Origin of the sequence: Epilithonimonas lactis (genome assembly GCF_900110605.1) — a bacterium.
GTDB lineage: Bacteria > Bacteroidota > Bacteroidia > Flavobacteriales > Weeksellaceae > Epilithonimonas > Epilithonimonas lactis.
The window spans coordinates 519,043-576,713 of record NZ_FOFI01000001.1 but is presented as its reverse complement, the minus strand read 5'-3'; the positions used below and the strand labels follow the sequence as shown (position 1 = coordinate 576,713).

Annotated in this window: 56 protein-coding genes (1 of these 56 running past the window's edge); 28 read left to right on the top strand and 28 right to left on the bottom strand. The window is 38.7% G+C overall.

Features of this window, described 5'->3' with window-relative positions; translation table 11 throughout:
- Window positions 1–88 precede the first annotated feature (88 nt).
- Window positions 89–2,998 (bottom strand): protein translocase subunit SecDF, encoded by a 2,910-nt coding sequence (locus BMW39_RS02700; RefSeq protein ID WP_034976973.1) that lies wholly within the window; start codon window positions 2,996–2,998, stop codon window positions 89–91.
- A gap of 224 nt (window positions 2,999–3,222) precedes the next feature.
- On the opposite strand from BMW39_RS02700, the gene BMW39_RS02695 reads away from it, so the two are divergent.
- Entirely contained in the window at window positions 3,223–4,581 is a 1,359-nt protein-coding gene (locus BMW39_RS02695) for a PQQ-dependent sugar dehydrogenase (protein ID WP_034976972.1), read from the top strand.
- A gap of 102 nt (window positions 4,582–4,683) precedes the next feature.
- Here the strand turns inward: BMW39_RS02695 and bglX are convergent, their stop codons facing one another.
- The 6 genes from bglX to BMW39_RS02665 form a co-directional block, all read right to left on the bottom strand.
- Entirely contained in the window at window positions 4,684–7,011 is a 2,328-nt protein-coding gene (gene bglX / locus BMW39_RS02690; RefSeq protein WP_034976970.1) for a beta-glucosidase BglX, read from the bottom strand.
- Window positions 7,012–7,033: 22 nt separating this feature from the next.
- Window positions 7,034–7,738 carry a carboxylesterase family protein gene (locus BMW39_RS02685; RefSeq protein WP_034976968.1) on the bottom strand — a complete coding sequence of 235 codons (705 nt, stop codon included), beginning with the start codon at window positions 7,736–7,738 and terminating at the stop codon, window positions 7,034–7,036.
- 254 nt (window positions 7,739–7,992) lie between these two features.
- Window positions 7,993–9,381 carry a glucoamylase family protein gene (locus BMW39_RS02680; RefSeq protein ID WP_034976966.1) on the bottom strand — a complete coding sequence of 463 codons (1,389 nt, stop codon included), beginning with the start codon at window positions 9,379–9,381 and terminating at the stop codon, window positions 7,993–7,995.
- A gap of 80 nt (window positions 9,382–9,461) precedes the next feature.
- Window positions 9,462–10,889 carry a RagB/SusD family nutrient uptake outer membrane protein gene (locus BMW39_RS02675; RefSeq protein WP_034976964.1) on the bottom strand — a complete coding sequence of 476 codons (1,428 nt, stop codon included), beginning with the start codon at window positions 10,887–10,889 and terminating at the stop codon, window positions 9,462–9,464.
- A 10-nt stretch (window positions 10,890–10,899) separates the two neighbouring features.
- On the bottom strand, window positions 10,900–12,426 hold the full coding sequence (locus BMW39_RS02670) for a SusC/RagA family TonB-linked outer membrane protein (RefSeq protein WP_034976963.1): 1,527 nt from the start codon (window positions 12,424–12,426) through the stop codon (window positions 10,900–10,902).
- 5 nt (window positions 12,427–12,431) lie between these two features.
- On the bottom strand, window positions 12,432–13,715 hold the full coding sequence (locus BMW39_RS02665) for a TonB-dependent receptor plug domain-containing protein (protein ID WP_034976962.1): 1,284 nt from the start codon (window positions 13,713–13,715) through the stop codon (window positions 12,432–12,434).
- A 240-nt stretch (window positions 13,716–13,955) separates the two neighbouring features.
- Between BMW39_RS02665 and BMW39_RS02660 the strand changes: the two genes are divergently transcribed.
- The 3 genes from BMW39_RS02660 to BMW39_RS19270 all read left to right on the top strand — a co-directional run bounded on the left by BMW39_RS02660 (window position 13,956) and on the right by BMW39_RS19270 (window position 15,125).
- Window positions 13,956–14,510, top strand: a complete 555-nt coding sequence (locus tag BMW39_RS02660) for a ferritin (protein ID WP_034976960.1) — start codon at window positions 13,956–13,958, stop codon at window positions 14,508–14,510.
- 75 nt (window positions 14,511–14,585) lie between these two features.
- Window positions 14,586–14,891 carry a DUF493 domain-containing protein gene (locus BMW39_RS02655; RefSeq protein ID WP_034966599.1) on the top strand — a complete coding sequence of 102 codons (306 nt, stop codon included), beginning with the start codon at window positions 14,586–14,588 and terminating at the stop codon, window positions 14,889–14,891.
- A gap of 87 nt (window positions 14,892–14,978) precedes the next feature.
- Window positions 14,979–15,125, top strand: a complete 147-nt coding sequence (locus BMW39_RS19270) for a hypothetical protein (RefSeq protein ID WP_165569352.1) — start codon at window positions 14,979–14,981, stop codon at window positions 15,123–15,125.
- A 93-nt stretch (window positions 15,126–15,218) separates the two neighbouring features.
- Here BMW39_RS19270 and BMW39_RS02650 read toward each other — a convergent pair whose 3' ends face one another.
- Entirely contained in the window at window positions 15,219–16,193 is a 975-nt protein-coding gene (locus BMW39_RS02650; protein ID WP_034977906.1) for a deoxyhypusine synthase family protein, read from the bottom strand.
- Window positions 16,194–16,555: 362 nt separating this feature from the next.
- Between BMW39_RS02650 and BMW39_RS02645 the strand changes: the two genes are divergently transcribed.
- The 8 genes from BMW39_RS02645 (at window position 16,556) to BMW39_RS02610 (ending at window position 22,859) form a co-directional block, all read left to right on the top strand.
- Window positions 16,556–18,481, top strand: a complete 1,926-nt coding sequence (locus BMW39_RS02645; RefSeq protein WP_034976958.1) for an ABC-F family ATP-binding cassette domain-containing protein — start codon at window positions 16,556–16,558, stop codon at window positions 18,479–18,481.
- A gap of 104 nt (window positions 18,482–18,585) precedes the next feature.
- Window positions 18,586–19,344, top strand: coding sequence for a hypothetical protein (locus tag BMW39_RS02640; protein ID WP_051879985.1), 759 nt, complete (start codon window positions 18,586–18,588; stop codon window positions 19,342–19,344).
- A gap of 59 nt (window positions 19,345–19,403) precedes the next feature.
- Window positions 19,404–20,012, top strand: coding sequence for a PH domain-containing protein (locus tag BMW39_RS02635; protein ID WP_051879984.1), 609 nt, complete (start codon window positions 19,404–19,406; stop codon window positions 20,010–20,012).
- A gap of 33 nt (window positions 20,013–20,045) precedes the next feature.
- Entirely contained in the window at window positions 20,046–20,393 is a 348-nt protein-coding gene (locus BMW39_RS02630) for a hypothetical protein (protein ID WP_034976957.1), read from the top strand.
- 16 nt (window positions 20,394–20,409) lie between these two features.
- Window positions 20,410–21,303 carry a DUF5829 family protein gene (locus BMW39_RS02625; RefSeq protein WP_034976955.1) on the top strand — a complete coding sequence of 298 codons (894 nt, stop codon included), beginning with the start codon at window positions 20,410–20,412 and terminating at the stop codon, window positions 21,301–21,303.
- A 30-nt stretch (window positions 21,304–21,333) separates the two neighbouring features.
- On the top strand, window positions 21,334–21,909 hold the full coding sequence (locus BMW39_RS02620; protein WP_034976952.1) for a Crp/Fnr family transcriptional regulator: 576 nt from the start codon (window positions 21,334–21,336) through the stop codon (window positions 21,907–21,909).
- 59 nt (window positions 21,910–21,968) lie between these two features.
- Window positions 21,969–22,409, top strand: a complete 441-nt coding sequence (locus tag BMW39_RS02615) for a DoxX family membrane protein (RefSeq protein ID WP_034976951.1) — start codon at window positions 21,969–21,971, stop codon at window positions 22,407–22,409.
- A gap of 6 nt (window positions 22,410–22,415) precedes the next feature.
- Window positions 22,416–22,859: a carboxymuconolactone decarboxylase family protein gene (locus BMW39_RS02610; protein WP_034976949.1), complete on the top strand. Its 444-nt coding sequence runs from the start codon at window positions 22,416–22,418 to the stop codon at window positions 22,857–22,859.
- Between the two features lie 108 nt (window positions 22,860–22,967).
- Here BMW39_RS02610 and BMW39_RS02605 read toward each other — a convergent pair whose 3' ends face one another.
- The 8 genes from BMW39_RS02605 to BMW39_RS02570 form a co-directional block, all read right to left on the bottom strand.
- Window positions 22,968–23,633 carry a pirin family protein gene (locus tag BMW39_RS02605; RefSeq protein WP_034976947.1) on the bottom strand — a complete coding sequence of 222 codons (666 nt, stop codon included), beginning with the start codon at window positions 23,631–23,633 and terminating at the stop codon, window positions 22,968–22,970.
- Between the two features lie 209 nt (window positions 23,634–23,842).
- Window positions 23,843–24,565 carry a dioxygenase family protein gene (locus BMW39_RS02600; RefSeq protein ID WP_245750438.1) on the bottom strand — a complete coding sequence of 241 codons (723 nt, stop codon included), beginning with the start codon at window positions 24,563–24,565 and terminating at the stop codon, window positions 23,843–23,845.
- A 120-nt stretch (window positions 24,566–24,685) separates the two neighbouring features.
- Window positions 24,686–25,366, bottom strand: a complete 681-nt coding sequence (locus BMW39_RS02595; RefSeq protein WP_034976945.1) for a LytR/AlgR family response regulator transcription factor — start codon at window positions 25,364–25,366, stop codon at window positions 24,686–24,688.
- A gap of 3 nt (window positions 25,367–25,369) precedes the next feature.
- Window positions 25,370–26,551 (bottom strand): sensor histidine kinase, encoded by a 1,182-nt coding sequence (locus BMW39_RS02590; protein ID WP_051879983.1) that lies wholly within the window; start codon window positions 26,549–26,551, stop codon window positions 25,370–25,372.
- A 50-nt stretch (window positions 26,552–26,601) separates the two neighbouring features.
- Window positions 26,602–27,135, bottom strand: a complete 534-nt coding sequence (locus BMW39_RS02585) for a hypothetical protein (protein ID WP_034976943.1) — start codon at window positions 27,133–27,135, stop codon at window positions 26,602–26,604.
- 103 nt (window positions 27,136–27,238) lie between these two features.
- Window positions 27,239–29,320: a M3 family metallopeptidase gene (locus BMW39_RS02580; RefSeq protein ID WP_375600492.1), complete on the bottom strand. Its 2,082-nt coding sequence runs from the start codon at window positions 29,318–29,320 to the stop codon at window positions 27,239–27,241.
- Between the two features lie 380 nt (window positions 29,321–29,700).
- On the bottom strand, window positions 29,701–31,554 hold the full coding sequence (locus BMW39_RS02575) for a monovalent cation:proton antiporter-2 (CPA2) family protein (protein ID WP_034976939.1): 1,854 nt from the start codon (window positions 31,552–31,554) through the stop codon (window positions 29,701–29,703).
- Window positions 31,551–32,075 carry an NAD(P)H-dependent oxidoreductase gene (locus BMW39_RS02570; protein ID WP_034976937.1) on the bottom strand — a complete coding sequence of 175 codons (525 nt, stop codon included), beginning with the start codon at window positions 32,073–32,075 and terminating at the stop codon, window positions 31,551–31,553. Before BMW39_RS02570 ends, BMW39_RS02575 begins: the two co-directional genes overlap by 4 nt.
- Before the next feature lie 208 nt (window positions 32,076–32,283).
- Here BMW39_RS02570 and BMW39_RS02565 point away from each other — a divergent pair, with 208 nt between their 5' ends.
- Together BMW39_RS02565 and BMW39_RS02560 are read left to right on the top strand one after the other, a co-directional pair.
- Complete coding sequence (locus tag BMW39_RS02565; RefSeq protein WP_034976936.1) at window positions 32,284–33,735, top strand: Ig-like domain-containing protein; 1,452 nt, start codon at window positions 32,284–32,286, stop codon at window positions 33,733–33,735.
- 2 nt (window positions 33,736–33,737) lie between these two features.
- The gene (locus BMW39_RS02560) at window positions 33,738–34,235 is read left to right on the top strand and encodes a hypothetical protein (protein WP_034976934.1); all 498 of its coding nucleotides are present in this window, start codon (window positions 33,738–33,740) and stop codon (window positions 34,233–34,235) included.
- 56 nt (window positions 34,236–34,291) lie between these two features.
- On the opposite strand, the gene BMW39_RS02555 is transcribed toward BMW39_RS02560, so the two are convergent.
- The 4 genes from BMW39_RS02555 to BMW39_RS02540 form a co-directional block, all read right to left on the bottom strand.
- Complete coding sequence (locus BMW39_RS02555) at window positions 34,292–35,086, bottom strand: TPM domain-containing protein (protein WP_034976932.1); 795 nt, start codon at window positions 35,084–35,086, stop codon at window positions 34,292–34,294.
- Entirely contained in the window at window positions 35,067–35,498 is a 432-nt protein-coding gene (locus BMW39_RS02550) for a TPM domain-containing protein (RefSeq protein ID WP_034976930.1), read from the bottom strand. The genes BMW39_RS02555 and BMW39_RS02550 overlap by 20 nt, the downstream gene beginning before the upstream one ends.
- Complete coding sequence (locus BMW39_RS02545) at window positions 35,495–36,097, bottom strand: LemA family protein (RefSeq protein WP_034976928.1); 603 nt, start codon at window positions 36,095–36,097, stop codon at window positions 35,495–35,497. Before BMW39_RS02545 ends, BMW39_RS02550 begins: the two co-directional genes overlap by 4 nt.
- Window positions 36,098–36,178: 81 nt before the next feature.
- The gene (locus BMW39_RS02540) at window positions 36,179–36,550 is read right to left on the bottom strand and encodes a winged helix-turn-helix transcriptional regulator (RefSeq protein WP_034976926.1); all 372 of its coding nucleotides are present in this window, start codon (window positions 36,548–36,550) and stop codon (window positions 36,179–36,181) included.
- Between the two features lie 91 nt (window positions 36,551–36,641).
- Between BMW39_RS02540 and BMW39_RS02535 the strand changes: the two genes are divergently transcribed.
- Entirely contained in the window at window positions 36,642–37,637 is a 996-nt protein-coding gene (locus BMW39_RS02535; protein ID WP_034976925.1) for an NADP-dependent oxidoreductase, read from the top strand.
- Window positions 37,638–38,114 (top strand): cupin domain-containing protein, encoded by a 477-nt coding sequence (locus BMW39_RS02530; protein ID WP_034976924.1) that lies wholly within the window; start codon window positions 37,638–37,640, stop codon window positions 38,112–38,114.
- On the opposite strand, the gene mazG is transcribed toward BMW39_RS02530, so the two are convergent.
- From mazG to BMW39_RS02515, 3 genes are all read right to left on the bottom strand, one after another.
- Window positions 38,115–38,885: a nucleoside triphosphate pyrophosphohydrolase gene (gene mazG, locus BMW39_RS02525; RefSeq protein ID WP_034976922.1), complete on the bottom strand. Its 771-nt coding sequence runs from the start codon at window positions 38,883–38,885 to the stop codon at window positions 38,115–38,117.
- A gap of 225 nt (window positions 38,886–39,110) precedes the next feature.
- The gene (locus BMW39_RS02520) at window positions 39,111–39,551 is read right to left on the bottom strand and encodes a PH domain-containing protein (RefSeq protein WP_051879982.1); all 441 of its coding nucleotides are present in this window, start codon (window positions 39,549–39,551) and stop codon (window positions 39,111–39,113) included.
- The gene (locus BMW39_RS02515) at window positions 39,551–40,201 is read right to left on the bottom strand and encodes a protein-L-isoaspartate(D-aspartate) O-methyltransferase (RefSeq protein WP_034966562.1); all 651 of its coding nucleotides are present in this window, start codon (window positions 40,199–40,201) and stop codon (window positions 39,551–39,553) included. Before BMW39_RS02515 ends, BMW39_RS02520 begins: the two co-directional genes overlap by 1 nt.
- A gap of 294 nt (window positions 40,202–40,495) precedes the next feature.
- On the opposite strand from BMW39_RS02515, the gene BMW39_RS02510 reads away from it, so the two are divergent.
- From BMW39_RS02510 to BMW39_RS02490, 5 genes are all read left to right on the top strand, one after another.
- Window positions 40,496–41,473, top strand: a complete 978-nt coding sequence (locus BMW39_RS02510; protein ID WP_034968984.1) for a 3-oxoacyl-ACP synthase III family protein — start codon at window positions 40,496–40,498, stop codon at window positions 41,471–41,473.
- Between the two features lie 113 nt (window positions 41,474–41,586).
- Window positions 41,587–42,411: an SDR family oxidoreductase gene (locus BMW39_RS02505; protein ID WP_034976921.1), complete on the top strand. Its 825-nt coding sequence runs from the start codon at window positions 41,587–41,589 to the stop codon at window positions 42,409–42,411.
- Window positions 42,412–42,728: 317 nt separating this feature from the next.
- A complete protein-coding gene (locus BMW39_RS02500; protein WP_034976920.1) occupies window positions 42,729–43,757 on the top strand; it encodes a Gfo/Idh/MocA family oxidoreductase in 1,029 nt (342 codons plus the stop codon).
- A 370-nt stretch (window positions 43,758–44,127) separates the two neighbouring features.
- Window positions 44,128–45,093: a Gfo/Idh/MocA family oxidoreductase gene (locus BMW39_RS02495; RefSeq protein WP_034976919.1), complete on the top strand. Its 966-nt coding sequence runs from the start codon at window positions 44,128–44,130 to the stop codon at window positions 45,091–45,093.
- Between the two features lie 30 nt (window positions 45,094–45,123).
- Complete coding sequence (locus tag BMW39_RS02490; protein WP_131474338.1) at window positions 45,124–45,537, top strand: hypothetical protein; 414 nt, start codon at window positions 45,124–45,126, stop codon at window positions 45,535–45,537.
- A gap of 228 nt (window positions 45,538–45,765) precedes the next feature.
- Here the strand turns inward: BMW39_RS02490 and BMW39_RS02485 are convergent, their stop codons facing one another.
- Window positions 45,766–46,215 carry a very short patch repair endonuclease gene (locus BMW39_RS02485; RefSeq protein WP_034976916.1) on the bottom strand — a complete coding sequence of 150 codons (450 nt, stop codon included), beginning with the start codon at window positions 46,213–46,215 and terminating at the stop codon, window positions 45,766–45,768.
- 193 nt (window positions 46,216–46,408) lie between these two features.
- Here BMW39_RS02485 and BMW39_RS02480 point away from each other — a divergent pair, with 193 nt between their 5' ends.
- From BMW39_RS02480 to BMW39_RS02465, 4 genes are all read left to right on the top strand, one after another.
- Complete coding sequence (locus BMW39_RS02480) at window positions 46,409–47,299, top strand: 3-hydroxyacyl-CoA dehydrogenase family protein (RefSeq protein ID WP_034976914.1); 891 nt, start codon at window positions 46,409–46,411, stop codon at window positions 47,297–47,299.
- 5 nt (window positions 47,300–47,304) lie between these two features.
- Entirely contained in the window at window positions 47,305–47,877 is a 573-nt protein-coding gene (locus BMW39_RS02475) for a hypothetical protein (RefSeq protein ID WP_034976913.1), read from the top strand.
- An 82-nt stretch (window positions 47,878–47,959) separates the two neighbouring features.
- Window positions 47,960–49,291, top strand: a complete 1,332-nt coding sequence (locus BMW39_RS02470) for a hypothetical protein (RefSeq protein WP_034976912.1) — start codon at window positions 47,960–47,962, stop codon at window positions 49,289–49,291.
- A gap of 79 nt (window positions 49,292–49,370) precedes the next feature.
- Window positions 49,371–49,616, top strand: a complete 246-nt coding sequence (locus BMW39_RS02465; RefSeq protein ID WP_028121310.1) for a hypothetical protein — start codon at window positions 49,371–49,373, stop codon at window positions 49,614–49,616.
- Window positions 49,617–49,828: 212 nt separating this feature from the next.
- On the opposite strand, the gene BMW39_RS02460 is transcribed toward BMW39_RS02465, so the two are convergent.
- Window positions 49,829–50,233, bottom strand: coding sequence for an META domain-containing protein (locus BMW39_RS02460; RefSeq protein WP_034976910.1), 405 nt, complete (start codon window positions 50,231–50,233; stop codon window positions 49,829–49,831).
- Between the two features lie 211 nt (window positions 50,234–50,444).
- Between BMW39_RS02460 and BMW39_RS02455 the strand changes: the two genes are divergently transcribed.
- The 3 genes from BMW39_RS02455 (at window position 50,445) to BMW39_RS02445 (ending at window position 52,292) form a co-directional block, all read left to right on the top strand.
- The gene (locus tag BMW39_RS02455) at window positions 50,445–50,942 is read left to right on the top strand and encodes a hypothetical protein (RefSeq protein WP_034976909.1); all 498 of its coding nucleotides are present in this window, start codon (window positions 50,445–50,447) and stop codon (window positions 50,940–50,942) included.
- A gap of 2 nt (window positions 50,943–50,944) precedes the next feature.
- Window positions 50,945–51,637 (top strand): hypothetical protein, encoded by a 693-nt coding sequence (locus BMW39_RS02450; RefSeq protein WP_034976907.1) that lies wholly within the window; start codon window positions 50,945–50,947, stop codon window positions 51,635–51,637.
- A 208-nt stretch (window positions 51,638–51,845) separates the two neighbouring features.
- On the top strand, window positions 51,846–52,292 hold the full coding sequence (locus BMW39_RS02445) for a KTSC domain-containing protein (RefSeq protein WP_034976906.1): 447 nt from the start codon (window positions 51,846–51,848) through the stop codon (window positions 52,290–52,292).
- A gap of 135 nt (window positions 52,293–52,427) precedes the next feature.
- Here the strand turns inward: BMW39_RS02445 and BMW39_RS02440 are convergent, their stop codons facing one another.
- The 3 genes in view from BMW39_RS02440 to BMW39_RS02430 are tightly spaced (at most 8 nt apart) and all read right to left on the bottom strand, a layout consistent with a single transcriptional unit that may run on beyond the window.
- The gene (locus tag BMW39_RS02440; protein WP_034976905.1) at window positions 52,428–55,616 is read right to left on the bottom strand and encodes an efflux RND transporter permease subunit; all 3,189 of its coding nucleotides are present in this window, start codon (window positions 55,614–55,616) and stop codon (window positions 52,428–52,430) included.
- A gap of 7 nt (window positions 55,617–55,623) precedes the next feature.
- Window positions 55,624–56,685: an efflux RND transporter periplasmic adaptor subunit gene (locus BMW39_RS02435; RefSeq protein ID WP_034976904.1), complete on the bottom strand. Its 1,062-nt coding sequence runs from the start codon at window positions 56,683–56,685 to the stop codon at window positions 55,624–55,626.
- Window positions 56,686–56,693: 8 nt separating this feature from the next.
- Window positions 56,694–57,671: the 3' portion of a TolC family protein gene (locus BMW39_RS02430; protein WP_034976903.1), read on the bottom strand. Its footprint extends 375 nt past the window's final position; only the last 978 of its 1,353 coding nucleotides appear in the window; its start codon lies off the right edge, out of view; the stop codon is at window positions 56,694–56,696.

Genomic DNA, 57,671 nt, shown 5'->3' with positions numbered 1-57,671 from the left:
CCCTCCGGTGGCTTCGGCTACGCTCAGGCGCCTGAATAAAAAAAGCCCTCAATCTCTTGAGGGCTTTTATAATATATTTTAAGGAAAATTACTCCACTATTTCAGCATTGCTGATAGAAGATTTTCCAGTGACCTTATCTTCTTTCTTCTTACCTCTAAGGAAGTCATAAGCCGTAGCTGATGCAATAAAGATAGATGAATAAGTACCGAATCCGATACCGATCAATAGACAGAACATGAAACCTCTCAAGTTGTCTCCACCGAAGATGAAGATCGCAAGGATCACCAAGATCGTTGTGAAAGAAGTGTTGAAGGTTCTACCAATCGTACTAGAGATAGAGTCATCGAATAATCCCGCAAGTGTAATTGCTTTTTTCTCACGTAGGTACTCTCTAATTCTATCGAAGATGATCACCGTATCATTGATGGAATATCCGATCACGGTAAGGATCGCCGCAATGAAATCCTGATTGATCTCCATGTTGAACGGCATTACTTTGTAGAACAATGAGTAAACCCCAAGGATCACTACCGCATCGTGGAATAGACCAGCCACCGCTCCAAGAGAGAACTGCCATTTGTCGAATCTTACCAAAATATAGATGAAAATCCCCAATAGTGATGCAGCTACTGCCAAGATCCCGTGGGTCTTGATGTCATCTGCCACTGTAGGTCCTACTTTGGTTGAGGAAACAATTCCTGCATGACCTTTGTCCGCTGATTTGAAATCTGCAATGGTCATCCCAGCAGGCAATTCAGATTTAAGACCTTCGTATATTTTTTGCTCTACGGTTTGATCCGCTGCCAAAGATTCGTCATCGATCAGATAATCGGTAGTGATCTTCAACTGAGAAGAATTACCGAAAGTTTTAGCTTCTACGATATTGTTTTGACCATCTGCGGTTTTCATCAGTTTACCAATGTTGGCTTCAACATTTTCCGCATCTACCGGCTTTTCGAATCTTACCACATAATTACGTCCACCTGTGAAGTCGATACCATATTTGAATCCGTTATAAGCGATGGAAGCAATAGAAATCACCATCAAGATGGCAGAGAAATAATAAGCATACTTTCTTTTCCCGATGAAATCGATCCAAGTGTTTCTGAAAAGATTCTTAGTTGGAGCAGTCCATACAGAAAGAGATTTCCCTTTCTCCAGTCTGCTGAAGATCATAACTCTAGACAACAATACAGAGGTGAACAATGTCATCACCAATCCGATCATCAACGTTACTGCAAACCCTTTGATAGGTCCCGTTCCGAAAACGTAAAGAATCAAAGCTGTAATGAAAGTCGTCGCGTGACCATCGATGATCGCAGAGATCGCATGTTTGAAACCATCTTTGTAAGCCTCAAGAATACTTTTCCCACGGAATAGTTCTTCTTTCGTTCTTTCGTAGATGATCACGTTCGCATCCACCGCCATTGCCATAGATAGTACAACCCCAGCGATACCAGGAAGAGTCAACGTTGCATCCAAAGAATCCATGATCCCAAAGATGTAGAACAAGTTGATCACCATCGCGATCACGGCATAAACACCAGCCCCACCGTAGTAGAAAATGATGTAAACAATGATCACTGCAAATGCAATAAGGAAAGACATCACCCCATCGTTGATAGACTCAGCTCCAAGAGATGGACCTACAACATCTGCCTGTACGATTTTCGCACCTGCAGGTAATTTACCAGCACCTAGAACATCTACTAGATCTTTAGCCTCCTCTTGTGTAAAGTTTCCAGAGATTTGCGTTCTACCGTCAGGGATCACGCTGTTTACAGAAGGCGCCGTGTAAACTCTGTTGTCCAAAGCTACCGCTACCACTTTTCCGTTGTTCTTCTCCGTCATGGTTTTCCAATCACGAGCACCTTGAGAATCCATCTGCATGTCTACAACGATACGACCCAACTGGTCATAGTTGATGTTTGCAGATTCTACCGCACCGTCAACTGGCGCATTCTGAGAGATGTTCCCACGGATCGCGTAAAGAACAAGACTGTTGGAAGTAGTAGATTCTGGTTTGTAACCCCACATGAACTGGGTGTATTTCAAGTTAACAGGTCTCGCTTTTGTAGCGATGGCACTGTTAAGTAATTTATTGACAACTGCTGTATCAGACAATTTTACATTTGCCACAGCATTTCCAGGCGTAGAATTCAACTGGATCAGGTTCATCAAGTTGGTTGTTTTTGCAACACCTATTGAATCCCCTTTTGTTTTAACCAATTGGTCTAGCTGAGAGAAATATGGAAGCACTTCCTGTCCCAACTGCACTTCCCAGAATTGAAGTTTTGCAGAGGTCTGAAGCATTTTTTTAACTTTATCGATATCTTTTGTACCAGGCATCTCTACCAAGATCCTTCCAGTTCCAGGAACTCTCTGAACGTTTGGTTGCGTTACACCCATTTTGTCGATACGTGTTCTAAGAACTTCAAAAGCAGTTCCGACAGATGCGTCGATCTTCTTTCTTACGATATTCTTCACCTGATCATCCGGCGTGTTGAATTTGATCTCAGAAAGATTGGTGTTTCCGAAGATCTCAGGATCTGCAAGTTTCAGGTTGGTCCCTTTTTCTTGATTGACAGCATCAAACTGTATGAAGAAATCCTCGATGTATTGTTTGCTCGAGTTTTTCTGCGCTTTGTCTGTTCTGTCAAGTGCTTCTATCAAAGTAGCATTTGTAGAGTAATTACTTAGATCATTCACCAAGTCTCTTTGGTTGATCTCTAGCAATACGTTGATACCACCTTTAAGGTCCAATCCGAGTTTCATTTCTTTCTGTTTTGCAGACGCATAATCCAGTTTTGTAAAACCTAGATTCAGGGTGTCTTTAGAAAGTCTTGCGAGCTCAGCATTGTATTTCACTGGATTTTCGCCGGCAATTGCTCTTGCTTCTTTTTCTACTTTGTTGGCATAGAAAGAAGGCAGAAGCTCATTAAGGCAAATTAATCCAAGAACGATGGCAACTAATGTAACGAGTCCTTTTCCTTGCATTTTCTTACGATATATATAAATTAAGTCGGCAAATATAATGATTTATAGCGGAAATAAGAATTTGAAAATGAGAAAAGTGCATTATAGTTTTTATATTGAAATTAATTCCCAATTTTCTTTGAAAAAACAAGGAAATAATCGGCATTTGTTGTTAATTAAATAATTATAAAATGGTAAGGCATATAATTTGGTAACATTATTAATAATCTCAAAAATAATCAGTTATGCGAAAATTACTACTTGTTCTTTCTTTTGCTTTTGCATCGGAAGTCTATTCACAGCAGATCATTCTGGAGGAGTTTGCGACAGCTTCCAATCCAGTGGAAATTACAGCTTCACCAACCAATGACAATCGATTATTCGTGGTGCAGCAATCCGGAACCGTCCGAATATTGAATACCAATGGAACATTTGAAGCGACAAATTTCCTAACCATTACAGACCGAGTGAACTTCAGTGGGGAAATGGGCTTATTAGGCTTAGCTTTTCATCCGGATTTTGCAACCAATCGCTACTTTTACGTTTATTACAACAGAGCTGGCAGAACCATCACGGTTTCTAGATTTACAGCCAACTCAGCCAATCCAAATACAGCCGATCCAGCATCAGAAAAAATCATGTTATCAATTCCAAAGAATAATACCAATCACAATGGTGGAAGTATTCATTTTGGAGCGGATGGTTTCCTATACATTTCGACCGGCGATGGTGGTGGTAGCGGCGATCCCGATAACAATGCACAAAATAAAAACTCTCTTTTGGGAAAACTACTTAGAATTGACGTTAATTCCACTGCCGCATACAGTATTCCATCTACCAATCCTTTCGTAGGCGTGGATGGTGCAGATGAAGTTTGGTCTTACGGCCTAAGAAACGGGTGGAAATATTCCTTTGACAGAACCACAAACAACATTTGGATTGCAGACGTTGGACAAAATCTAATCGAAGAGATCAACAGAGTTTCCGCAACCACGCCAGCCGTGAATTATGGTTGGAGATGTTACGAAGGAAATGCTGCCTATAATGCTGCTGGCTGCGCAAGTCAATCGACGATGACCTTCCCTGCTGTAACCTATGACCACTCTGGCGGAAAATGTTCTATCACAGGAGGCTACGTTTACAGAGGAGGTTTATATTCTGATCTGGCTGGGAAATATATTTTTGCAGATTACTGTTCTCAACAAATCGGAATCTTGGACAATACGACCATTACCTGGAGTTCTGCATTCTCTGGTAATAGTTTCACCACTTTTGGGGAAGACAACAGCAAACAACTCTATGTAGCGGCACAAAATGGAAAGATCTTTAAAATAAAAACGAACAGCTTGGCCGTAAATGATATTGATAAAAGTCCCATTCAAATCACACCGATTCCTGCAAAAGATTTTATTTACCTGAAAAACGTGATCGATAAAAATCTTTCCGTAGAAATTCTGGACCTTTCTGGAAGAGTCATTCTAAACACCAAAGTTGCTGAAAATGATAAAAGCATTGACGTGACTACTTTGAGATCCGGGGATTATATTTTGGTTTTGAAGAAAGATGATATCAAATTGATGAGTCAGAAAATCATTAAGGAATAGTGATCTAGTTTTTAGTTACTGAGTAATTAGTTATATAGTTTTCTATTAAAAAAGCCTTTCAGAGAAAATCTGAAAGGCTTTTTTATTATTTAAAATCGAATCTTATTTGGTCCAATTAACTCTCGTTGTTTTCACGTCGTGAGAATTGGTTCCGATCATGATATCGAAATCGCCGGATTCCCAGTCAAACTTCAAATCATTATTATAGAATTTGAGATCTTCTGGTGAGATCTTGAAAGTAACTTTTTTACTTTCTCCAGCTTTCAAATAAACTTTTTCGAAACCTTTCAATTCTTTAACTGGTCTTGTGATGCTTCCAACCACATCTCGGATGTAAAGCTGCACCACTTCCGCTCCATCATATTTCCCACTGTTGGTCAATGTTACAGAAGCTTCGACTGGTGTGTTTCCTGTTGGTTTTGCATTGCTCACAGAAACCTCAGAATATCCGAAAGTTGTGTAACTCAACCCAAATCCGAAAGGATAAAGTGGCGTTGTACATTCATCCAGATAATTGGATCGGAATTTCTCAAACGTACATTTTTCTGTATTTTCTACACTTAATGGTCGTCCTGTATTTTTCGCGTTGTAATAAAGTGGCACTTGCCCTACACTTCTTGGGAAGGTCATTGGCAATTTTGCGGAAGGATTCACTTTTCCGTAAAGAACGTCGGAAACAGCATATCCAGCCATACTTCCTGGGAACCAAACATTCAGGATAGCATCTGCCAATTCGGATTCTTCCGTCAAAACCAATGGTCGACCTGTGAATAGGACCACCACGATCGGTTTTCCAGTTTTCTTAAGCTCTCTCAAAAGTTCTTTCTGAGTTTCTGGAATTCCGATATCTGTTCTAGAGCTGGATTCACCACTCATCTCAGCACTTTCTCCGATTGTCAATACAATCACATCGGCTTGTTTTGCAATGGCCAATGCTTCTGTTCTGATTTGCTCAGCAGAACGACTGTCACGACCTGCAGTTTTGTCGAACATCGTCGCTTTTTTCTCCATCTCTTCGGACTCGTAGATGTTGCTTCCTTTTGCATAGATGAAATTCACGTCTTTCCCCACAGTTTCCTTCAAACCTCTTAAAACTGAAATTGAATTGGCGTGTTTTGCAGCCACACTCCAAGTTCCGGTCATGTTCACTGCATTGTCTGCCAATGGACCGATCACTGCAACAGTTCCTGATTTTTTAAGTGGAAGAATCTGTTTGTCGTTCTTCATCAAAACCATAGATTGAGACGAGATCGTTTTTGCAGCTTCCAAATGTTTTGGGCTGAAAACCTCTTTCTGTGCTCTTTTGGAATCTGTATATTTGTAAGGATCATCAAAAAGTCCCAGGTCATATTTTGATTCAAGGATTCTTCTTGTCGCTTCTGTTATGGTTTGCTCGGAAACCTTCCCTTCTGTAACAGATTGTTTCAAAGTTTTCAGAAACCCTTCACCTACCATATCCATGTCCACACCAGCATTCATTGCCAAAGCAGAAACTTGCTGAAGGTCACCCATTCCGTGTTCGATCATTTCATTGATGCCTGTGTAATCCGTCACCACAAAACCTTTGAAGTTCCATTGTTTTCTAAGGACATCGGTCATCAACCATTTGTTCCCCGTTGCAGGAATCCCGTCTACTTCATTGAAAGAAGCCATTACAGAAGCCGCTCCAGCGTCCACAGCTGCTTTGTAAGGTGGAAAATAAGTGTTGTACATCTGAACGTGGCTCATGTCCACCGTGTTGTAATCTCTACCAGCTTCTGCCGCGCCATAAAGTGCAAAGTGTTTCACACAAGCCAACATGGTATTTTTCTTGGAAAGGTCATCACCTTGGTAACCGTAAACCATTGCTTTGGCAATTTGGCTGCCTAAGTACGGATCTTCACCAGAACCTTCGGAAACCCTTCCCCATCTTGGATCTCTGGAAACATCCACCATTGGTGAGAATGTCCAGTTGATCCCATCCGCAGTCGATTCCTGAGCAGCGATCTGAGCTGACCTTTGGATCAGATCCATATCCCAAGAAGATGCAATCCCCAATGGAATCGGAAAAGTGGTCTCGTAACCGTGGATCACATCCATCCCGAAGATCATTGGAATCTTCAGTCGGCTTTTTTCAACAGCCACCTTTTGAACCGCACGAATCTTATCAACACCTTTGATATTGAAAAGTCCACCAACTAATCCTTGTTCTATTTTCTTTCCGATATCGGAATTCTGAGTTTGTCCGGTTGTAAAATCTCCTGAAGAAGGCAAGTTCAATTGACCGATCTTCTCATCCAAAGTCATTTTGGAAATCAAATTATCAACGAAAGCTTTTTTCTTGGATTGATAATTTGCGGATTGGTAAGACTGAACAGGTTTTGATATAATATCCTGCGCCAAAAAATACGGCGACAAGGCCAACGCAGCTAGAATTACAAACTTTTTCATTATTTCTATATTTAATTTTTTTTTAATTTTTAATTTTTCTCAAAGATAGCATCCAGTCCCATAATTTCTGGTCAGAATAGGTAGAATCCCACGAATTGTGATTGTCGTTTGGGAAAATCGTCAGTTCTGCTTTTGGATTAACTGGATGTAATTTCTGATAGAAGTTGAATGCATTTTCTGGCAGAACGATATCATCCATTCCGCCGTGAAACAATTTGATGTCGAGATCTTTGTAATTGTGAATATTTGCGAACATCACACGGTCCGTAGGCGCACAAATGGCTGACACTGCTGCAAACATTTCAGGATGCTCACCAGCCAACTTCAAAGTTCCCCAACCGCCCATTGAAAGTCCGGTAAGATAGATTCTTTCCTTATCGATCTTGTATTTCTCTGAAACTTCTTTGATGAGGAAATAGATCGCATCTGTATCCCACCAAGTATTTTCCGGGCATTGCGGTGCCAAAATCGCCACTGGTTCTTTGATCAAACTCTTGTAGGTGAAAGGACTGTGATTTTTGACAATCTCCAAGTTATTTCCTCTTTCTCCGGAACCGTGGAGAAAAACGATCAGCGGAATTTTGGACTTTACGTTCTTGGGAATATCCAGAATATAGGATAATTTTTTGGGGATCTTGACCTCTTTATTGAATTCGGATCTGATCTCCTGCGCAGTTGCAAAAGATGAAAATCCTATCAGCAATAAAATGATGTTTCTTAATTTCATATTTTTAATTTTCAAAAACACGGTTGGAAATTTAAAACTTCTATTTGTGTTGAATGTTGTTTTGAACTGAAAACCCCTAGCCCCGATTGCAACGGAAATCCTTTTTTGAAAAAAAAAGATTGTAGTGGAAAGCGGGAAACAGCTCCAAAAATTTCTAATAAGTACTGTTCGACAAAGTTACATAGCTCCTAAAAACTATTTAATGTCTCAAAATGATACAATAAAATTTAGTTTTTAAAGATAGTACTTTTTGTCTATTGGATCTTGTGTTCTGTGGACTTAAATCCGATTTTTTTGAGTCCGTTTTTGATCTCTGGTGCATTCATGAAGAGATTCCATAACAATCCTGAACGGTAATTCTCGATCATTGGCGCTATAGTTCCCTGATCGATAGCGAGATAACGCGGCGTGGTCCAGTCATCAAAATTGATGGAAGTCGCGTCGTAAGGTCCTGCTTGTCCTATGAAATTAGGTTTCTCTTCGTAAAGGAATCTTAGAAATGCCGTTGATTCTTTTGGCGTGTACGGCATAGAACTAAGTGCTGCAGTTGGTGTGATCACGCCCAGATCTTCCTTCATCGGCTGATGTGCGGCGTAACCTACGGAACCATCTTTGTTCCTGGTGTAACCCGCGGTGAGTCCCCAATATTTCTCGGAATAACCTTTGAAACCAAGTGGATTTTCCACGCAATATTTGTAGTCGATCAAAACGTGATTTCTGTTCAGGTCCCAATAACTTTTCACGTACTTATCGGACAATCCTCTTGGATCCAGTCCTAAATAGGAATATTGTGACCAGAATAGTGGTCCGCCAAATTCCTCTGCATAATTGTGTTTGACGTAAAGCGGTAATCCGTATTTTGTGCGGTCTGTGGTGTAGGTTCCGTTTCTTGTCCAGCCTTTGTTGTAGGTTTCGGAATCTATGGAATGGTCTGGTGATGCAGCTGCCAAGACATAGGTGATCAGACATTCGTTATAGCCTTCTAAAGGAAAATTCATTTCCCAGCCGTAGCTTGGCGACCAGTGCCAGTAGAGAACTTTTTCGCCACCTTTTGTGTACCAATTCCACTCTACGCCTTTCCAGAGTTTGTCCATTTTTGCGGCTAATGCTTTTTCTTCAGCATTTCCGTTTTTGAAATATTCGCGGACGCAGATGATCCCTTGCGTCAGAAATGCGGTTTCCACGAGATCGCCACCGTTGTCTTTCTTACCGAAAGGAACGACTTTGCCAGTTTCTCCGTTGATCCAGTGTGGCCAAGCACCGTGGAAACGGTCTGCCTTTTCTAAGAAATCGGCAATTGTTGTCAGCCTTTTTACGGCTTCCTGGCGTGGAATAAATTTTCTATCAACACCTACTAAAATGGTCATCAAACCGAAACCTGATCCACCTGTCGTGATCACATGTTTGTCATTGTCCGGATAGATGTTGTCTTCGTGATAGCGCTCTCTTCCCAACTTGGAATTTGGTTCTGCGAAGTCCCAAAAATATTTGAGCGCGTCGCCTTGGACCTTGTCCATGAGCTGGTTGTCTGTCATTTTTTTTTGCTGAGATCCTTCTGGACCTTTGTTTTCTGATGACTGAGCGGTTTTGCAGGAAACCAATCCTAAAGATGCCAGAAATATCCCTGTTATAATATTTTTCATAAAAGGTCTTTTTTCAATTTTGATTATAAAAAAAGAGGAGGACTAAATCCTCCTCTTACAAATTATCGTGTACAATACTATTAATTGTAACCTGGGTTTTGTGTCAAAATACCTTTACTGTCTGTGATAGCCTGCAAAGGAATTGGGAACAATTCGTTCTTACCTGTTTGGAATCCTAATGGTCCTAGAACAGTACCAGCCTGACCAGTTCTTACTAGATCTGGGAATCTGTCCATTTCCATTGCCAACTCCACTCTTCTTTCTTGCCAGATGGCAGCTCTAAGTGCAGATTGTGTACTTGCCGTAGTCTCACCAAGATTGGCTCTTAGTCTTACCTTATTAATATTAGCAATTGCTGCGGCAGTATTTCCTAGCTCGTTCGCAGCCTCTGCATTAATTAAAAGAATATCGGCAAATCTTAAAATTCTAAGATTTTGAATCGATCCGTAACCACATGCGTTGTTATTAACTGAAGTTGGAACATATACTTTTTGATTCCAAGTATTACCAGCCTGAGGATCTCCTTTTTTGATCAGGTCTCCTTCCAAAGTCGTTTCGCCTTCTCTAAGGATTGTAAATTCTTTTCTTACATCACCTGGCTCAAATGCATCTTCCAAAGCTTGAGTCGGTGTGAAGAAGCCCCATCCAAATTGATTTCTAACGCCTTGAACTTCTGCATACTGACTTCCGCCAAATTCCGCAGAACATCCACAGTTCACTTCGAAAACAGATTCTGAGCCAAATTCTCCAGCTTGTCTGAATAAATGGTTAAAGTCAGGATCTAGTCCATATCCCATTCCCATCACCAAACTAGATGTGTCATAAGCTTTCTGATAATCTTTCATATAAAGATAAACTTTTGAAAGTAAACCCAGTGCACCACCTTTCGTCACTCTTCCAACCTCAGAAGCTGGATAGTTTTGAGGTAAGATCTCTGAAGCTTCTGTCAAATCTTTCACGATGAAAGCGTAAACTTCTGCTGCAGTATTTCTAGGTTTCAAATAACTTTTGTCTGGTGGCAAACCGTCAAAAATTGGAACGCCGCCGTAAATTCTAACTAAATTAAAATAGAAATAAGCTCTAAGCATTTTTGCTTCTGCAACCAACCTCGTTTTAAGAGTGGCGTCCATCTCTATGTTTGGAACGTTTGTGATAACCTGGTTTGCTCTCTGAACAGCTTGCCATTGTCCTGTCCAGTAGCCATGAACTCCGTCATCACTAATGGTATAAGTAAAACGGTCATAAGCATTGATGAAAGATGCATCACCAGGGTTGGATCCTTTTTCTACATCATCGCCTGTTACGCCAAATACATATTGCGCAGGAAAACCTGTATTTTCCCAACTTCTCAGGAAGCTATAAACAGCATTGGTAGCTCTCATCGCATCATCCGGTGTTTTGAAGAAATCTTCTGCGATGATTTGACCTTCTGGTTTGATATCCACGAAATCCTCGCTACAACTAGCAAATACTGATAATATGGTGAGTGTTAAAAATATTTTTTTCATGATTTTCTAATTAAAATGTTAAGTTCATACCCATTGTATAAATCGCAGAGATCGGATAAATGTTATTATCGATACCCATCTGTACTCTATCCTGATTCATAATCTCTGGAGAGAATCCGTTGTATTTGAAGCTTGTCCAAGGGTTTTGTGCACTTAGATAGATCCTCAATTTTTTAACAGATAAAGATTGAGCGATCACTGAAGGTAAGTTGTATCCTACTTGGATATTTCTGATTCTGAAATAGCTGCCATCTTCTACAAAATAGCTGTTTGGTAAAATAATAGATTGGTTAGACGTGATCATAGAATTGGTGTTGGAAGTTCCTGCACCTCTCCATCTGTTATTGTACATATCTAGATCCCAACTTTCGTTACCATAACGTTGCTCACGGTTGTAGTTATAGATCTTGTTTCCGAAGACACCTTGGAAATCAATTCCAAAATCGATGGAATGAACATTAAGTGTGAAACCGAAACCGTAAGTTCCTTTTGGAATAGGACTTCCCAAGAATGTTTTATCTCTGGTATCAATTACGCCATTTCCATCTTGGTCAGCAAACTTGAACCAACCAGCTTTTGCTCCTGTCTGTCCAGATGCGGCTGCTTCTGCATCCGTTTGGAAAACACCTGCAACATCATATCCATAGTAAGATCCAACAGCTTGTCCAGTTTGTAATCTAACAATTGAGTTACCGAATAAACTAGCACCTGTCTCTAAGAAAGATCCTCCAAAAACATCAGTAATCTCATTTTTAAGTGATGTGAAGTTACCATAGAATCCAAGTTTTACATTTTCGTTAACATTCTTGTTGTAGTTAAGCGATACCTCAAAACCTTTGTTTCTGAAAGAGTATGCATTTGTAATAAAGTTTCTTGGGTTACTAGCTCCAGATATTGTTCCTTGGAAAATTCCGTAAACCACATCTTTTGATTCTTTGTTGAAATAAGTCCCTTCAACCTTCAAATCATTGTTAAGGAAAGCCATCTCAACACCGAAATCTGTACCTACAGTAGTTTCCCAACCGATACTTGGATCAATTACCTCATCAATAGTTGATGCTGGATAGCCATTATTTCCATAATATGCACCACCACCGATCACAGTCACGGTTTGATTGTATTTCCTTGTTACATTAGGATTTCCTAACTCTCCATAACTTGCTCTGAACTTCAATAGATTGAACACATTCTGCCCACTCATGAAGCCCTCTTTGGAAACTACCCAACCAATACTTACAGCTGGAAAAGTTTTGTATCTATCTGTAGAAACTTGTGATGTAGCATCTCTACGTACGGATGCGTTCAATAGATATTTTCCTGCATAGTCATAGTTGATCCTTCCGAAGAAAGATTCTATTCTACGTTGATCTTGAGTTGCCTCAGGTCTTCCTCCTGATGCCAGCGCGGTATCATTGTAATAGAAGATATCTGTTCCGTCGTAGATATTCAAAGATTCATTGGTACCGTTATAGAAAACATTCTTTGCAGTTCTCACTTCTTCTGATCTAGAATCTCTAATTCTTGAGAAACCACCCAATAATTCTAGATTATGGCTTCCAAAACTTTTTTTCCAGTTGATGGTATTATCCCAAACATAGTTTCTATATCTATGTTCCTTGTTACCAAGTTGGAAAGAGAAGGTTGTGGTGTGTAGGTAATTGCTGGCGTGTACTCATACTGTCTTGGACTGTAGTTGTCCAAAGTGTAACTACTTCTAAAAGTAAAATCCTTTAGGAATTTGATTTCAGCAAAAACATTGTTCAACATTCTATCCTGTCTTACCTGGGATCTGTAAAGATCCAACTGAGCTCTTGGATTGGCAATAGAATAACCATTGAAAAACTGGTAACTTCCTGTTGTAGGATTCATAGGGTCAAATAAAGGCGGTGCGTTACGTGCATTTAGCAACGGATTTTGCGCAACGTCTGTACGTGTTTTGGAATAAGAGAAATTATTTCCAATTGTAATGTTATCTGTGATCTTATAACTAAGGTTCAATTTTGTATTGAATCTATTGAAACCAGTTCCAGAGTTGATCCCTTGTCCCGCAGCTAAGTTACCTTCATCCTGAAGATATCCAACACTACCATAATAATTAAGTTTTCCTAAACTTCCAGATGCAGAGAAATCATTTGAATTGATGATACTGGTACGAAGGATCTCTTTGAACCAATCTGTATCAGCTGGAAAATCTGCTCTGGAAATAGACCCTTCAGAAGAACCATTATCGTTGATCAACTTCTCATTGTACAATTCGATATACTGATCTGCATTTACCATTTTAGGCACATTGGTCACCGTCTTAATCCCTAAATATGAATTAAGATTGAAAACCGGTTTACCTTTTCCACTTTTGGTTTTAATGATCACAGCGCCATTCGCTGCCTTTGCTCCAAAGATAGCTAAAGATGATGGATCTTTTAAGACACTCATGGATTCTATATCCTGAGGATTAAGGAAAGAGATATCTTCTGTCAACATTCCGTCCACGATGAAAACTGTATTTCCAGATAATGAACCCACACCTCTGATATCAACTCTTGGTGATCCTCCAGGCGTACCAGAAGTTACCACGTTAACACCAGCCAATCGTCCCTGAACCGAGTTCAAAGGATTCGCATTCGGCTTGTCTGCTAGATCTTTTGCAGTTACAATCCCGATACTTCCCGTTACATTCTCCTTTCTCTGAGTACCATATCCTACCACAACTACCTCCTCGATCTTGTTCTCTTTGGAAATTGTATCCTGTGTGGATTGGGCATGCAAATTGCCTCCAAAATAGATCGCAGCAATGAGCAATGGTAATTTCACATAATTTTTTCTCATAATGTTCTTATGTATTATTTTCTTACACCGAATATAAATAAATTTTTAACAACAAGTTAATTAATCAACTAAAAATCAGTAGAATAAAACGAAGTTTTGATTCTATTTGAAATAAATACAAATAAAAAAAATCCCCGTTTATGGCTCAATATTTGTGATTTTAAGAAAATCTAAAACTTATTGCTTCAAAATGAGCTAATATCAATTTCAAAGTGAGAACAAATACAAAAATCAAAATATATGAACACTAACAGACTATCGCCTCAGATGCAAGAGGCACTGATAAAACAAATGACAAAAGAGGCACATGCTTCACAAATATTCCTTTCTTACGGCTGTTGGGCAGACGTCAAAGGATACGGCGGAATTGCCAATTTCCTTTACAGACACTCACAGGAGGAGAGAAATCACATGATCAAATTCATGCGTTACATCTTGGACAGAGGTGGCGAGGCAAGAGTGGAAGCAATCCCTGCTCCACCGGAAAATCCTTTCAATCTAACCGACGCTTTCAATAAGGTTTTTGAACACGAAGTGGATAATACAACTGCCATTTATGAAATCGTAAACTTATCTTTTGAAGAGAAAGATTGGGCAACGTGGAACTTCATGCAATGGTTTGTGAAAGAACAAATCGAAGAAGAAAAATTAGCTCTTGAGTTGATCGACAAATTGAAAATCGCTGGTGGAGACAGCGCTTCAGACGAATCTCTTTTCACATTGGACAAAGCTTTGGAATCTGCGCCAGACGACGTTTCTCTTCCGCAAGAGGCGACGGCTGAAAATCCTTCGTAACGACAAATTAAATATCACTAACTTTGATCTCCGTTTTTTAGCGGAGATTTTTTTATTAATTTAATATTCAAAATAATGGCAGATATCGTAGAAACCAACCACAATAATCCAGAAGAATTTTACAAATCATTAAAGGAGAAATTAGAAAGTCAGCACAACTTTCCAGAGGAATATCTTTTCAAGTTCATTGTTCCAGGAGATTCTGAAAAGATCACAGAGATCTTAAGAGTTTTTGACGGCCTTAAATATACTTTATCCAACAGAGAAAGTTCTAAAGGAAAATACACATCCGTTTCTTTGCAATGTTTCGTGATGGACGCGGATCAAGTCATCGACATCTATCAAAAGGTGGCGAAAATAGAAAATGTGATGATGCTGTAACTATAGTTGATAAATGATGATTGATAAATGATTTTAGAGTGGCTTGAAACTTGTATTTTAACCAGCAGTATTTTAAAATTTCAAGTTATGAAAAAAGCATTTTTCAGAGTTCTGAACAACATCAACAAAGCGATTTTACCAAAATATAGCAAACGAGATTTTACAAAACTCAACAAATTTCAGAAACTCATTTTTGGTTATCGATATAAGGTTTTGGTAAATTCATTAGACTAGATCATCAACATTAAAACATAAAAAAGAAAGCGCTCAAAATAATTTGAACGCTTTCTTTTTTATCTTCAAGCCTAAGACTTCCGTCCTCTAACTTTATGAATTTTCTAAGATATAACTGAACATCAATGGTGCACAAATCGTTGCATCACTTTCCACGATGAACTTCGGTGTGTTGATATCCAATTTCCCCCAAGTGATCTTCTCATTCGGAACTGCTCCGGAATAGGATCCGTAAGACGTTGTGGAATCTGAGATCTGACAGAAATAACTCCAGAACGGAATATCATGCATCTCCATATCTTGGTACAACATCGGCACCACACAGATTGGGAAATCACCTGCAATTCCACCACCAACTTGGAAGAATCCAACGCCTTTTCCACCAGAATTTTTCGGGTACCATTCAGCCAGATAGGCCATATACTCGATTCCGGATTTCATTGTAGAAAACTTCAAATCGCCTTTGATACAATAAGATGTGAAAATATTTCCCATTGTAGAATCTTCCCAGCCTGGTACCACGATTGGTAAATTTTTCTCTGCCGCCGCGATCATCCAAGAATTTTCTCTCGGGATCTCGTAATACTGTTCAAGAACGCCAGACAAGATCATTTTGTACATATATTCGTGCGGGAAATATCTTTCTCCTTTTTCGTCTGCATCTTTCCAGATTTCGTAGATATGCTTCTGCAATCTTCGGAACGCTTCTTCTTCCGGGATACAAGTGTCAGTCACTCTATTCAAGCCTCTTTCCAACAAATCCCATTCTTCTTTCGGTGTAAGGTCTCTATAGTTTGGAACTCTTTCGTAATGCGTGTGCGCCACAAGATTCATCAGGTCTTCCTCAAGGTTTGCACCAGTACATGAAATGAAATCCACTTTTCCCTGACGGATCATCTCAGCAAGAATTTTTCCTAATTCCGCAGTCGACATTGCACCAGCAAGCGTGATCATCATTTTCCCGCCATCTTTAAGATGCGCAACATATCCTTTGGACGCATCTACCAACGCCGCAGCATTGAAATGCAGATAATATTTTTCTATGAACTCAGTAATCGGTTTGCTCATTTTGTTTAAGATTTTTGCAAAGATAAGGATTTGTTTGGATGATGGAAGTTGGATGTTGTTAACAATAATTATTTGGGCAGCTATTTCCGCCTTCCGTTCCCAATCTTTTTGCCTTAGCTTTTCCTGCCACAAAAAAGGATTTCCACTCAAGTCGGGCTGCAAGTTTCTGGATAAAATTTAAATTTTGTCATTAAATAAAAGTTGACCATAATCAATCAACAACTGTCAAGCTGAGGCTCTCGAAGCCCACTACTCTTTCAATAACGTCTTAATTATTAACCAAATATAAACTTCCAACATCCAGCTTCCATCTTCCATCATATTTCACTACTTTTGCAAATTCAAATAAAATATAGAATACAATGCTTTCGGTTCAGGGATTAGGTTTACATCACGCAGGAAATTATCTTTTCAAAGACACCAATTTTACCATCAAAAAAGGTGATAAGATCGGATTGGTCGGAAAAAACGGAGCTGGAAAATCCACGCTTCTCAAAATACTTTCCGGAGAGATCAATTTCTACGAAGGTAATGTGGTCACAGAAGGTAAGATCACAATCGGTTTCCTAAAACAGGACCTTGACTTCGTAAAAGGAAGAACCGTTTGGGACGAGACAATGCAGGCTTTTGAGCAGATCAATGCTTTGAAGGATGAATTGGAAGAAGTCAACCATCAACTGGCCACTAGAACCGATTACGAAAGTGATGCCTACACCGATCTCATCAACAGAATGACAGATTTGAATGATCTTCTGATGAATTTCGATGCTTACAATTTGGAAGGCGATGTGGAGAAGATCCTATTTGGATTGGGTTTCAAAGCGGATGATTTCCAAAAGATCACCGATGAGTTTTCCGGCGGTTGGAGAATGAGAATCGAACTGGCAAAATTACTTCTTCAGCAAAATGATCTGATGCTTCTGGATGAACCTACCAACCACTTGGATATGGAATCTATCATCTGGCTGGAGGATTTCTTGAAAGATTATCAAGGCTCGATGTTGCTTGTAAGTCACGACAAGCAATTTATGACCTCTACTTGTAACCGAACTTTTGATGTTAACAATAGAAAAATCGACGATTACAAGGCCAACTATTCCAAATATCTTGAACTAAGAAAAGACAGAAAAGAAAAACTCATCCAGGCCAAAAAGAATCAGGATGCAGAAATAAAACATACAGAGGAATTGATCAACAAATTCCGTGCGAGTGCTTCCAAAGCATCGTTTGCGCAATCATTGATCAAAAAACTAGACAAAGTAGAACGCATTGAAGTGGAGAATGAGGACGTTTCTAAATTCAATATCCGTTTCCAACCGAGTGTACAACCTGGAAAAGTGATCTTCGAAGCTCAAAATCTGGGGAAAGCTTATGGCAAAAAACAGATTTTTGACAAAGTAGATTTCATCGTAGAAAGAGGCGCTAGAATCGCTTTGCTTGGACAAAATGGACAAGGAAAAACGACTTTGGCAAAAATTCTTGCTGGTGACATTACTGATTTTTCTGGAAGTTGGAATCTTGGACACAATGTTAATATCGGTTATTTCGCTCAGAATCAGGAAGAAGTTTTGACGCCGGATAAAACCGTTCTACAGGAAGCGGAAGATTCTGCAACCGAGGAAACCAGACCGAGAGTTCGTGATCTTTTGGGATCTTTCCTTTTCCAAGGCGAGGATGTGACCAAGAAAACGAAAGTCCTTTCCGGAGGTGAGCGAAACCGTTTGGCGCTTTGTAAATTGTTGCTTCGTCCGTTCAACACCTTGATTATGGATGAGCCTACGAATCACTTGGATATCCAGTCAAAGGAAATCATCAAATTGGCACTTCAGAAGTTTGAAGGCACCTTGATCGTCATTTCTCACGACCGTGAATTCCTACAAGGATTGTCTGACAAGATCTTCGAATTCCGTGATGGACGTATGAAGGAATTCCTTGGTGACATCAACGAATATCTGGAATTTAGACAGAAAGAAAGCATCCGTGAGATCTCTGCTGAGAAAGCAAAACTTCATCAGGAAGAAGAGATCCCGGAAGTAAAAGTTAAGGTTCAAGAGCCTGTGAAAGAATCTAATATTATCGTTAGCAAAGAACAAAAGAACATCCAAAACAAGATCAAGAAAGTCGAAGAAAAGATCTCTGAACTTGAATTGAAAATCGAGGAATTCGAAGGTTCTTTCACCAAAGAAAATCCGTCTGAAGAAACTTTGGAAACTTACAATAAAATCAAAGAAGAATTGGATTTGACTTTGCAGGAATGGGAATTCTTGGGAACTCAGCTGGAAGGTTAGGATTTGAACTTTAAGGTAAAATATAAACTGCATTGGATATTCTGATGCAGTTTTTTGTTGCAGAAGAATAATTTCGGATATTTGATTTATTAATAAAAAAACTAATGAAAATCAATTTATTAATTATTCTAATTCTGTTTTTAAGTTGCAATAAATCTGAAAATCAATCTAAGAAAATCAATCCGAAAGATACTTTGTTAATTGCCAAACAAAACCTAGATGACTTTAGTAGAATCAGTAGAACATTGACTATATTTTCTGACAGCACTTACACCTTTAAAGAAATCATTAAAGAAACAAATCATAGCAGAGAGGAAAGTTTTGAAGGATTTTTAAAAATAAAAGATGATACTTTAAAATTCTTTCCCTTTGAATTTGATTACAATGAGTCTGAAACAGCTGTTTTGAAAAATGGATTTGTAGAGTTTGTTGATGGACAAGAACCTTTTAGAATGAAGATTGAGAAAACATCTTTAAGAGTTAAGAATAAAATTGATTTTAAGACTTTTAAAGATTACGCTGTATTTACAGACTATGCAAAATTTGAAAATGATGGTATTTATAAAAGCATTGATTTAAACAGCAATGATTTAAAAAAAATTGAAAGTATTCTAAAAAATGAGTTTCAAAAAAATAAAAGTTTGAGAAAATATTCTGATTATTTGAAGCAAGTAACTTCATTGAAAAATGAAAAGAATGAAGCTATCATTGGTATCAATTGCTACTGTAAAAACAGTCACACCGTAGTTAGTTTTCAGTTCTATAAAATTGGAATGCGTGATGGTGGAAATTGTAATGTTTACATTAGATTAAATCTAACCACAGAAAAAATAGAGTTAGTGAACATTGCTGGTCTAGCTTAATAATTAATTTGTTTTCGTAATTTCACATTAAATAAAATCTCAATCACAAAAGTTATACGATGATCAACAACCTCAAAAAATACCTCAACGAAGAGCAAGACCCAAAATCCGTTGAAAAAATCATAGAAAAAATAAATGACCTTTTGACCAATGGTGAAACCCTGGAATACATCGCTGTTCAGAATAAACCGGCGATTAACATTTCGCCAGATTCTATTGTCCTTACGAATAAAAGGATCATCTTTTTCCGTTCAAAATCGTTTGGTTTGGTGACGGATTTTCAGGATTATCTTTGGAAAGATGTGGGCGAAAGTCATATCAGTGAAGCAATTCTTGGTTCTACTTTTAAGATGACGGCGGTCAGCGGATTTGTGGAGACGATTGATTATATTCCAAAATCTCAAGCGAGAAAATTGTATCAATACGCACAAGCCAAAGAGGAAGAAATGATAGAATTTCGACGACAAAAAGAACTGGAAGACAAGCGTGCGACTTCTGGAGGAATTACCGTCAATACACAACCTGAGCAAAAAGAAGAACCGAAAAAAGAAATCCCAAGTGAAGATCCAATGGAAACGCTGATGAAATTGAAAGCCTATCTGGACAATGACCTCATCTCCGCAGAAGATTACGAAGCCAAAAAGAAAGAGATCTTGGCTAGAATGTAAATTCTTCCCGCGTTTCAGAAACCAATGTAAAGAATGAAGTTACTCAAAGCTTTTCTACTCCGATTGATGATCGTTGCAATTCCTCTGCTGGTTTTGTATTGTTATGCTCAAATAGCTTTTAAAGCCAACAGAGAAAAAGAACATCCAACAGACGCAGGTTTGGGAATCGTCGTTTTGCTTGCCTTTATTCTGATCATTTTATTCGTCGGTTTTCTCGTCGATCTTTTGGTGAGACTCAGCAGAAAAGAGTACAAAATTGCTTTGATTAATATTCCTTTTCTGATTCCGTTTGTTGTTTTTATCGTTTACATTGGTTGTTTGATGGCCAGTAGAGAATGTTTTTGTGGCTGGCTGATCGATACGATCGACTGGATGCGTTGATCATAAATTTTGAATTATGAGACTATTGATTGTCGTTTTTATTTTGATTCAAAGCTTTGTTGTCGGGCAGGAAAAATCGATTGCCAATAACATAGAATTTGACCATTTGTACTTTGTCATCCCTGATTCTGTCTTTCAAAAAGTGGTTTCAGATTCCTATTTTTTAGAAACCTTTACCAGTGGCGACAAAGGTTGGCCCAAGTTCGAAGCGATAGATTCTCCGGAAAAGAAAGAAGTGTATTTCAGGTTGGAAAATAGCTATTTTGAATTACTAAGTGACCAGAATAAATGGAAAGAACCACTTGATAAAATAGGAATCGGCTGGGCAAGTAATAAAGAAAACTCTCAGGAAGAATTGTCTGAACTTCTAAGATCAAAATACCAAGAAGTGGAATCCTACGACGAAAAAGACAGTCTAAAACAGAAGTTACACACCACTTTTTACATTAAACCAGAAAATAATTCAGCAACAAACCTAGACCTTTGGTTGCAGCAATTCTACCTAAGATTCATCGAGAATAATTTTGGAAAACAGAAAACGTCGTTTGATATTACAGGCAAAAAACAACGCGCCGAAAGATACTATTCCAAAAAAAAGATCGCTAAAGAAATCACCGATATTGGATTGATGCTCGACAGTTCTGAGTTTGTAAAAATATCCAAATGGTTGCAGACGATCGGCTACAAAAGCCAGCCCAACAAAAGAGCTTCTGTTTTTCAAAAAGGAAAGATGACGTTTTCTCTTTTCCACGGCGAGCAAAACAAACTGTGGTATCTCCAATTTAAAAACAATTATTCTGCGAAGAAACGAGAGATCCAGTTTTCAAATAATTCAAAAATTGACATTGAAAAAGAACAAAGCACCTGGTGGTTTTATCCGAAAGATCAATGCTGTCCGAATGATTATTAAACAAAATAAATTCGTTTAAACTTAAAAACAATGTCTCAGATCTTCCGAAACCATTTAGAAAAATTTATCACGATCAACGATGAAGATTTTGAGGAGATCTTGTCTTACTTCGAGGTCAAAAATTTTGCTAAAAAAGAAAATCTTTTGGAGGAAGGACAAGTTTGCAAGTACAATTATTTTGTACTGAACGGACTTCTGCGCAAGTTTTTCATTAATGAAAAAGGAACGGAACAGATCACAGAATTTGCCGTCGAAACCTGGTGGATGACGGACAACATCTCTTACGAGCACAAAGTACCTTCTGAATTTTACATCCAAACTGTCGAGAAATCTGAAATTTTGGTAATATCAAGTGATTCTCAGGAAAAATTGTTGATAGAATTTCCTGTGATGGAACGTTATTTCAGGTTTGTTTACCAACGGGCTTATGCTGCCAACCAAATGCGTGTCAAATATATCTTTTCACTTTCCAAAGAGGAATTTTATTTCAATCTATTGAAGAAGCAACCAGCTTTCGTTCAGCGTGTTCCGCAATATTTGATTGCCTCTTTTCTTGGTTTCACGCCAGAATATCTGAGTGAGATCCGGAAAAGGATTGTTTCTTAAACCAGTTTAAGTTTTTAGAAAATCATTCTTTGTTACTTTGCCAAGCAAAACAATAACAAATGAAATATCCTCTAAAACAAATCATTCCACAGCTCTTCCTAAGACTGGCATTAGCCTTTACATTTTTGTCCGCAGTGGCAGACCGCTTGGGAATTTTAGGAAAAAATACCGTTTGGGGGAACTGGGAAAATTTTGTCACTTACACCAGACAGATCACTGCTTTTCTGCCACAATCTCTCAGCGAGTTCGGCGCTTATGCTGCGACATTTTTAGAAATTGTTTTTGCCCTCTTTCTGATTTTGGGTTTCAAAACCAAGATCACGGCATTTGCATCAGGATCACTGCTCCTGATCTTTGCACTGAGTATGAGCATCACGCTTGGCATCAAAGCGACCTTTGACTATTCGGTTTGGGTAGGAAGCGCTGCGGCATTTTTGCTTTCAGCTCAGGAGAAATTTCCCTTCAGCATCGATGAAAATTTAAATCAACCTAAAAAATAATTCACAATGGACAAACGCATCAACATCAACACGACAGAACCTCACGCTTACAAAGCAATGCTAGGATTGGAAGCTTATCTGGCTCAGGCAGAGATCTCTAAAACCATCAAAGAACTCATCAAGATCCGTGCTTCACAGATCAACAATTGTGCTTATTGCTTGGCGATGCACACCAAAGATGCCATAAAATATGGTGAAAGTGCAGAGAGACTTTTCATCGTCAGCGCTTGGCACGAGGCAGAAAGTCATTTCACAGAAGAGGAAAGAGTTGCCTTGAAGATGACTGAAGAGATCACTCAAATTTCGCAACACGGTTTGAGCAACGAAACCTATCAAAAAGCTCTGAAATTCTTTTCTGAAAAACAAATTGCGGAGATCATTATGGCCATCGTAACCATCAATGCCTGGAACAGGATTGCTATCAGTACGCAACTTCAAATAGGAGAATAATTGCGAAATACCTTTATCAAAAAAGAAATCCCGATCAAAATCTGACCGGGATTCTTGGGGTTAATAAATCGAAAAATGAAAATTTATTAATAACAACAATTTTAATTTTTATTCTGGGATCTCAAAGAAAAGAATGATAGCGTTTTCACTCAACGCTTCGAATTCCAATTCCTCGATGTCCCATATCAATACGGCATCCCGATTTTCCAGCAATCTGTTTTGGAACTCAAAGGCGCCATTGATCACCATTCCGAAGATTCCATTATTTCGTTCTTTCAGGATGTAGCGTCCTACTTCTCTCCCATCGAAAATCCCAATGAAACCAGGAAAACTGAAACCTGTATCAATGAAATTAAGTTTGTTTCGGATCTCCAAATCCAAATGATTGATACGGTAAGAATTTTCCGTTATTTTTTTATTGAATTTAATCACCAAGACATCCGCATCTTCATCGGTCAGAATATTCTTGATGAAAACGTCCTGATCTTCGGACGCTTCAAAGATGACAGCCTCTCCTGCTTCGATAACCTTTTGGAAGTTGTTGATCCTGATCTTTCCGTAAAGCGGTAGGAAGATCGCCTTTTGATCCGCTTTCAGAGTTACAAGGTTTTGAGAGTCTCTATAAATCACAAACTCTAAAACTTCATACAACGTATGGTCCGTGCCGCCTACCTTTCTTTCATTTTTGTAAACATCCGCAATGGCAGCACTTGGGGCAAGATCCCAAAACCTGTAATCTGATTTTAATATTTTTGAAGGCGTTTGAACCAACATATTTTATTTTTAAAACATTAATGACTGGACTTAAAAAAAATTCCGGGATCCATTGCCATTAACCTATGAAAATCTGACAACATCATGAATCCCGGAAAAAAAATAAACTTATGAAAATTATTATGGACATCTATATCTACGAGAGACGAAAGATTGCAGATGTTAAATTTTTAAAAAGATATTAGAATATTTTATTAAGATCCAATAAATTAAGCATTCACTTTGATCGTGTGTTCCAGCTTGAATCCTTCATTTAAATTTCCGCTGATTGTACTCATCTCATTTGCCGTTCCATCACCGAATACATTGTCATTGGCGTTGTAGGTATAACCGCTCATTCCACGATAACCACTGCTTGCATTCACCAATTCCACCTGACTTCCCAAACCTTCCGGAAAAGCGATTTGCGTGATGAGAAGCGACGTTCCCACATTGTTATAAATATGAACGTGAATATGCGTCGCCCGACCATTGTACCAACCAGGAAAAACCGATCTGTAACTTACCTTCCCGTTCTCATCCGTCGTCTGTCTGCCTCTCAGGAAATGATAACTGGTGTAATTCGTGGACTGCATTCCGCCGCCGCCATATTCGGAGTAATTTCCGTCTTTGTCGCAATGCCAGATATCTACAATCACGCCTTGCAAAGCCGCACAATTGTTTTTTACGTTTTGAATCGTCAAATTAATATCAAAAGAAACGCCTGTTCTGTCACCAACAATATTGTTTTGAACTAGAGTCGATGGGGATTTGGTGGGGAAAGGGCCTTCCGTTTCAGAATTCGTCACCGCACATTCTGTAGAAACAGAATTATCGATCGCTGCATTTTCTTCTTCATCACTTTTGCTGCTGCAACGCAAAATAAATGGTGCTGCAACAGCAGTTACACCTGCTAATCCGAGACTTTTCAGGAAGTCTTTCCTACTCACCATCCTCATCTTTCTAACATTTAAGTTTTACAGGACAAAAGTAGGACGAGCTAGAAAGAGGAAGAATTTTTTGAGGGAAACGAAAGAAATGTGTCGATTTTTCGGCTAAATCTTAAAGGTATCTTAATAATATCCAATGATTTTCTTGAGATCATCTTTGTACGTCTCTCCAACCGGAATGATGAAATCTTCCAGATGAATATTCTTGTTCACAATCCCTTTGATGGCTTTGACCGGAAGAATATAGGACCTATGAACCCGGATGAAATCCTTCTCCGGAAGCTTCACCAGAATGTTTTTCATCGATGATCTTGCTGTAATTTTCGGGGCATTTTTAAGATGGATCTGGATGTAATCGTCCAAACCTTCTATCAATATAATATCTTCAAATTCTATCTTATGAAGTTTGTAGTCTGCGCGGATCAGGAGATGTTGCGGCTGTAGTTCATTTGAAGATTTGAGAGACAATTTCTCAACCGCTTTTTGGAATCTATCAAATGAAAAAGGCTTGACCAAATAATCAATCGCATTCACATCAAAAGCGTCGACAGCATATTCGGAAAAAGCGGTAGTAAAAATCACCTTGATATCCTGGGAAAGATCTTTATAGAAATCCAATCCATTTTTGTTTGGCATCTGGATGTCCAAAAAAATCAAATCGACGGGAAACTTTCGCAGATATTTTTCAGCATCGCTCTGTTTATGAAAAGTCTTTTCCAGGCTGATGCCATCCATCTTCGAAGCGAAAGTTTCGATGATCTTCAGAGCCAGAATTTCGTCGTCTATGGCGATTGCTTTTATCATAAGTTATGAACTGAGGTCCAGATTGAGTTCCACAAAATACGATTTTTTATTTTCTTCGATGTTTAAAGTATATTTTCCTGGGTATAGTTTCTCAAGACGTTCTGTTGTGTTTTTCATTCCAACTTTTGTCGATTCGTCAGCAGCGGAATGATTGACGATGTGATTAAAAACTTTGAAGTTCAATTGTTCGTCTTTCACATTCACTTCAATAGAAATTTTGGAGTTCTCTTCTGCATTCACCCCATATTTGAAAGCATTTTCGATGTAATTAAGGAGGATCATCGGGACGATCTTCACATCATCTGTGACGCCATTTTCTTGATAATCAAAATCGAGACTTTCGTCTGTTCTCATCAGCTGTAAAGCAATATAATCCTTGATGTAAAACAATTCTTTTGACAGGAGCACAAAATCATTTTCGCTTTCTTCTACGATGTAGCGCATTACATTTGACAATTTCAAAATCCCTTCCGACGCGTCATCAGACTTAATTAAAATCAATGAGTAAATAGAATTCAGCGTATTGAACAAAAAATGCGGCTGCAATTGATATCTGAGATTCAGAAGGTCCGCTTTTGCTTTCGCGCGTTCCATTTCTTTTTTCTTGATGGACTGATGCAAGAAGAACGAACTGAAAAACGAGAACAGAAACGGCAGAATTCCCATCAAATAGGTTCTGGCAAAGAAATTATCCTGTCGCATCATTGGCGGAGGCGGCCCAAATTGTCTACCATCGGAACCTCGCATATCAGAAGGTGGTTTTTGATTCTCAAAATTCCTCCCATCTTCCGGTACAAAATCGAAGTCATTTGGAGGCGGAAAATCATGAAATTCCTTCTGATTAATTTGATCTGTGGTTTTTGATATTTTGTTTTGAAAGAAATCAAACTCATCATCATTTCTGTGGTGGTTTGGAAATATCAAAAACGGCAAAGTAGAGATCCAAACATAGGAAACGAAAACGCCTACCCAATATAGTAGCAATCGCCTCTTGTCATATAATTTTGGCAAAAGAAAACCCAAATTGATATAAAAAAAGACAATCAATAAAAAGTATCTTGAAAAATCTCTGAGAAATCCTGGAGAACGCAGCAGATGCAGACTACCATCCAATTCCGGCGATGACAAGATCGGGATCAGCAGGAGCAAAAGGATCAGCAGAATATGGTAGTAGATGTTTTTCAAAAATGATTGATTTATAAATTTAAACGAAGTTAGTCAAAATTGTTTTCACATTAATTTGATAATGGCGGCGGTGGTGGTGGTTTAGAATAAACCGTATGTTCAAAATTGAGATTTTTATTTGTTTTCTTAAGTTTTAGTTTTCTCTTGACATCAACAATCCAATAAGCTAAAGAATCCAATTGTTCCGGAGTATTATCACTATGAACATAGATTTTTTTTTCAAATTTTTTCTTTTTAAAATAAATTCTGTATTGATCTCCATCTTCATACTTCTCATAATAAGCAGAATTAAACTTCTGAAAATCAATATCACTAAGAATTTTATTTAATTTTTCTTTTTGAACTTTTGTTAAGATTGCCGTGTAGTTGGTTTGACTTTTGGGATATGCGCTTTTTTCATTAATATCATTACGAGACCAATTTTCACGAATATAGACTGAATCATTCCGTGTAAATCGGATGCAAAAATCTGTTTCAAAAGTATTACCATAAGAAAACTCAAATTCGTCATATTCTTTATCATTACAACTTAAACTGAATGATAGAAATAAACCGATTAATAGAATCTGGGATTTAATAGTCATTATTATTGATTCTTAAAATTAAAGTTAGTCAAAAATATTTCGAATCTAAAACAAAAAAAACGTTCCCAAAATTGGAAACGTTTTTTATAATCGAATTTTATTTTTATTTAATAAAACCTCTGCTTCTTAGCAATGGTTTGATGTCCGCTTTGTGACCCGTAAAACCTTCGAAAGCTTTGTTCAAATCAACGCTGTTACCAACGGAAAGAATATATTTTCTGAAACGGTAACCGTTTTCTCGCGTGATTCCACCATTGGCTTTGATCCATTCCCAAGCATCGGAATCCAAAGTTTCTGACCACAGATAAGCATAATAGCCCGCTGAATAGCCACCGCCCCAAATGTGCGCAAAATATGGTGTATGGTACCTTGGCGGAACTTGTGGAACCAACAATCCGTACTTGTTCAATGCTTGTTTTTCGAAGTCTAAAACTGGGATCAATTGGCTGTCAGAAGTTACCGTATGCCAGTTCATATCCAAAGTTGCGGCCGCTACCAATTCTGTCGTTGCATAACCTTGGTTGAAGTTGGACGCTTTTTTGATCTTATCGATTAATGCTTGTGGCATTGGCTGTTTGGTTTGATAGTGCAAGGCATAGTTTTTCAGGATCTCTGGTTCCAAAGCAAAATGCTCGTTGATCTGAGACGGAAATTCAACAAAATCTCTCGGTGTGTTGGCTCCAGAGATCGAGGCATACTTTTGATCCGCGAATAGGCCGTGCAAAGTGTGACCAAATTCGTGGAACAAGGTTTCTACGTCATCATAGGAAATCAAAGATGGTTTTCCTGGCGCTGGTTTCTGGAAATTGTAAACATTTACGATCACCGGTTTCTGACCTAGAGAATGCGATTGCTGAACGAAGTTGTTCATCCAGGCACCACCACTTTTGTTGCTTCTGGTGTAGAAATCCAAATAATAAAGAGCCAAAGATTTGCCGTCTCTGTCAAAAACCTCGTAAGCCACCACATCTGGATGATAAACCGGAAGGTCTTTTCTCACTTTGAAAGTGATGCCGTAGAATTTTTCAGCAGCGTAGAAAACACCTTTTTCCAAAGCCGTCGTGACTTCGAAGTAAGGTTTGATCTCGTTATCATCCAGGTCATATTTTGCTTTTCTAACTTGCTCGGAATAGAAATTCCAGTCCCAAGGTTCCACTTTGAAGCCACCTTTCTGCGCATCGATCACTTCCTGGATTTCCGCAGCTTCACGATTTGCAGTTTCAACGGCTGGTTTTGCCAATTGCGCTAGAAGTCCCATTGCAGCTTCCGGCGTTTTTGCCATTTGGTCTTGCAAACTCCATTCTGCGAAGTTTTTCTTTCCGAAGAGTTGTGCTTTTTGCAATCTTAGTTTAGCCAATTTCTCAACTGTTTCTCTCGTATCGTTGGCGTCACCTTTTTCGGCTCTGGTCCAGGATGCTTTGTAGAGTTTTTCTCTGGTGGCTCTGTTTTTAAGATTTTGAAGTAGTGGCTGCTGCGTTGTATTTTGTAAAGCCAAGAGATATTTTCCCTTTTGTCCAGCTTTCTCCGCGTCTTCCGAAGCAGCAGCGATATCGTCGGCAGAAAGTCCGTCTAGTTCTTTGACATCAGAGATCAGAACAGCGCCGTTCTTTCTGGCTTCCAACAATTTGTTGCTGAATTGCGTTGCCAAAGTTGCCAATTGTTGGTTGATCTCTTTTAATTTTTCTTTGTTCTCTGCAGAAAGGTTTGCGCCGGCCAATTCGAAGTTGGTGAGGTAAAATTCTGTCAGTCTTTTGCTTTCCGCGTCAAGCTTATCCGTTTTTACGGCTTTTAACTTCTTGTATAATTTTTCATTCAAAGAGATCTTGTCTGCGTGCGATGCAAAGATCGGCGCAAATTCCTCTTCTAATTTCTGAAGCGCATCGTTGGTATTGGAGCTCGTCAAATTATAAAAAATAATGGTTGCTCTTCCCAAAGTTGGTCCGCTGTTTTCCAAAGCAAGAACGGTATTTTCAAACGTTGGAGCCGCTTTGTCATTCACAATTTTATCGATGTTGGCCAATTGTTCTTTCAAACCAAATTCGAAAGCGGGTTTGAAATGCTCGTCTTTGATCTTGTCAAATTCCGGTGCTTGATATTGTAAGGTACTTTTTTTAAGAAATGGATTGTTGTTCATAGCTTTTTCTGTGGTTGCCGTGGTCTTTTTCTGCTGGGCATTTATCATCATATTTCCTGTATTGAACGCCATAAATGCGACAAGCAATGATGTTTTTATTTTCTTCATATAATAAAAATTAATTGGGGAATAAAAGTAATGAAAAGTGAGGGAATAATCGACTTGCTTTTTGGAAGTAATGATTTCGGAATTGATCGATCTGCTACGTAACGATTTTCGTGATTTCGAAGACCAATGTTCCTTTTACACTGAAATCCGCAGCCCGACTTGAACGGAGCTCATTTTTTGTGGCTGGAAAAGCAAAGGCAAAAATAGCGGGAGTGGAAGGCGGAAAAGCTGCCATAAAAACAATAAAAATTAGGTTTCAACGGATGTCAAAAGCTGCCCAAATAATTCCCATTTGTAGCTGTTCGCAAATAGGAATCAACTAGTTACTTATCCTCGTCCTCATCGCCGCTCCAATGGTTTTCTTCGAAGGAAATGCTGTCGAGAGCCAATAGTTGTGCCTCACGTTCCAAGGTTTCTCTGAGGGTGAACGTGACCATATTTTCGTCTTTTTCCCTGGCCAGTCGTCTGGTCATGGCTTTATCGATGATCATGAAACGTTTGCCCATTCTTCTGGCGGTGTACTTTCGCATTCCGTTTTCCTTTAGGATGTCGACAGCCATATCTACGGCAGTTCCCAAGGTTTCGCGGTAAATATTATCAACCTTTTTGTTGAGAAATTCGTAGGCATCCAAACGGTTTTTGGCTCTCACGAAGATCTTGATATCGGGATAATTTTCTTTGACGTAATCGACGAGGAATTTGTTTTTCTCCGGATCATCCAGGCAGATCACGAGCAATTCCGCCTCTTCGATCCCGGCAGAACGTAACAACGCGGGCTTCGTGGCGTCGCCGTAATACACGTTGAAACCGTTGGAACGCAACAGCGCGACGCGATCCGGATCATTGTCCAAAACCGTGGAGCGGATGCCGTTGGCTTTCAACAATCTTCCTACCGTACTTCCAAAATATCCGAATCCGACGATGATGATCTTCCGTTGTTTGATGATCCCGAGTTCTACGTTTTCCTCAGATTTTTGTTTGATAAATCGCTTGTCGAGAACTTTTTCTTTAAAGATCAAAAGCAATGGCGAAATACACATCGTGATCGCTACGATTGCCATCAACTCTGAGTTGGCTTGATAATCAATTAAAAATAAACTGGCGGAGAAATTGATCAAAACAAAAGCAAATTCACCGACCTGCGACAATGCAAAGGCGAGGAAGAAACTCTGCTCATTGTTCATCTTATAATATTTTCCAATCCCAAAAAGAACTATTGCTTTTATAGCCAAAACAATGAAGGCCGCCGTAAAGATGAAAACTGGTTTTGAAGCGATGATATCAAAGTTGATCGTTGCACCAACACTCACGAAAAATACGGCCAACAACAAACCTTTAAATGGATCAATGTTACTTTCCAGTTCGTGACGAAACTCACTATTGGCCAACATCACACCGGCGATGAACGCGCCTAAAGCAGGACTCAATCCAATTGAGATCATCAATTCTGAAACACCGATCACGAGGAACAATGAAGCAGCGGTCAAAAGTTCATTGAGACCCGACCTGGAAACAAATCTGAGGAATGGAATGAAGATATATCTCCCTAACAAAATCAGGATCAAAACGGCTCCAATTACGGTAAATGGTTGCAACCATTCGGGGATGAAATGCAACAAGATCTTCTCATGCTCCGCCTGTGCCACCGCTTTTTGCGACCTCGAAAGAAATGGTAACAATGCCAAAATCGGAATCACTGCAATATCTTGAAAAAGCAAAATTGAAAATGAAGATTCACCGCTGACGGTCCGAAAGAGATTTTTTTCCTTCAAAGTCTGCAGCACGATAGCCGTGGATGACATGGCGAAACAAAGCGAAATGATCAAAGATTTTTGAAGACCAAATCCGGCAATGTAGAACACAATGAAGATGCCAACAATACTTAGGAGCATTTGGCTTAAACCAAGTCCAAGAATCCTTTTTCTGATCTGCCAGAGTTTTTGTGGTTCCAATTCCAAGCCGACCAGAAACAACAGCATGATGACACCCAATTCAGAAGCATGCATGATGTCTTCGGCGTCTCTTCCTGTCAATTGTAAACAAAAAGGGCCAATTAGTATTCCACCTAACAGATAGCCGATGACGGAACTCAAACCCAGTTTTTTCCCCAGCGGCACCATGATGATGGCAACGCCCAAGAAAATCAGGATCGTCATTGCAATTGAGTTCTCTGTCATTCTGTTTTTAGTATCTCTGATAATTCTTCACACGAAACATCCAATTGTTTATCGTCCAAATTATCTGCGTTATAAATGATGTGCGTTTTTTTGAGTTCTATATTATTGATATCCAGGGAAACCTGCAAGCCAGTCAGAAGACTTTCTGCGGTGGTCTTATACTTTCCTTCCTTGCTGTAATTGTTCTCACTTCCGCCAACACTGGTAATGACCAAGGCATCTTTTCCCGACAAGATGTTAAGCTGTCCTTCGGAGATCCAACGCATATCGAAAACCTCATCGATCCAAAGTTTCAGCAGTGGTGGCAATCCAAACCAAATGATCGGGAAATGAAAAATGATCCTTTCGAAGTCGACAATACGCTTCCGCTCCCGAAAAGCCTGAATGTGAAAATCGGGATAATCCTCGTACAGATCTCGGAACGTCACATTTGGCATAGACTCATAACATTCTAACAATCTAATATTTGTGGTAGAATGTTCGAAATAAGGATGCGCAAAAAGTACCAATGTTTTCTTCAAAAGAGACTGCGATTTTCGTAAATATAGTCAATTAATGTAAAAAAATCAAGAATTATTTTTGAAGTAAGTTATTCAATTTTCCATAATTCTTGTTTAAAATTGAATTAAGTTTACATTAATAAACCCGCATTGTTAGAGGATTTTCAACCATATTATTTTATATTTGCATTATACCAATATTAAACCACTACCTGTTTAATTAAAATAGATGATCTCTAAAAAAACAAATCTTTTCGCATTAATTCTTTTTTGTTTAGCCTTATCTTCATTTGCATTCTCTCAAAGGGTAGATTACATTTACAGTAATTTCAATGGTTATTGGAATAGCGGAATGACCTCTGTTCCAATCAATAACGATTGCGAACTTTTGGGTTTCCGATATAACAATGGCACTACAACAAGAGTCTATTCTACAGGTGTCAACAACTCTATCTTAACCACAAATGGTGTTGCATTTCAAAACACAAGATACCGATCGCTGCCGATCAAAGATGTCAAATTCCCTGGAAATGCTGCTGGTGAACCAACTTCTGGACCTGGAGGACCTTTCTTATTTGCCTTTGCATCGGCCATTGATGGAAATACCAACCAAGCTCTAAAGCCACCGTTTACTTTTCCTGATTACAAAATTTCCCTCGCATTGAACAGAGGTTTGCAAGGCATGGGACTTGGCTCTGCTTTGACCAACGTTCCCTCCTCCATACCTTTGGAGTTCACTTTACAATTCCCTATGGATGCGACAAAGATCAATGATGGGATTCCAGATATGTTCTTCACACAGCAGGCAGATGCTGGAACCACTGGTTTTGATGAAGCCTGGTTTGAAGATGCCAATGGCGTGATGGTGGGTAATAATATTGCTATCACCTTTTCGTCCAACACACAAAATCCTTCCGTTGGCAAATGGAATATGGACTTCTATGAGATCAAACAAAACACACCCGTTTGGAACACCAATGGCGTGAGAGACATCCGTTTGTTTGCGACAGACATCACTTCTTTTGGTATCAATACGACAAATTCCGCTTCGGTAAAGACCTTCAAATATCGTTTCAATGGACAAAGTGATCCAGGCATATTAGCTTATAACGAAGAGACCTTCGACTTTTTCTTAGCTAATGATGATTCTGCAACGACCAATCCAAATACTTCCGTCACAATCCCGGTTTTGAACAATGACCTTTATAATTCGTCCAATCCTGTGACGCTGACAATCTACACGCCACCGGCCGAAGGAACAGCTGTGGTATCTGGCAATAATATCATTTACACTGCAGCAGCAGGCACTCAGAGCAATAGTGTCATCACTTTTTCCTATCAGATCTGTGATGGGATCCAATGTGATAATGCCATTGTGACCGTAACTATCCCTGGCGGTTATTGTACGAAGCCATTCAATACCGCAGCAAGCACCAATACCACAAGGGTCGGAATCAATACCCAAGCCTCTGCAGCACCTACCTGGCCAACTAGTATTCCGAATGGATTCATTGCACTGGAATCTCAAAACAAAGGCTTGGTGATCACCAGAACCACAGCCGCATCAATTCCGACCGCAAATCTTGTGGAAGGAATGCTGATCTACGACACGACAGATAACTGTATTAAACTTTACAATGGTACGACGTGGCGTTGTATTCAAAGAATTTGCATTGATTGATAATGAAGAGAACCATTTTAATATTTTCGATTTTTATAAGCTTTCAAAATTATAAATCACAAGTTGCCATCAGCAAAGCACCTACTAGCAGTGGTGCCATTTTGGATTTTGCTACAGGCACTACCAACGGACTCATCCTTTCTGCTGTTTCCAGCTTACCTACAAACCCAGCAAATGGAACCTTCGTTGTAGACCGGTCAGACCTCAAAGTAAAAATGAGACAAAACAATATTTGGGTTGACCTGACGAATCCTGGAGACCTTTCAAAAATAGCTCAGAACACAAGTTCCGAAGTTGGAAATGGCGTCATCATCGGCAGTAATACTTCTTCAGCAAGTGGCGTTCTAGTCTTGGAAGCCACAGACAAAGCATTGGTCTTGCCAAAGGTCGCCTCACCACAGACCAACGTCAGAAGTCCTTACCCAGGTATGATCTGCTACGACACGGTTTCCAAATCAGTTGCTGTATTTGATGGTAAGGTTTGGAATTTCTGGAGATAAAAAAAGTCAAAATCCATCGCTGAATTTTGACTTGAATATTTTTAAGCTTAATTAGTTTACCAGCCTCCAGAAGCACCGCCACCGCCGAAACTTCCGCCGCCGCCAAAGCCACCGAAACCGCCGCCACCGCTGCTTCCGCCACCAAACCCACCACCGCCAAAACTGCCTGGGAATGGGAAGAATCCGCCGCCGTATCTTCGGCTACCTTTTCGGGAAAGCGTGTAATCATCGTCGTCATCGTTACCTCGGTTATTCTTGGTCATTATGCTTATCAAAATAATGATAATAATGACAATCAACACAAGTGAGCCAATACTGATACCGCCATCTTTGTTCTGTTTTTTGACGATTGGTTTGAATTTCCCCTGAACGGCTTCCATTATTGCAGAAGTTCCACGGTCTATGCCATTGTACCATTCGCCTTTTTTGAAACTTGGCATCACCAAGTAATCTAAAATTTGGCCTGCAACTGACGCTGTCAAAAACTGTTCAACGGCTCGACCTTGCTGAATAGAAAATTTCCTGTCCTCCGTTGCAATTAAGAACACAACGCCATTATCAACACCTTTTTGTCCGATTCCCCATTTCTGTCCATACATTGTCGCAAGATAATTGACATCTTCTCCATTGGTGGTTGGTAGAATGATAACTTCGATCTCTGTAGAAGTAGAATCAGAAAATTTGATCAGTTTTTGATTGAGCGTCTCCTTTTCACTTTCCGAAAGCAAATTGGCTTTATCATAAACTGGATAAAGTACCGCTGGTTTCTCGGGCACAAGTTGAGCTTTGACAAATAAACCAAAGAGCAGGAATAATACGAACGTATATCGTTTAAGAGAAGCTGATATCATTGGATAGTTCATTGATATTTTCCCCAATTACAGGGAAATATTTTTTCAGTTCGAAGCCTGTTTTCAGGATGGCTTGTTTCAGTCCGTTGTAATAATTTTCTTTAGCAAACTCAGCTGTGATCTCATCATGGATCGTGTCCCAAAAAGATTGTTTCACTTTTTTGTGAATGCCTTCGTCGCCAATGATCGTGAGGTAATGCTGTTCAAAATTCACATAGAATAGAACGGCATTTCTTTCCTTGGTCAAATGCATATCCAAAGATTTGAAGATGCCAAAAGCCTTCTCTGCAAAGTTGGTTTCGGAGGTCGAATCGATATGCACACGAATTTCTCCCGAGGAGTGATCTTCAGCTATTTTGATGGCTTCCACGAGGGAAGCCATCTCTGTATTTGTAAGAAAATGATTCATTATTCTGAGAAAACACTTGGTGCATTTTGTGCGCCTTCTGTTGCTTTGAATGTTGGTTTAGGTTGGAATTTTGGAAAAAATGCCGCTACGATATTTCCAGGAAAACTTTCAACCAAATTGTTGAAACCTTTCACAGAACCATTGTAGTAAACGGTTTCTGAACGAATGCTGTTCTCAATCGCAGTATATTCTCTTTGGAAATTGATATATTGCTGATCAGCTTTCAGGTCAGGATATTTCTCAACCACGACCAATAATTTTCCTAGCGCACCACTCAATTGGCTTTGAGCCTGCTGGAATTTTGCCATATCCGCTTCTGTCATATTCGTTGGGTCCACATTCACAGAAGTTGCTTTTGCTCTCGCTTCTACCACTTGAGTCAATGTTTCCTGCTCAAATTTTGCGTAAGATTTTACCGTTCTTTCAAGATTCGGGATCAAGTTCGCACGTTTCTGATACACGGTCTCTACATTCGCCCATTTTTCCAGAACGTCATTATTCGCTTGAACCATAGAATTATATCTTCCAGATCCCCAAAAGAAAACTAATGCTGCGATGACCAATAATGCGACACCGACAACCAGGCAACCTTTACCTCTCATATTTTATGTTTTTATAATTGTTAATTAATCAAATATACAAATTAAATGCAATCTTAAAATTAATTTTTATGGATATTGGCATTAACCTTCAATAATCTTTTTCCTGTGTTTGATTCCCCATCGGACGAGATTTTCTGTAAGTGGCGTGACGCTTTTACCGTATTCCGTAATGGCGTAGAAAACCATTATTTGCGTGTCATCTTCGACAGTTCTGGTGATGAGAAGATTGGTTTCCAATTCTTTCAATTCCTTACTGAGCATCTTGGCGGAGATTCCATTAATTTCGCGTTGAAGTTTTTTGAAATGCAACTTTTGATGTTCCCGATTGGTCAAATATCTCAATATCATCAGCTTCCACTTGCCGCCCAGAATATCCAGACAATCTCTCATCGCCATCAGTTCTTCACCGCAAGTTGCTTCTCTTTCTATATTATTTACAACAATTTTACTCATATCGATTTCATTAAGGTAACTAGTAACCTTTGGTTAACTACTAACAAAATTAAAGCTTTTTACCAATAACTTTGTATTAAAATAAAGTAATATGAAAGCTATTATTCTAGACGACAACAATCAGCTTAAAGACGAAACCGTCACGCTAAGACCAATAAATCCAGATGAAGTCCGAATCAAAATCATCGCGTCTGGCTTCAATCCCATCGATTATCAGATGCGGGAAAATGAACACGAAAAGAAATACTTATTTTCTAATATCCTTGGAAGAGAAGGTTCCGGAATAATCGTCGAAATTGGAAAGAATGTGACCGATTTGACGATTGGTGATGAAGTTTTTTTCGTTTGCGGAAGTATGGGAAGCAACGGAACTTATGCTGAAGAAATTATTTTGCCACAAGGCATTGTTGCGAAAAAACCAACTTCAATCAGTTTTGAAGAAGCAGCTGGTTTGCCTTCTATCGGAATTACTGCTCTGCAAATTTTCAATCGCGTTGATTGGAATCAAATAGAAAGTGTTCTTATAACCGGAGCTTCTGGCGGCGTTGGGAATTTTATTTTGAGATTGATTTTAGGAAATTTAAATAAGAAAATTATTGTCACAGCTGGCAATCAAGAAAGCATTAATCAATTAATTGAGATTAGCATTAATGAAAATCAAATTGTCGATTACAAACAAGATGATTTAGCTGAGAAAATTTTAGAAATCAATCAAAATCAGAAATTCGATTTGGTCATTGATGCAGTAGGACATCAATTATCAGAAATCTCCGCCGACGTTTTGAAAGCCAACGGAATCTACGCCAACGTGACCCATTTCATCACACCAAAAGCCAACGATTCACTCTTCGGAGTTGGCGCAACGATTCTTAATATTTCAAATTTTATTTATGCAAAAGAGAAAAATTACGAACATTTCAGAACATCTCTCAATCAAATCAAACAATACATCGAGGATGGAAAAGTCAAACCTTTACCAATCAAAATTGTAGGTGGACTTTCTGCCGAAACTGCTGAAAATGCGCAGCAATTACTAAAAAGCAATCAAACGCAAGGCAAAAAATTAATAATGCAAAATCAAGAATAAATGAGCAACATCAAAGCAATTCCAAGAAGAATCATCACAGGAACAAAAGGCGGAAAATCTTACATTGCAAAAGACGAAATCATCACCAATGTCTCAGAACATTTTCCTGGATTAATCATTTCTGACGTTTGGCAAACCAGCAAAATGCCTGCAAGTTTTGAACAAGAAAAACCAATAGAAAATTCCGCAATCCCAAGTGTCATCAAAAATGGAACTTACTTCCGCTACGTCCAGATTCCGCCAGACGAAAAACTGGGAATCGAAGCGCCTGCTGGACAACCTCATCCATTGATGCACCAAACCAAAAGTCTGGATTATATCATTATTTTGTCGGGAGAAATTTTTCTGATTACCGATACAGACGAAACGCTTTTGCAAGCTGGCGATATTGTCATCCAAACCGGAACGAATCACGCTTGGAGTAACCGTTCTGATGAAAACTGTATCCAATTGGCAGTTTTGATTGATGCTGAATAATTATTTATCAAAAACCTTAGCTTCTTCCCAAAGCTCATCCATTTTTTCCAGATTCAAATCGGCAAGATTCAGATTTTTCGACCTCGCAATCTCCTCCATTTTCTGAAATCTGGAAATGAATTTAGAATTCGTTCGTTCCAAAGCTGTATCCGCATTCAAGCCCGAAATTCTCGCATAATTAATCAAAGAAAAAAACACATCGCCCAACTCCTGCTCCTTTTTATCAGTCTCAGTTTCCGCGTGAAATTCCTCCAGCTCCTCTTCCACTTTCACCCAGGCATCTTCCGCAGAATCAAACTCAAAACCAATTCCTTTCACTTTATCCTGAATCCTGTAAGCTTTGATAATCGGAGGCAAACTCTTCGGAACACCTTCTAGAACAGACTTATTCCCTTCCTTCAATTTCAGTTTTTCCCAATTTTGCTTCACCGCTTCCTCATCTTCCGCAACAGAGTCGCCATAAATATGTGGATGACGGAAAATCAATTTCTCATTCAAAGAATTGATGACATCAGCAATATCAAAACTCTCTTTCTCAGAACCGATTTTCGCATAGAAAACCAAATGCAACAGCACATCGCCAATCTCTTTCTTGATTTCCAAAAGGTCATTGTTCAGAATCGCATCAGACAATTCATAAGTTTCCTCAAGCGTCAGATGGCGCAAGCTTTCCAATGTCTGCTTCCTGTCCCAAGGACATTTTTCCCGCAAATCATCCATTATATCGAGAAGCCTTCCAAAAGCCTCCATTTTTTCCTCTCGTGTGTTCATAAATGATGAATGATATTTGATAAATGATTATTAATTCTACTCTATTTTATTTGGGCAGCTTAATCCGCCTTCCGCTCCCAATCTTTTTTGCACAACATTTCTAGTTCAATAGAAACTGAGAAGAAGCAAAAAAGGATTTCCGCTCAAGTCGGGCTGCGCTTCGCAACGTTCAACATTTGTCTTTCAAAGTCAATTTCCATCAACCTTTCAACTAACCACCATCAACTATTTTCTCACATCTTCAATGATGATATGACTATTCACTTTCAGCAATTCCTTCAAAAATTCATCTTGATTTTCTGGGGTAATGTAAAGGTCGTTTTTATTTTTCGAAAAGATAATCAGTCCGCCCGTTGCAGTTCCACATTTGTGAAAACCGCTCCACATCGTCTCACCAATTCTGATTTTCGTGATTTTAAAAATATCAATCCTGAAAACATTATAGATGACGCTTACAATCAGTTCTTCATCTTTTATTGTAGTCTTTATAAAAAAAAAGTTGATTAAGATTATCAAATCGATTCCAACTAAAATAAATACCATCCACATCCAATCCCAAAAGTCGCTGTCAAAATAAGATGAAACCAAAATAGCAACAAAAAGCAAAGTGATTCCTAAAAATATAGAACCATAAATCCAGTCTCTTCTGCTCTTGCAAATTTTCATCAGTGTGATTTATTTTGCAACATCGGAACAAACTTGTAAACCCCAAATTCCTCTTTCTCAAACTGCGTATCCGAAATCTTCGTAAATCGGTAAAGAATCTGTTCATCGGTTTTTCCGAGCGGAATCACCATCTTTCCTCCGACTTTCAATTGTTTCAACAATTCGGTGGGGAGAACTTCCGCACCACAAGTTACCAAGACTTTGTCAAAAGGCGCAAACGTCGGCAAACCCGCAAAGCCATCGCCGAAACTCTGGAACTTCGGACGCAAATCCAATTCTCTGAAAAGTTTATGAGAAAAATCGAACAGGTCTTTTTGACGTTCAATAGTGTAAACCAAGGCCTTCATTTTGATGAGAACCGCTGTCTGATAACCGCAACCAGTTCCAATCTCCAGGATTTTTTCGCCTTCTTCAACTTCCAACAATTCGGTTTGTTCCGCAACGGTTGAAGGATGAGAAATCGTCTGCTTCGCCAAAATCGGGAAAGCCCGGTCTTCGTACGCATAATCCTCGAAAACACTTTCGATGAAAAGATGCCTTGGAACCTCGTTCATCGCAGACAAAACAAAACCGTCAGTGATTCCAATCTTCTGATGAAGATAATCCATTAATTGTTTTCTTTTCCCTTTGTGAACGTAAGTATCTCTCATTTACTAATTGCTTTTTAATTGGCACTTCGACTCCGCTCAGTGTGACAACTCTAATACTTAAGCTATTACTAGAGCGATGTCAGGCTGAGCGGAGTCGAAGCCTTTCCGTTTTATGGAATTAACTATTATAACTTGCAATTTCCGAAGGATAAATTTAAAATCCAAACAAGAATCATAATTTTCAACATTTATTAAAAATTTAATCCCAATTCAGAATAAACTTTATAAATTTGATTGTTTTTTTACCAAATATTTAAATAAACTTTTAATTAATTGAATGAACGAATGGATGTTATGCAGAAAATAAGAGCTTACATTAAAGGAACAGGCTCGTACGTTCCACCAAAAATTTTAAAAAATGAATTTTTCGAAAAAGTAGGTTCGTCCGACGAATGGATTTTCAAGAATCTCGGAATCAGAGAACGCAGAATCGCAGAAGGCGAAGTGACCAGCGATTTGGCCTACAAAGCCGGACTCAAAGCTTTGGAAAACACAGATGTAAAACCAGAAAATATTGATTTAATAATCGTCGCAACTTCAACGCCAGATAGACAAGCGCCATCAACAGCGTGTTTCGTGCAAGAAAAAATGAATGCGCCACAAGCCGTTGCTTTTGATATTTCGGCAGTTTGCTCGGGCGGACTTTACGGAATTGCGATTGGCTGTCAATTTATCGAAACCGGAATGTATAAGAATGTTTTGGTCATTGGAGCGGATACTTTTTCAACAATTACCGATTGGGAAAGAAAAGATTCTGTTTTCTTTGGAGACGGCGCAGGCGCGATTTTGTTGTCCGCAACAACGGAAGACAAAGGCTTTTTCGATTTCAAATTGCACGCGGACGGAACTGGAAAATACCATTTTAATATTCCGGCTGGAGGTTCAGAAATGCCGGCATCCGAAGAAACTTTGAAGCAAAAACTTCACTATTTCCAAATGAACGGCAAAGAGGTTTTCGAAACGGCAACTAGAGTTTTACCAGAAACCATCGACGAAATCTTAGAAGCAAACAAAATGACTTCTGATAATGTAGATTGGGTAATCCCGCATCAGCCAAGCATCAGAATCCTTCAGGAAACCGCCAGAAAAACCAACATTCCTTTCGAAAAAGTGATGACGAATATGGACAAATACGCCAACACTTCTGGCGGAACAATCCCAATCGTCCTTGATGAAACCTACAAAAGTGGAAAAGTAAAATCTGGAAACATCTTGCTTTTTGCAGCGGTTGGTTCAGGCTGGACTTGGGGAACTGCGCTTTATAAGGCATAAATGATGATTGATAAATGATGATTGATAAATGATAATTTGATTATTAAAATAAAATCAGACAAGATTATAAGGTCTATAATCTATTCGTCTATAATCTTAAAGTATCAACAAAAATGTTAGAAAATCAAACTTTCCTAATTACAGGAATTGCAGATGAAAATTCTTTGGCGATGAAAACCGCTGAGAAAATATTAGAAAACAACGGAAAAGTCGTTTGCACAGGTTTGGGCGTGACACCTTTCCACAACAATCTTTCGGAAAAAGCAGCTGGATTTCTCAATAAAAACTACGAGGATTTTGAATCGGCTTGTAAGAAAGTTTTGGGAAATGATGTTTACACCGCGCCTTTGGATGTGACGCTTCCGGAAAGTTTAAAATTCCTTGCCGAAGATTTAAAAAATAAAAATATTCAACTGAATGGATTTCTACACGCGATTGCGATGGACAAAACCATCCGAAACAAATCTGTAAAACCGATGCTGGAAGTAACAGCTGAGGAATTCAATGATACGATGAATGTTTCGGCGTTTTCATTGATTTCGTTGTGTCACGCATTGTTGTCCAATGGTGTTTTGCAAAGAGGTTCGTCGATTGTCTCGTTGAGTTATATCGCGGCAGAAAAAGTTTCGTTTTTCCCTTACATCAATATGAGTATTGCAAAAGCGGCGCTCGAAAGGCTAACGATTGAAATGGCTTATGAATTGGGAAAAGAATACGGAATCCGCGCCAACGCTATTAGATTCTCACCTTATATGGGAAGCAAAGCCGGAAATGCAACGTTGAAAGTTGAAGATGTGGAACGAGCTGACAGAATCAGTCCGCTTGGAAATGCATTGCCGGAAGATTTGGCTCACGAGATTGTTCATCTTTTCCGAAAAGAAACGAGAATTACTGGCGAAATCCGTCACGTGGATGGTGGTTTTCATATTATGGGATAATTTGGGTTTGAGAGTTTGAGAGTTTTAGAGTCTTAGAGTTTTGAAGGTCTTCGAATCCGCTCAGAGCGACAAATCTAATTACTAACTGTTTGTTTTCAGCGATGTCAGGCTGAGGCTCTCGAAGCCTTATCTATATTAAGTTTAATAACAAATGTCTCGCAGATTTGGCGGATTGAGCGGATTTATAAAATTTAGTCTGCAAAATCAGCTTAGTCTGCGAGATTTTATTTTAATTTTCTGTGACTTTTATGGTTTTATTTTAAATTTATTGCGACTTTGCAAGACAGAAATTATTTCAAATTAATTGTAAAAATTTTATGAGAAAAATAAAAACAGCTTTGTTGGCTTACGGCGGTTCGGGGAAATTGTTTCACGCACCGTTTTTCGAAGTTCACGAAGGTTACGAATTATTGGGCGCTTACGAACGAAGCAAGAAATTAATCCAGCAAGATTATCCAGAAGTCACGAGCTTTGATTCTCTCGAAGCCGTTCTGAAAAGCGATGCGGAATTAGTTGTCGTGAATACGCCAATCGACACACATTTCGAATTCACAAAGAAAGTTTTGGAAGCTGGGAAAAATGCTTTGGTGGAGAAAGCTTTTACCACAACTTCTGAAGAAGCTGAGGAATTGCACAAACTTGCCAAAGAGAAAAAACTGAAACTCTGCGTTTATCAAAACCGACGATATGACAGCGATTTCAAAACTGTGAAAAAGGTTTTGGATGAGGATTATCTTGGCGAAATCGTGGAAGCAGAAATCCGTTTTGAAAGATACAATCCGGAACTGAGCCCGAAAGCGTGGAAGGAAAATGGAAATCCAGGCGCAAGCATTTTGATGGATTTGGGTTCGCACATCATCGACCAGGCTTTGACTTTGTTTGGTTATCCTGAGAAAGTTTTTGCAGACATCAGAAGGACAAGAGAGAATACGCAGATTGATGATTATTTTGATATTTTGCTTTATTATTCGGACAAACGCGTGAGATTGAAATCCAGTTACTTCGTGAAAGAACCAACGCCAGCTTATGTTTTCCACGGCAAGAAAGGAAGTTTCCTAAAACATCGTGGCGACGTGCAAGAAGATGAATTGAAATTGGGAAAAGTTCCGAATCGCGAGAATTGGGGAACGGAGCCGGAAGAAAAAACCGGACTTTTGGTTTACAATGGCAGAGTTGTCCACTTCCCTACTTTTCAAGGGAATTATCTTAACTTTTGTGATGACCTTTATGAGGCGATTGTGAACGATAAGAAAGTTCCCGTGACTGCGAAACAAGCTTATCAGACGATGAAAGTGATTGAGGCGGCGAAGGAAAGTTCTGAGAAGGGTGAAGTTGTTGTTTTGTAAAAAAGAGACTTCGACTCCGCTCAGTGTGACATTTAATATTAATTTTTACAATATTGTTATTCTGAAAGAATCTCGACAGCTTAGTTTAGATACTTTCAGAATGACAAACGTTGTGATTATGACAAATCTTATTTTGATGTAGAATCTGCAGCCCGACTTGAACGGAGCTCTTTTTTTCATTGCGAGAATTGTAAAGTTCTATTGATTGACAAACCCTCAATCGCAATGAAAAAAAAGCGGGAGTGGAAGGCGGAAAAGCTGCCCAAATCATATTTAAAATGACAAGACTCAGAAAGTTTAAAAATTCTGGGTCTTTTTTTATGTTGGTTGGTGATAATTCTTAAATTTACGTCTTTAAGAAAAATTAGCTATGATAAAAGCCGGACTTGTGGGCGCGGGACATTTGGGGAAAATCCATTTGCGATTGTTGAATCAATCTGAAAAGTACGAACTCGTTGGTTTCCACGACAAAGACGCAGAAAACGGCCGAAAACTGGAAGCGGAATTCGGTTATAAATATTTTGAAAGTTTGGAAGAACTTTTGAACGAAATCGAAATGTTGGATATTGTGACGCCAACGCTTTACCATTATGATTACGCATTGAAAGCGATTGAAAAAGGCATCCATTTTTTCATTGAAAAACCGGTGACGCAAACGCTGGAACAGGCGGAAGAAATTCTTCAGAAATGCAACGAATTTGGAATCAAGGCGCAAGTTGGTCACGTTGAACGTTATAATCCAGCTTTTATTGGTGCCAAAGATTACATTAAAAATCCAATGTTCATCGAGATTCATAGACTTGCGGAATTCAATCCGAGAGGGACGGATGTTTCTGTGGTTTTGGATTTGATGATTCACGATTTGGATATTTTGCTGAGTCTGGTGAAGTCGAAAGTGAAGTTGATTCACGCCAGCGGTGTTTCGATTGTGAGCAAAACGCCGGACATTTGCAACGCGAGAATTGAGTTTGAAAATGGTTGTGTTGCGAATTTGACAACGTCCAGAATCTCAATGAAAGCGATGCGGAAATCGAGATTTTTCCAACAAGATGCCTATGTTTCTGTTGATTTCTTGGACAAAAAATCTGAGGTTATCCGAATGAAACCGGCGCCGGAAAACCCGTCCGACTTTGATATGATTATCGAAAATGCAGAAGGCGAGAAAAACCAAATCCTTTTCGAATATCCGAATATTCAGCCGAATAATGCGATTCTTGATGAATTGGAAAGCTTTGCCAATGCTATCCAGTATGATGTTCCCGTTCAGGTTTCTTTGGAAGATGGAACGGAGGCTTTGAAGGTGGCGCTGGAGATTGTGAGGTTGGTACATAAATAGTTGATGATTGATTAAAATTAAATCTTGAGCATGATGAAAACTATTATATTATTTTCAATTCTATTTTCTTCGATGATATTTGGTCAAGAAAAAAATCAGTACGCAGATATTTATTTCTCAAGCAAATGTTGCGGAACTCCTTCTGAAGAAAAATTAGTTAGTTTTCTGAAAAATTTTAAAACCCAACACAAAATCAAAAACATTTTTGTTTATAATGTTTGTTGCCGTGGAGAAGAAGGCGAATATTCAATTATTATTGATATGAGAAGTTTTTCTTCAAATGAAAAAATCAAGTTAAAAGAAGGTTTAAAAAAAACACAATTAGCTTACAATGAAGTGTATAAAAAATCTAGAGAAGGCTCAATTATGATAACTTATCTAGATGATTTAGAAGCTGTACCCTACCAAAAAAAAATTGGAAAAAGAAAAATTATGAAGTTTTAATTACATTGCAAATGACTCTTAAATCCTTAGCAATCCGAACTCAAAAAACGTCGATATTTTCCTCATAATTGGGAGAAGAAAATAGTCTGAGGATGAGGATATGAAATTTTTTTAGCAGTACAAAGATATTGGCAGCAAAATGACTACAAATCATTCCGAGTGAGGAACAGTACGAAACCTATCTTTCTTGAGGAAAAGAAAAGATATACGCGAAATTATTGATGAAAATTATTTGACGAGATTTTTGATCTTCTCAACATTTTCTTCCAATTTGTCGGGATTTTTCAGCTGGCATTCCCAGATGGTTAAAACTTTCCAATTCATTTCTCTTAAGCTATCATTGGCTTTGAGGTCTCGTGCGATATTTTTTTCAAATTTATCTTTCCAAAAATCCCTGTTGCTTTTTGGTAATTTATATTGGCAATGCGGACATCGGTGCCAGAAACAACCGTTCACGAAAACAGCGACTTTCTTCGAGATAAAAGAAATATCTGGCTTTCCAGGCACTTTTTTGGGATGAAGTCTGTAGCCTCGCACGCCATTTTTCCAAAGCGTTTTTCTCAGCAGAAGTTCCGGTTTGGTATTTTTGCCCTTGTTCTTGCTCATGACCCTGGAAACAGTTTCGCTGGTAGAAATGGGTGAGCGTTTGTCTCTTACATATTTTTCAGGCTGCTTCATTATTAGAACTTTATATACATCGAAATATATTATGTTAAATTCAAAAGCGAGACCAAATAGAATTCAGGACATTTTGTAAGCCTAATATGAATAACATCACTTTCCAAATTCAGAAATTATGATATATTTACAAAAGAGTAAAACAATCCAATAAAAGAGGTTTCCTTAAACCTTTGAAATACATTAATATCATATGAAAAACATCGTTGTAATTGGCGCAGGAACTATGGGAAATGGCATTGCCCATACTTTTGCCCAAAGTGGATTCCAAGTAAGTTTGGTGGACGTGAAACAAGAAAATCTGGACAGAGCGCTTAAAACAATCGCTACGAATCTGGACCGGATCATCGCCAAAGGAAATCTGACCGAGGAAGAAAAGGCGACAAGCATTGGCAACATTACAACCTTCACAGAACTGAAAAATGCGGTTTCAAACGCTGACCTCATCGTAGAAGCAGCGACAGAAAACCTGGATTTGAAACTGAAGATATTCGCTGAGATGGATGCTCTTTCTCCAGAGAATTGCATCCTTGCGACCAACACGTCGTCTATTTCTATTACCAAAATTGCGTCGGTGACAAAACGCCCAGAAAAAGTCATTGGAATGCACTTTATGAATCCGGTTCCAATCATGAAATTGGTAGAGATCATCAAAGGTTATTCGACTTCCAAAGAGACTTTTGATGCGATTTTCGAAATGTCAAAAACTTTGGGGAAAGTTCCTGTGGAAGTGAATGATTATCCTGGATTTGTGGCGAACAGAATCTTGATGCCAATGATCAACGAATCGATTGAAACTTTGTACAATGGCGTTGCTGGCGTAGAAGAAATCGACACGGTAATGAAACTCGGAATGGCGCATCCAATGGGACCTTTGCAATTGGCAGATTTCATCGGGCTTGATGTTTGTCTTGCTATTTTGAATGTAATGTACGACGGTTTCAAAAATCCGAAATATGCGCCAAATCCACTTTTGGTCAATATGGTAATGGCCGGCAAAAAAGGTGTGAAATCCGGAGAAGGTTTCTACGATTATTCCGAAAGTAAAAAAGCGGAGAAGGTTTCGAAAATGTTTTTAAAATAAACCAAATGTTTACAAAAAAATTTCTCTTTGTCCTGTTATTTCCAAGTTTGATTTTTGCACAGGAAAATCGAATTTCTGCGGATTTTGACGGCGATAATATTCCCGACAAACTCTATTTGGATTCCAAAATAGGAGCGGTGGTTTACGAACTTTCTTCTCAGAAATTCAAAAAAGTGGCTTCGGATGGATTTGAAGATATTGGGGAGATATTTTTTGATAAAACCAAACATGGTTTCAAAGTAAAACTGAATCAGATGCGAGCAGGCTATGCTTATCAATTCCGCTACGAAAAAGAAACCGGAAAGATGAGATTGATTGGAATGGAACGCTATGAATTCGGACCAGCAAATAACGACGGAAGCGGAGAATCCAGCGTGAATCTTCTTACAAATACTTACATCGGTGAATGGAATTACTTTGATAATCAAAAAGTGAAACTTATCAAGATCCCAACCATCAAAAAGAAAATGGTTTTCCCAAAAACTTATTTCGATACTTTGACCGATGAATTCTATACTTATATGGAGAAAGATTCGAACTATTATTTGGCGGAGAAAAAAAGGCTTTATAAAGATTAAATAACTAATTAGTAATTTAAGCTTACGATTTATAACTTTGTCAGGATCAGATTTGATTCTGACATTTTTTATTAATAAAACTATGATCTCCATAAAATTAAACGAAAAGTACGAGAAAACACTTCAGTTTCTTCTGATGATCACAACCTATGTAATGATCATCCTGAGATTTCTCCTGAATGAAAAAGGTCGTACAAACCCCGATTCCATCAGATATATGAGGCAATCGGAAATATTTCCGATCATTGACAATACGACCGCGCCTTTGGGTTATCCACTGTCCATCAAGTTTTTCACCTATTTTGGGATTGATGATTTTTGGAGTAGCAAATTGATCGGGATTTTGGCTTACACCTTTCTCTTATTTTTCGCTTACAAAAAAGGATTTTTCTTCAAAGAATTGTTGGTCACATCGGCGCTTTTCAGCTTTGTGAGTATCTTTTCGTTTACGATGAGTGAAGCTTTAACGCTTCCATTTGTGATCCTGTTTTTCTACGTTGCGAATCAAATTTTAAATAATAAGATCTCCACCAAAAAAGCGATTTTCTCTCTAAGTTTAATTTTAATTTTATTGATCAACATCCGTTACAGCGCATTGTTCTTGTGTTTTGGAACAGCATTTTCCGGTTTGCTTAATTATAAAAAAACCTATTGGAAAAGTTTTGTGTTCTCAGGAATTATCGGCATTGGATTTTATGGTTTTTACAAGTTTTTATTCATCGATTATTTTAATGAAAACTACGTCAATAGTTTCCTGGAAATTGGTTTGAAATCCACGCCTACTCTACTTTTGGAATTGTATCAAGGTTTGGCAACGAGTTTCAATCCATTCATCCACATTGCTGACCCGAATGGCGGAATCATCAATTATGGAATCTACGGCATCGGCGTTTTGACAATCACTGCAATGGTGCTTCTATTCATCAAAACAAAACTTTCTGAGATTGAGAACTTCATCTTGATCACATCTCTTGTCTGTATTGTTTGCTCGTATTTCATTCAATATGTTTATTCTGTGAATGCGATAGATTACAGATTATTAGCGCCGTTTGCTATTGGAATCTGGCTGGTATTTTTCAGTAAATTATTTCAACTATTTGATGGTTTGACCTATTCGATCGCTTTTTTGAGTTTGATGACCGGATTTGCTTTCACTTGGTTGTCAAAAGGTTCTTATCTGGACAACAGAAAAGAGATCAGCAAGTTCCTTGAAAAAGAAAACATGAAAGAGGAAACATTGAAATTCTATATTAAAGATGATGGAAGCGAAGAGATCCAAACAGCAGAACTCATCAGCACGGTGAATCCGAAGATCTATATTACTTTCCAGCCAAAAGATACGCTGCAGAAGCGCGTTTTGACAAGGCACAAAGTGGAAACTAAAATGAGGATCAAAAAAAATAATTATCAATAATAGTTTTCGGGAATTTTTCTATCTTTGAACCATAGAGTGACAGTCACAAAATGCTCTGATTTATTTAAAATTTTATATTATGAAATTACCTAAGTTTTTATTAGCCGACAATTCTGAATTTCCAGAAGATCTTTTTGTAGTACACACAGAGTATCCACGTTTCATCCTAAACGTAGAAGAAGAGGATGTAGAATGGTTGGATGACTTGGAAGGAGACGACGAAGAAACTGTAGCAAACGAGGCTACGAAAGTTGTGGAAGAAGCCTTCAAATGGTGTGATGAAGAACTTGCAAAATACGACGACGAGGAAGAAGACGAAGAATAATAAAAAAGGAACTCAGTTTTGAGTTCCTTTTTTTATGCTTTTTTGTAACCACAAAAGTTTTTACTGATCATACGCATAGTGCCTTTGTTCAAATATAAATTTTTAATTAATTTTTGTATTCCCCCAACCCTAAAGGGAGCAAAAATCAATTAAAAAATCCATCAAAATTACACCCTTTAGGGTTGGGGAAATAATTTTGATGGATTTTTAGATTATTGCTGCTTGTTGAATTTCAACAAAAGTAGATTGTCTTTGTAAAGTTCCAAAGTATTTTCTGTTACCACATATTTGTTCACCTCTTGCAAAACACTGATATAGCTGGTCTCAGCCGTCATGTTGTTGCACATTTTTCTTGTAGAACCGATGTTCTTTGCAGAGAAGTTTCCCGCAGAAGTATCGATCACTGCATCAGAAAAATAATTGTTGCAGCCGGCGTTTCCAGAGATCCTGTTCTCCTCTATCACCAAGGTCGGCTTGCTGGCGATGTTGTCTGCCAAAACCCATTGCGTTCCCGTAACTGGAGCTTGATTCTTACCAACTTTGTTAGCGTTGCCTACTCTACTTGTACAAGAGACCATTGCCAACGTGATTATGATCGTATAAAAAATATTTTTCATTGGATATAAATTATAATCCAAAGATAAGATTTTCTTTTTAACATAATTATTTTACTATTCAATTTTAAAATTTATAATCCTTTATATTTCATTAATGCTCATCGTATTTTTCTGATACATGAATTTCCATTTTGCGATTTTATTTATATTTGAAAAAGATTTATGCGAGATGGATTATCAAGGCTAAAATTAATTGAAAAATGAACATCAAATGAAAGAAGAAAATATAGATAAACTGAATGCTCTATTTTCCAACCTAAAATCGGAGGAACAAAAACTGAAGGAAAGCCAGGAGAAGCAAAAAAGTGAAGAAGACTTGTTTCTGGAAAGTTTCAAAACACTTTGCAAAAATCTGATCGACCCAAAAATGCAGGAGTTCAGAAGAATGCTGAGACAGAATGGATTTGGTTGTAAGATCACCATCAATGAAGAAAGAAGCGGAACAGGAATCAATTCGCAACCAAATATCAAACTTCAGATCTCCAGAAACGTGGATTCAAATTTCTACACCAACAACAAGTTTCCACACATCATGTTCACGGCCGACAAATATTATAAGAAAATCGGAATTCACATGGATACCATTTTCCAAAACGGAGAAGGTACTGCTGCGATGAAGGAACAAAGTTACACGCTGGAAACGCTGCATGAGGAAATTGTAGAAAAAGAGATCTTGGAATCCATCGAAAAAATCTTAACTAATAAGTAAAAATGAAGATGAAAAATTTGATCCTTTTTTTGTTTAGCACCCTATTTTTGATTCAATGTCAAAAGAAACCGACTGAGAAAAAAGTAACAACGCAAAGTAAAACTGATCTAAGCGCCAAAGATGATCTGCGCCGCGAAACAATTGATTATCATGAATTCAAAGCGGATTCGATCAAAAACATCGACGTCTCTGGTTTTGAGACTTTTACCACACATCAGCTGAATCAATTCAAAATTGTGACTGGATATTATAATCCTGTGGATGGTAAAATCGTGCCGCCAGATTCCGAAAACAACAATGGAAGACGATTGCTGGTTTTGGATTCTCAGAACAAGATCCTTTTCAAATCAATTGGATTTGGAGACATCTATCTTTTCGAACCACACTTTTTCAAGAATGATCACAATGATAAGATCATCATCGTTTTTCAGATCGCCTACGAATATTTTATGGGCGCCGAAGCTTTCCTCATCGATGGCAACAGCATCAAATATATCGGAAATATGGACATAGAATCTAACCAAATGGAATTGCCGATGACCAACGTTTTAAAAATCAAAGAAGCCGACAGGAAAATAAATTTCACCTTCGAAACGGATTCTCTACTTCTGCAGCCTGGCAGCAAGGATATTTTTATAAGGAATAACGGTACAAAATACGTTTACGAAAATTCCGAACTTAATTTCTATAGATGATCCTTCGCCATCCAGACAATTGAAGATCTTTGGATTTAAATGAAATAAAGACCTTTTAATTAATAATAGACAATAAAAATAAATTATCAATTTCTTCACAAATAAATTAATAATGAATAAGTTATGATATTTTAAATTTAAAAGCTTAATTTTGCACCCCGAAAATAGACCCTTGATCTGGTCTATGACAAATTATTAAAATCTACTTATGAAAAGAATAGGCGAACACAGAAAGCTACTTGGCGTTGACAAAACTGCAACTCTGAAAGACCTTAAAACCATTTACAGAAACACGATGAAGGACACGCATCCTGACAAATTTGTGAATGACGAAGCTGGAAAACTGGAAGCAGAAGACAAAAGCAAATCTGTGATCGAGGCTTACCACTTTCTAGTAAGCATCCACGAGGAAACTCAGGAAAAATATAAAGAGGAATACACGGAGACCATTACCACTTCTATCATCACCGATTTCTATTTAGAAAAATCAATTTTGAAAGTTCAGCACTTGAACGGAAAAATGTTCGAATATATTGGTGTTCCAAGAAACATTTATATCAAAATGGTGAATTCTGATTCTCCAAGCCGTTTTGCGAGAAGACACATCTACGGGAATTTCATCTACAGAAAATCTGGCGAAGTAATGGCAGATTAATTTCTAGCTTTAAAAATATATTGTCGGCTCTCAGATTTTTCTGGGAGTTTTTTTGTTTTAATTCAATCGTTTAATTCATAAAAAAACCGCATCAATAAAAATTGATACGGTTTCAAGGATTAAATAATTGATATTTTAATCTACGTGTTTCGGAGTGAATCCGTCTTCACTTAGTTCTCTGTGGTCATAGTCTGCTTTCATTTCAGCGTCATAATCTACTGGTTCGCCTTTGCCCATTCTTCTAAGCAATGAATCAAATAATGAATAAACAACTGGCACGATGATCAAGGTAAGAAACAATGATGATGTCAAACCACCGATAATTACCCAAGCTAATCCATTGTTCATCTCCGCTCCTGCTCCTTTCGCAATCGCAATCGGGATCATACCGAAGATCATCGCAATCGTGGTCATCAAGATTGGACGAAGACGTGCGTGGTTCGCCTGGATCAAAGCGTCGTGCGTACTTGCTCCGGCCGCCTTTCTCATATTGGCAAAATCGACAATCATGATCGCATTCTTCGCAACCAAACCAATCAACATGATCATCCCGAGCATCGTAAAGATGTTCAATGAATTTCCTGTGATGGCGAGGATCACCATTACTCCAATCAATGCCAATGGAATCGAGAATAGTACCACAAATGGATAGACAAACGAGTCATATAAGGAAACCATTACCAAATAAACCAATACAATAGCCGCCAATAATGCGATTCCTAAAGTACCGAAACCTTCGGTCTGATTTTCCATATCTCCACTCCAGATGTAGCTTACGCCGGCTGGTTTGGTTTTCTCGTTGTCCATAAACTGCACAGCCCATTCGTTGGCAACATCACCTACAGGACGACCTACCACTTTGGATTTTACTTTTACAGAAGGCGCTTTGTCTCTACGTTCCAACAAACTCGGTCCAGAACCCATTTTTACTTCAGCGAATTGGCTCAATCTTACTTGCTGTCCAGAAGGATTGGTGAACATCAAGTTTCTAACGTCATCAATCGACTGTCTGTTGGCATCACCAAAACGGATATTGATGTCATATTCATATTCTCCAGCTCTGAATTTCCCGTCTGTATTTCCACTAAATGCAGTCTGCATCGTTTGTCCTACACCGGAAAGATTCAAGCCTAAAGAAGACATTTTATCTCTGTCGATATTCACCTGCACTTCCGGACTTCCAGAGTCGGTTGACAATTCCGCATCTACGGAACCAGGCACTTTTTTCAATAATGCGAGGATTCTGTTCGCTTCTTTGTTGGCTGTTGCGTTGTCCTGAGCAGTTACTACCATTTCGATTGGCGCATTGTCTGCTCCCATCAATCCAATTGGTGCTGTTTTGAATTCAACGCCAGTGAATTTCTCTTCTAAAGCTCTCTTTATTTTTGCTGATTTGATGTCTGTACTTTCGTTACGTTCAGATTTATCGACCAAAATCACTTGAATTTCGGATTGATACAAAGTTGCCTGCGCACCACCAAAACCTGATGACTGCTGACCAACTGTTGTAATCATATCGACTACATCTTTATCATCTCTCAAATATTTTTCAACTGCCAAAGTCACCTGATTGGTTTTCTCTACAGAAGCATCTTTTGATAATTCCATCTGAACAAGGAACTGTCCTCTGTCCATTTTCGGGAAGAATTCACCTCCAATAAATCCGAATGCGACCAACATAAAAGATGAGATCAAAACTATGAAAGTCACTACAACCACCATTATTCTTCTCCATCCAGTTTTAAGCGCCCATTCTAGAATTCCTGAAATCCAATGTGTGAATTTCTCCAATTGTTTTTCGAACCAAAGAATGAATTTCTCAAAAGGATTTTTGCCAGTCAAATGAACCAATTTTCCATATCTTGAAGATAACCAAGGAATGATGGTAAATGAAGCCAACAATGAGAACATCGTCGCAATAACTACCGTGACACAGAACTGCGCCAAGATATCAGAAACCAGACCGGAACTCATCGCAATCGGTAAGAATACCACGACAATTACCATCGTGATCGCTGTTACTGTAAATCCAATTTCGGAAGCACCATCATAAGCTGCACGGATCCTGCTTTTTCCCATCTCCATGTGACGGTAAACGTTCTCCAAAACCACAATCGCGTCATCCACTAGGATACCTACCACGAGTGAAAGTCCCAATAAACTCATCAAGTTCAAAGTATATCCCATCAAATACATTCCGATCACCGTTGCAATCAACGATACTGGAATCGAAACCATTACGATAAATGCATTTCTAATGTTGTGAAGGAACAATAACATTACCACAGCTACCAAAATAATCGCCAAGAACAAATCGAAAATCACGTGGTCTGCCGCTTCAAGCGTAAAATCTGTCGTATCATCTACAATATTGACTTTGATATCCTGAACTTTATAATTCCCTTCCACCTGAGCAATCGTTTTCTGCACCAATTCTGAAACCGCTACAGCATTCGCATCAGATTGTTTTTTGATCTGCATTAAGATCGTAGAATTCTGATTGTATCTCGCTACTTTCTCGATATCTTTTTGTGTATCGAAAACCGTTGCTATATCAGACAAACGAACCTGCGCGCCATCTTTGTTGGAAACCACAAGGTTGTTCATTTCTGCTACATCTCTGTATTTCCCAGAAAGTCTAATTGTCGATCTGGAAGTTCTGGTCTTCAAAGCTCCCGTTGGGAAATCTAAGTTTGAAGAAAGAATTGCCTGCTGTACATCTGCGATTGCAAGACCGTAACCCTGCATTTTTTTCTCATCCAAACTCACTTGGATCTCTCTCTCCTGTCCACCAACAAGGTCAACCTGAGCCACACCGTTTACACGGGAAAAGATCGGTTCAATTTTTTTATCTAAAAGGTCATAAAGATCTTTGTTGTTCAACTTATTACTAGAGATACTCAAGGTCATGATCGGGAGATCATCCAATGAGAATTTCTGTAGTGACGGCGGATCCGCATCTTCCGGAAGGTCTGCCAAAATAGCGTTTACCTTCCTTTGTGCATCATTCAAAGCATAGTTCACGTCGGCTCCGGTGTTCAACTGAACCATGATCACCGATAAACTTTCGTAGGAAGATGACTCTACTTTTTTTACGTTTTCCAAAGAACCAACGGCATCCTCGATCTTACGCGTCACCGAAGTTTCCACCTCTGCAGGCGAAGCTCCCGGATAAACGGTAGAGATCGTTACCATATTGGTTTCAAATTTCGGGATCAACTCGTACCCCATCATGGAGTAACTTAACAAACCTCCCAACGTCAGGATCGTAAAGAGTACGATAACGAGGGACGGTCTTTTAATGGATATTTCTGCTAACTTCATTCTTCTGTTACTTTACGATATTGATTTTTGAACCGTTATCTAGGTTGATCTGTCCGCTGGTGATCACTTGCTCGCCATCATTAAGACCGCTGATGATCTGAACTTTGTCGCCGTAAACTTTTCCTGTTTGTACCGTGATCAATTTCGCAGTTCCGTTTTGAACGATGAACAATTGACCTGAACTCACACCATTTACGAAAGCTTCTGCAGGGACGGTCAACATATTTTGAGTTTCTGCACCGTGGTTGGTTTTGAAAACTGCCGTTGCGTACATCCCGGCTTTTAAGTTTCCTTTGTTTTGAACTTCGATCTCTACTGGGAAGTTAAGAGACGCATCACTTTTTGGAGCGATGAAGGTAATTCTACCGCTGAAAGATTCGTCAGGCAAAACATTCACATTAATGTTCACGGTTTGACCAATTTGAATCCTTCCAACCTGGCTTTCATCAACCAAAACAGAAAGTTTAAGAGAATTGATATTTACGATCTCGAACAAAGCTGTTCCTGGCGCAACAACTGCTCCTGGCTCAACCATTTTTTTGTTGATCGTTCCGCTGATCCCAGCTCTTACACTTGTATCATTGATCTTAACACCTTGAGCTCTTACTGCAGCTTTCATATTTTGAAGTTGCAATCTGGAGTTGTCCAATTGTTGTTTGGTCACACCTCCAGTTTTGAAAGCATTTTCGTAACGTTGGTTATCGATGATGGCATTTTGTAAATTGTTCTGAGCCTGAGTCACGTCCACTTCGATCGCATCTCTTTTGATGGTAGCTAAAACTTGTCCAGCACCTACTCTAGAACCTTCTTTCACAAAAACACTTACCACACGTCCTGAGATATCCGCGGACTGGTTGGTTTCCTGTTTTGGAATGAATGTTCCGTTTGCAGAATAATCTGTATCGATGTTTGTTCTGGAGGCAGTCACCACATTCACGTTGATCTTGTCAACCTGTTTTGCCACTTCTTTTACTTCAGTTTCCTGCTTCTTCTTATTATCGGCAATTTTCCAAGCGGCCAGACCTACAAGTACAGCTGCTACGATGATATATATAAAAGTCTTTTTCATAGTTTTGATTATGGATTTTGTAATGTATTAAGTTCTCCTTTCGCTTTGATCAATTTGATCTCAGCTTGTTTATAGTCTAATAATGACGTCGTGTAGTTCTGTTTTGCATCTGTGAGTGCGTTTTCAGAATCTAGAACCTCTGTCAAAGTTGCCAAACCGTATTGATAATTGGACTGCGTATCTTTCTGTACTTTTTCTGCCAACTCCACATTCCCCTTCATATTTTCGATAGTGATGATGGAATTTTCCATATTGGTAATGGCATTTTTGTACTCCAGACTCAAACTTAACTGGGTTTCTTGGATATCCACATCCAAAGATTGAATATCTATCTCAGCCTGTTGGATCTTGGATTTGGTAGCACCGCCTGTGAAAATAGGAATATTGACATTCAAACCAATTGCTGAATAGTCGCTCCAAAGGACACCATTTCTTAAACCGTTGGAAAGAGGAAATTTAGGTCCTTGTCCAGCCCAACCATAGTTTGCCTGCAAGCCAACTGTCGGATACAGGTAAGCTTCTGTCGCTTTTAGATTATATTGAAGAAGTTCTCTATTTTTATTAAGAACCCTCACTTCTATTCTTTCATCGAGATTTACATTTCCAGCAATCAGTTCTGGTCTTGGCTCAATTGATTTCTCTTCTAGTTCGATTTGTTTCTCAATTGGAACACCCATATAGAATTTCAAGGAGTTCTTGGAAAGTTCTACCGCATTGATCAATTGCTGTCTGTTGGCGCTGATGTTTGTCAACTGAACATTCGTTCTGTCCAGATCGATTCCTTTTGCCAAACCGTTATCCACCAAACTTTTGATGACGTTACGTACCTTTTCGGTATTGGTGTAACTTACATTAAGCGTCTTCAGATTTTCTTCCTGAACAAAAACCTGATAATAGGCTGTTGCAACATTCTCGATGATCTGTTCGTTGGAAAGTTGCGCATTCAGAACGTAAAATTCTCTGGTAGATTTCGCTGCTTTCAGACC

Excerpts from the sequence above, each read along its gene's own strand:
- BMW39_RS02485 (WP_034976916.1), bottom strand. The coding sequence starts at position 46,215 with ATGAAGCAGCCTGAAAAATATGTAAGAGACAAACGCTCACCCATTTCT.
- BMW39_RS02440 (WP_034976905.1), bottom strand. The coding sequence starts at position 55,616 with ATGAAGTTAGCAGAAATATCCATTAAAAGACCGTCCCTCGTTATCGTA.
- BMW39_RS02650 (WP_034977906.1), bottom strand. The coding sequence starts at position 16,193 with ATGAGCAAACCGATTACTGAGTTCATAGAAAAATATTATCTGCATTTC.
- BMW39_RS02620 (WP_034976952.1), top strand. The coding sequence starts at position 21,334 with ATGTCTCAGATCTTCCGAAACCATTTAGAAAAATTTATCACGATCAAC.
- BMW39_RS02445 (WP_034976906.1), top strand. The coding sequence starts at position 51,846 with ATGAAAAGAATAGGCGAACACAGAAAGCTACTTGGCGTTGACAAAACT.
- BMW39_RS02555 (WP_034976932.1), bottom strand. The coding sequence starts at position 35,086 with ATGATATCAGCTTCTCTTAAACGATATACGTTCGTATTATTCCTGCTC.
- BMW39_RS02595 (WP_034976945.1), bottom strand. The coding sequence starts at position 25,366 with ATGATAAAAGCAATCGCCATAGACGACGAAATTCTGGCTCTGAAGATC.
- bglX (WP_034976970.1), bottom strand. The coding sequence starts at position 7,011 with ATGAAAAAGTTTGTAATTCTAGCTGCGTTGGCCTTGTCGCCGTATTTT.
- BMW39_RS02455 (WP_034976909.1), top strand. The coding sequence starts at position 50,445 with ATGAAAGAAGAAAATATAGATAAACTGAATGCTCTATTTTCCAACCTA.
- BMW39_RS02635 (WP_051879984.1), top strand. The coding sequence starts at position 19,404 with ATGATCAACAACCTCAAAAAATACCTCAACGAAGAGCAAGACCCAAAA.
- BMW39_RS02625 (WP_034976955.1), top strand. The coding sequence starts at position 20,410 with ATGAGACTATTGATTGTCGTTTTTATTTTGATTCAAAGCTTTGTTGTC.
- BMW39_RS02615 (WP_034976951.1), top strand. The coding sequence starts at position 21,969 with ATGAAATATCCTCTAAAACAAATCATTCCACAGCTCTTCCTAAGACTG.
- BMW39_RS02460 (WP_034976910.1), bottom strand. The coding sequence starts at position 50,233 with ATGAAAAATATTTTTTATACGATCATAATCACGTTGGCAATGGTCTCT.
- BMW39_RS02465 (WP_028121310.1), top strand. The coding sequence starts at position 49,371 with ATGAAATTACCTAAGTTTTTATTAGCCGACAATTCTGAATTTCCAGAA.
- BMW39_RS02580 (WP_375600492.1), bottom strand. The coding sequence starts at position 29,320 with ATGATGATAAATGCCCAGCAGAAAAAGACCACGGCAACCACAGAAAAA.
- BMW39_RS02655 (WP_034966599.1), top strand. The coding sequence starts at position 14,586 with ATGGCAGATATCGTAGAAACCAACCACAATAATCCAGAAGAATTTTAC.
- BMW39_RS02515 (WP_034966562.1), bottom strand. The coding sequence starts at position 40,201 with ATGAGAGATACTTACGTTCACAAAGGGAAAAGAAAACAATTAATGGAT.
- BMW39_RS02700 (WP_034976973.1), bottom strand. The coding sequence starts at position 2,998 with ATGCAAGGAAAAGGACTCGTTACATTAGTTGCCATCGTTCTTGGATTA.
- BMW39_RS02500 (WP_034976920.1), top strand. The coding sequence starts at position 42,729 with ATGAGAAAAATAAAAACAGCTTTGTTGGCTTACGGCGGTTCGGGGAAA.
- BMW39_RS02660 (WP_034976960.1), top strand. The coding sequence starts at position 13,956 with ATGAACACTAACAGACTATCGCCTCAGATGCAAGAGGCACTGATAAAA.
- BMW39_RS02505 (WP_034976921.1), top strand. The coding sequence starts at position 41,587 with ATGTTAGAAAATCAAACTTTCCTAATTACAGGAATTGCAGATGAAAAT.
- BMW39_RS19270 (WP_165569352.1), top strand. The coding sequence starts at position 14,979 with ATGAAAAAAGCATTTTTCAGAGTTCTGAACAACATCAACAAAGCGATT.
- BMW39_RS02685 (WP_034976968.1), bottom strand. The coding sequence starts at position 7,738 with ATGAAATTAAGAAACATCATTTTATTGCTGATAGGATTTTCATCTTTT.
- BMW39_RS02630 (WP_034976957.1), top strand. The coding sequence starts at position 20,046 with ATGAAGTTACTCAAAGCTTTTCTACTCCGATTGATGATCGTTGCAATT.
- BMW39_RS02560 (WP_034976934.1), top strand. The coding sequence starts at position 33,738 with ATGAAGAGAACCATTTTAATATTTTCGATTTTTATAAGCTTTCAAAAT.
- BMW39_RS02695 (WP_034976972.1), top strand. The coding sequence starts at position 3,223 with ATGCGAAAATTACTACTTGTTCTTTCTTTTGCTTTTGCATCGGAAGTC.
- BMW39_RS02520 (WP_051879982.1), bottom strand. The coding sequence starts at position 39,551 with ATGAAAATTTGCAAGAGCAGAAGAGACTGGATTTATGGTTCTATATTT.
- BMW39_RS02480 (WP_034976914.1), top strand. The coding sequence starts at position 46,409 with ATGAAAAACATCGTTGTAATTGGCGCAGGAACTATGGGAAATGGCATT.
- BMW39_RS02585 (WP_034976943.1), bottom strand. The coding sequence starts at position 27,135 with ATGACTATTAAATCCCAGATTCTATTAATCGGTTTATTTCTATCATTC.
- BMW39_RS02640 (WP_051879985.1), top strand. The coding sequence starts at position 18,586 with ATGAAAATCAATTTATTAATTATTCTAATTCTGTTTTTAAGTTGCAAT.
- BMW39_RS02545 (WP_034976928.1), bottom strand. The coding sequence starts at position 36,097 with ATGAGAGGTAAAGGTTGCCTGGTTGTCGGTGTCGCATTATTGGTCATC.
- BMW39_RS02565 (WP_034976936.1), top strand. The coding sequence starts at position 32,284 with ATGATCTCTAAAAAAACAAATCTTTTCGCATTAATTCTTTTTTGTTTA.
- BMW39_RS02540 (WP_034976926.1), bottom strand. The coding sequence starts at position 36,550 with ATGAGTAAAATTGTTGTAAATAATATAGAAAGAGAAGCAACTTGCGGT.
- BMW39_RS02435 (WP_034976904.1), bottom strand. The coding sequence starts at position 56,685 with ATGAAAAAGACTTTTATATATATCATCGTAGCAGCTGTACTTGTAGGT.
- BMW39_RS02470 (WP_034976912.1), top strand. The coding sequence starts at position 47,960 with ATGATCTCCATAAAATTAAACGAAAAGTACGAGAAAACACTTCAGTTT.
- BMW39_RS02605 (WP_034976947.1), bottom strand. The coding sequence starts at position 23,633 with ATGTTGGTTCAAACGCCTTCAAAAATATTAAAATCAGATTACAGGTTT.
- BMW39_RS02610 (WP_034976949.1), top strand. The coding sequence starts at position 22,416 with ATGGACAAACGCATCAACATCAACACGACAGAACCTCACGCTTACAAA.
- BMW39_RS02495 (WP_034976919.1), top strand. The coding sequence starts at position 44,128 with ATGATAAAAGCCGGACTTGTGGGCGCGGGACATTTGGGGAAAATCCAT.
- BMW39_RS02665 (WP_034976962.1), bottom strand. The coding sequence starts at position 13,715 with ATGAGAAAAAATTATGTGAAATTACCATTGCTCATTGCTGCGATCTAT.
- BMW39_RS02450 (WP_034976907.1), top strand. The coding sequence starts at position 50,945 with ATGAAGATGAAAAATTTGATCCTTTTTTTGTTTAGCACCCTATTTTTG.
- BMW39_RS02475 (WP_034976913.1), top strand. The coding sequence starts at position 47,305 with ATGTTTACAAAAAAATTTCTCTTTGTCCTGTTATTTCCAAGTTTGATT.
- BMW39_RS02600 (WP_245750438.1), bottom strand. The coding sequence starts at position 24,565 with ATGGTGAGTAGGAAAGACTTCCTGAAAAGTCTCGGATTAGCAGGTGTA.
- BMW39_RS02645 (WP_034976958.1), top strand. The coding sequence starts at position 16,556 with ATGCTTTCGGTTCAGGGATTAGGTTTACATCACGCAGGAAATTATCTT.
- mazG (WP_034976922.1), bottom strand. The coding sequence starts at position 38,885 with ATGAACACACGAGAGGAAAAAATGGAGGCTTTTGGAAGGCTTCTCGAT.
- BMW39_RS02530 (WP_034976924.1), top strand. The coding sequence starts at position 37,638 with ATGAGCAACATCAAAGCAATTCCAAGAAGAATCATCACAGGAACAAAA.
- BMW39_RS02680 (WP_034976966.1), bottom strand. The coding sequence starts at position 9,381 with ATGAAAAATATTATAACAGGGATATTTCTGGCATCTTTAGGATTGGTT.
- BMW39_RS02510 (WP_034968984.1), top strand. The coding sequence starts at position 40,496 with ATGCAGAAAATAAGAGCTTACATTAAAGGAACAGGCTCGTACGTTCCA.
- BMW39_RS02675 (WP_034976964.1), bottom strand. The coding sequence starts at position 10,889 with ATGAAAAAAATATTTTTAACACTCACCATATTATCAGTATTTGCTAGT.
- BMW39_RS02575 (WP_034976939.1), bottom strand. The coding sequence starts at position 31,554 with ATGACAGAGAACTCAATTGCAATGACGATCCTGATTTTCTTGGGCGTT.
- BMW39_RS02535 (WP_034976925.1), top strand. The coding sequence starts at position 36,642 with ATGAAAGCTATTATTCTAGACGACAACAATCAGCTTAAAGACGAAACC.
- BMW39_RS02490 (WP_131474338.1), top strand. The coding sequence starts at position 45,124 with ATGATGAAAACTATTATATTATTTTCAATTCTATTTTCTTCGATGATA.